The sequence below is a fragment of the Streptomyces yongxingensis genome (genome assembly GCF_055597465.1).
Genome location: NZ_CM145717.1, coordinates 1,938,700 through 1,995,057, shown reverse-complemented (window position 1 = coordinate 1,995,057; position 56,358 = coordinate 1,938,700). Strand labels below are relative to the sequence as shown.

The 56,358-nt window shown below is 72.1% G+C and carries 52 protein-coding genes (2 of these 52 cut by a window edge); 27 read left to right on the top strand and 25 right to left on the bottom strand.

From position 1 onward, the window contains the following. On the top strand, positions 1–939 hold the 3' portion of the coding sequence (locus ACZ6TD_RS07930) for an acyl-CoA dehydrogenase family protein (protein WP_210946463.1). The gene continues 288 nt to the left of window position 1, outside the view; 939 of the gene's 1,227 nt are visible here — the last part of the coding sequence; its start codon lies beyond the left edge, outside the window; its stop codon occupies positions 937–939. Between the two features lie 12 nt (positions 940–951). On the opposite strand, the gene uppS is transcribed toward ACZ6TD_RS07930, so the two are convergent. From uppS to ACZ6TD_RS07905, 5 genes are all read right to left on the bottom strand, one after another. Beyond that, positions 952–1,770 carry a polyprenyl diphosphate synthase gene (gene uppS, locus ACZ6TD_RS07925; RefSeq protein WP_471351888.1) on the bottom strand — a complete coding sequence of 273 codons (819 nt, stop codon included), beginning with the start codon at positions 1,768–1,770 and terminating at the stop codon, positions 952–954. 104 nt (positions 1,771–1,874) lie between these two features. Then, the gene (locus ACZ6TD_RS07920) at positions 1,875–2,687 is read right to left on the bottom strand and encodes an SAM-dependent methyltransferase (RefSeq protein WP_471351886.1); all 813 of its coding nucleotides are present in this window, start codon (positions 2,685–2,687) and stop codon (positions 1,875–1,877) included. Between the two features lie 66 nt (positions 2,688–2,753). Continuing rightward, positions 2,754–3,356 (bottom strand): hypothetical protein, encoded by a 603-nt coding sequence (locus ACZ6TD_RS07915; RefSeq protein ID WP_471351883.1) that lies wholly within the window; start codon positions 3,354–3,356, stop codon positions 2,754–2,756. A 349-nt stretch (positions 3,357–3,705) separates the two neighbouring features. Beyond that, complete coding sequence (locus ACZ6TD_RS07910) at positions 3,706–3,945, bottom strand: DUF397 domain-containing protein (protein ID WP_471351880.1); 240 nt, start codon at positions 3,943–3,945, stop codon at positions 3,706–3,708. Between the two features lies 1 nt (position 3,946). Continuing rightward, positions 3,947–4,813 (bottom strand): helix-turn-helix domain-containing protein, encoded by an 867-nt coding sequence (locus ACZ6TD_RS07905; RefSeq protein ID WP_471351878.1) that lies wholly within the window; start codon positions 4,811–4,813, stop codon positions 3,947–3,949. A gap of 278 nt (positions 4,814–5,091) precedes the next feature. Here ACZ6TD_RS07905 and ACZ6TD_RS07900 point away from each other — a divergent pair, with 278 nt between their 5' ends. Beyond that, on the top strand, positions 5,092–6,495 hold the full coding sequence (locus tag ACZ6TD_RS07900) for a hypothetical protein (RefSeq protein WP_471351876.1): 1,404 nt from the start codon (positions 5,092–5,094) through the stop codon (positions 6,493–6,495). A 116-nt stretch (positions 6,496–6,611) separates the two neighbouring features. Here ACZ6TD_RS07900 and ACZ6TD_RS07895 read toward each other — a convergent pair whose 3' ends face one another. Further along, positions 6,612–7,427 (bottom strand): SDR family NAD(P)-dependent oxidoreductase, encoded by an 816-nt coding sequence (locus ACZ6TD_RS07895; protein ID WP_471357547.1) that lies wholly within the window; start codon positions 7,425–7,427, stop codon positions 6,612–6,614. 427 nt (positions 7,428–7,854) lie between these two features. On the opposite strand from ACZ6TD_RS07895, the gene ACZ6TD_RS07890 reads away from it, so the two are divergent. Both ACZ6TD_RS07890 and ACZ6TD_RS07885 read left to right on the top strand, forming a co-directional pair. Then, complete coding sequence (locus ACZ6TD_RS07890; RefSeq protein WP_471351875.1) at positions 7,855–8,427, top strand: ATP-binding protein; 573 nt, start codon at positions 7,855–7,857, stop codon at positions 8,425–8,427. Positions 8,428–8,453: 26 nt separating this feature from the next. Next, positions 8,454–8,936 carry a hypothetical protein gene (locus ACZ6TD_RS07885; protein ID WP_471351873.1) on the top strand — a complete coding sequence of 161 codons (483 nt, stop codon included), beginning with the start codon at positions 8,454–8,456 and terminating at the stop codon, positions 8,934–8,936. A gap of 140 nt (positions 8,937–9,076) precedes the next feature. Here the strand turns inward: ACZ6TD_RS07885 and ACZ6TD_RS07880 are convergent, their stop codons facing one another. After that, positions 9,077–9,949, bottom strand: coding sequence for an NmrA family NAD(P)-binding protein (locus ACZ6TD_RS07880; RefSeq protein WP_471351871.1), 873 nt, complete (start codon positions 9,947–9,949; stop codon positions 9,077–9,079). Then, the gene (locus tag ACZ6TD_RS07875; protein ID WP_471351870.1) at positions 9,942–10,364 is read right to left on the bottom strand and encodes a nuclear transport factor 2 family protein; all 423 of its coding nucleotides are present in this window, start codon (positions 10,362–10,364) and stop codon (positions 9,942–9,944) included. The genes ACZ6TD_RS07880 and ACZ6TD_RS07875 overlap by 8 nt, the downstream gene beginning before the upstream one ends. Positions 10,365–10,478: 114 nt before the next feature. Between ACZ6TD_RS07875 and ACZ6TD_RS07870 the strand changes: the two genes are divergently transcribed. The 4 genes from ACZ6TD_RS07870 to ACZ6TD_RS07855 all read left to right on the top strand — a co-directional run bounded on the left by ACZ6TD_RS07870 (position 10,479) and on the right by ACZ6TD_RS07855 (position 15,488). Continuing rightward, on the top strand, positions 10,479–11,090 hold the full coding sequence (locus tag ACZ6TD_RS07870; RefSeq protein WP_471351868.1) for a TetR/AcrR family transcriptional regulator: 612 nt from the start codon (positions 10,479–10,481) through the stop codon (positions 11,088–11,090). A 143-nt stretch (positions 11,091–11,233) separates the two neighbouring features. Next, positions 11,234–12,088, top strand: coding sequence for a caspase family protein (locus ACZ6TD_RS07865; RefSeq protein ID WP_471351866.1), 855 nt, complete (start codon positions 11,234–11,236; stop codon positions 12,086–12,088). 99 nt (positions 12,089–12,187) lie between these two features. Beyond that, entirely contained in the window at positions 12,188–14,296 is a 2,109-nt protein-coding gene (locus tag ACZ6TD_RS07860; RefSeq protein WP_471351864.1) for a SpoIIE family protein phosphatase, read from the top strand. A gap of 46 nt (positions 14,297–14,342) precedes the next feature. Then, complete coding sequence (locus tag ACZ6TD_RS07855) at positions 14,343–15,488, top strand: asparaginase (protein WP_471351863.1); 1,146 nt, start codon at positions 14,343–14,345, stop codon at positions 15,486–15,488. Positions 15,489–15,703: 215 nt separating this feature from the next. Here ACZ6TD_RS07855 and ACZ6TD_RS07850 read toward each other — a convergent pair whose 3' ends face one another. Both ACZ6TD_RS07850 and ligD read right to left on the bottom strand, forming a co-directional pair. Beyond that, positions 15,704–16,699, bottom strand: a complete 996-nt coding sequence (locus ACZ6TD_RS07850; RefSeq protein ID WP_471351861.1) for a GlxA family transcriptional regulator — start codon at positions 16,697–16,699, stop codon at positions 15,704–15,706. Between the two features lie 33 nt (positions 16,700–16,732). Further along, a complete protein-coding gene (gene ligD / locus ACZ6TD_RS07845) occupies positions 16,733–17,737 on the bottom strand; it encodes a non-homologous end-joining DNA ligase (RefSeq protein ID WP_471351860.1) in 1,005 nt (334 codons plus the stop codon). A gap of 78 nt (positions 17,738–17,815) precedes the next feature. On the opposite strand from ligD, the gene ACZ6TD_RS07840 reads away from it, so the two are divergent. After that, the gene (locus tag ACZ6TD_RS07840; protein ID WP_471351858.1) at positions 17,816–18,889 is read left to right on the top strand and encodes an ATP-dependent DNA ligase; all 1,074 of its coding nucleotides are present in this window, start codon (positions 17,816–17,818) and stop codon (positions 18,887–18,889) included. A 232-nt stretch (positions 18,890–19,121) separates the two neighbouring features. On the opposite strand, the gene ACZ6TD_RS07835 is transcribed toward ACZ6TD_RS07840, so the two are convergent. Further along, complete coding sequence (locus ACZ6TD_RS07835; RefSeq protein WP_471351857.1) at positions 19,122–19,790, bottom strand: dienelactone hydrolase family protein; 669 nt, start codon at positions 19,788–19,790, stop codon at positions 19,122–19,124. A gap of 84 nt (positions 19,791–19,874) precedes the next feature. Continuing rightward, positions 19,875–20,660: a SigB/SigF/SigG family RNA polymerase sigma factor gene (locus ACZ6TD_RS07830; RefSeq protein WP_471351856.1), complete on the bottom strand. Its 786-nt coding sequence runs from the start codon at positions 20,658–20,660 to the stop codon at positions 19,875–19,877. A 161-nt stretch (positions 20,661–20,821) separates the two neighbouring features. Between ACZ6TD_RS07830 and ACZ6TD_RS07825 the strand changes: the two genes are divergently transcribed. Further along, a complete protein-coding gene (locus tag ACZ6TD_RS07825) occupies positions 20,822–21,412 on the top strand; it encodes an HhH-GPD-type base excision DNA repair protein (RefSeq protein ID WP_471351855.1) in 591 nt (196 codons plus the stop codon). 35 nt (positions 21,413–21,447) lie between these two features. On the opposite strand, the gene ACZ6TD_RS07820 is transcribed toward ACZ6TD_RS07825, so the two are convergent. From ACZ6TD_RS07820 to ACZ6TD_RS07805, 4 genes are all read right to left on the bottom strand, one after another. Next, positions 21,448–22,428 carry an alpha/beta hydrolase gene (locus tag ACZ6TD_RS07820; protein ID WP_471351853.1) on the bottom strand — a complete coding sequence of 327 codons (981 nt, stop codon included), beginning with the start codon at positions 22,426–22,428 and terminating at the stop codon, positions 21,448–21,450. Positions 22,429–23,207: 779 nt separating this feature from the next. Beyond that, positions 23,208–23,984, bottom strand: a complete 777-nt coding sequence (locus ACZ6TD_RS07815; protein WP_471351852.1) for a DeoR/GlpR family DNA-binding transcription regulator — start codon at positions 23,982–23,984, stop codon at positions 23,208–23,210. A gap of 58 nt (positions 23,985–24,042) precedes the next feature. Then, positions 24,043–25,098, bottom strand: coding sequence for a 4-hydroxythreonine-4-phosphate dehydrogenase PdxA (gene pdxA, locus ACZ6TD_RS07810; RefSeq protein ID WP_471351851.1), 1,056 nt, complete (start codon positions 25,096–25,098; stop codon positions 24,043–24,045). Next, positions 25,095–26,720, bottom strand: a complete 1,626-nt coding sequence (locus ACZ6TD_RS07805) for a four-carbon acid sugar kinase family protein (protein WP_471357544.1) — start codon at positions 26,718–26,720, stop codon at positions 25,095–25,097. Before ACZ6TD_RS07805 ends, pdxA begins: the two co-directional genes overlap by 4 nt. Before the next feature lie 251 nt (positions 26,721–26,971). On the opposite strand from ACZ6TD_RS07805, the gene ACZ6TD_RS07800 reads away from it, so the two are divergent. From ACZ6TD_RS07800 to ACZ6TD_RS07765, 8 genes are all read left to right on the top strand, one after another. Further along, a complete protein-coding gene (locus ACZ6TD_RS07800; RefSeq protein WP_471351850.1) occupies positions 26,972–28,546 on the top strand; it encodes an ABC transporter substrate-binding protein in 1,575 nt (524 codons plus the stop codon). A gap of 3 nt (positions 28,547–28,549) precedes the next feature. Continuing rightward, on the top strand, positions 28,550–29,479 hold the full coding sequence (locus ACZ6TD_RS07795) for an ABC transporter permease (RefSeq protein WP_470013159.1): 930 nt from the start codon (positions 28,550–28,552) through the stop codon (positions 29,477–29,479). Between the two features lies 1 nt (position 29,480). Continuing rightward, positions 29,481–30,410 carry an ABC transporter permease gene (locus ACZ6TD_RS07790; RefSeq protein ID WP_471351848.1) on the top strand — a complete coding sequence of 310 codons (930 nt, stop codon included), beginning with the start codon at positions 29,481–29,483 and terminating at the stop codon, positions 30,408–30,410. After that, positions 30,407–31,264: an ABC transporter ATP-binding protein gene (locus ACZ6TD_RS07785; RefSeq protein WP_471351847.1), complete on the top strand. Its 858-nt coding sequence runs from the start codon at positions 30,407–30,409 to the stop codon at positions 31,262–31,264. Before ACZ6TD_RS07790 ends, ACZ6TD_RS07785 begins: the two co-directional genes overlap by 4 nt. Continuing rightward, the gene (locus ACZ6TD_RS07780; protein WP_471351845.1) at positions 31,261–32,127 is read left to right on the top strand and encodes an ATP-binding cassette domain-containing protein; all 867 of its coding nucleotides are present in this window, start codon (positions 31,261–31,263) and stop codon (positions 32,125–32,127) included. The genes ACZ6TD_RS07785 and ACZ6TD_RS07780 overlap by 4 nt, the downstream gene beginning before the upstream one ends. Further along, positions 32,124–33,143, top strand: coding sequence for an aldo/keto reductase (locus ACZ6TD_RS07775; protein WP_471351844.1), 1,020 nt, complete (start codon positions 32,124–32,126; stop codon positions 33,141–33,143). The genes ACZ6TD_RS07780 and ACZ6TD_RS07775 overlap by 4 nt, the downstream gene beginning before the upstream one ends. A gap of 262 nt (positions 33,144–33,405) precedes the next feature. Continuing rightward, positions 33,406–34,614, top strand: a complete 1,209-nt coding sequence (locus tag ACZ6TD_RS07770; protein ID WP_471351842.1) for a sialidase family protein — start codon at positions 33,406–33,408, stop codon at positions 34,612–34,614. After that, positions 34,607–35,290: an SDR family NAD(P)-dependent oxidoreductase gene (locus tag ACZ6TD_RS07765; RefSeq protein ID WP_471351841.1), complete on the top strand. Its 684-nt coding sequence runs from the start codon at positions 34,607–34,609 to the stop codon at positions 35,288–35,290. Before ACZ6TD_RS07770 ends, ACZ6TD_RS07765 begins: the two co-directional genes overlap by 8 nt. On the opposite strand, the gene ACZ6TD_RS07760 is transcribed toward ACZ6TD_RS07765, so the two are convergent. After that, the gene (locus tag ACZ6TD_RS07760) at positions 35,282–35,923 is read right to left on the bottom strand and encodes a ScbR family autoregulator-binding transcription factor (RefSeq protein WP_471351840.1); all 642 of its coding nucleotides are present in this window, start codon (positions 35,921–35,923) and stop codon (positions 35,282–35,284) included. The genes ACZ6TD_RS07765 and ACZ6TD_RS07760 overlap by 9 nt on opposite strands. A 108-nt stretch (positions 35,924–36,031) precedes the next feature. Between ACZ6TD_RS07760 and ACZ6TD_RS07755 the strand changes: the two genes are divergently transcribed. Beyond that, positions 36,032–36,967, top strand: coding sequence for a ScbA/BarX family gamma-butyrolactone biosynthesis protein (locus ACZ6TD_RS07755; RefSeq protein ID WP_471351838.1), 936 nt, complete (start codon positions 36,032–36,034; stop codon positions 36,965–36,967). A 273-nt stretch (positions 36,968–37,240) separates the two neighbouring features. Further along, on the top strand, positions 37,241–37,918 hold the full coding sequence (locus ACZ6TD_RS07750; RefSeq protein WP_471351837.1) for an HAD family hydrolase: 678 nt from the start codon (positions 37,241–37,243) through the stop codon (positions 37,916–37,918). Positions 37,919–37,962: 44 nt separating this feature from the next. Here ACZ6TD_RS07750 and ACZ6TD_RS07745 read toward each other — a convergent pair whose 3' ends face one another. From ACZ6TD_RS07745 to ACZ6TD_RS07730, 4 genes are all read right to left on the bottom strand, one after another. Further along, a complete protein-coding gene (locus ACZ6TD_RS07745) occupies positions 37,963–38,484 on the bottom strand; it encodes a hypothetical protein (RefSeq protein WP_471351836.1) in 522 nt (173 codons plus the stop codon). A 92-nt stretch (positions 38,485–38,576) separates the two neighbouring features. Continuing rightward, on the bottom strand, positions 38,577–39,557 hold the full coding sequence (locus tag ACZ6TD_RS07740; RefSeq protein ID WP_471351834.1) for an SCO0930 family lipoprotein: 981 nt from the start codon (positions 39,555–39,557) through the stop codon (positions 38,577–38,579). A 198-nt stretch (positions 39,558–39,755) separates the two neighbouring features. Next, positions 39,756–41,270 (bottom strand): NADH-ubiquinone oxidoreductase-F iron-sulfur binding region domain-containing protein, encoded by a 1,515-nt coding sequence (locus ACZ6TD_RS07735; RefSeq protein WP_471351832.1) that lies wholly within the window; start codon positions 41,268–41,270, stop codon positions 39,756–39,758. Further along, positions 41,267–41,992: a hypothetical protein gene (locus ACZ6TD_RS07730; protein ID WP_471351830.1), complete on the bottom strand. Its 726-nt coding sequence runs from the start codon at positions 41,990–41,992 to the stop codon at positions 41,267–41,269. Before ACZ6TD_RS07730 ends, ACZ6TD_RS07735 begins: the two co-directional genes overlap by 4 nt. 517 nt (positions 41,993–42,509) lie before the next feature. Here ACZ6TD_RS07730 and ACZ6TD_RS07725 point away from each other — a divergent pair. After that, positions 42,510–43,682, top strand: a complete 1,173-nt coding sequence (locus ACZ6TD_RS07725) for a PucR family transcriptional regulator (RefSeq protein ID WP_471351829.1) — start codon at positions 42,510–42,512, stop codon at positions 43,680–43,682. A 110-nt stretch (positions 43,683–43,792) separates the two neighbouring features. On the opposite strand, the gene ACZ6TD_RS07720 is transcribed toward ACZ6TD_RS07725, so the two are convergent. The 4 genes from ACZ6TD_RS07720 to ACZ6TD_RS07705 all read right to left on the bottom strand — a co-directional run bounded on the left by ACZ6TD_RS07720 (position 43,793) and on the right by ACZ6TD_RS07705 (position 50,076). Continuing rightward, positions 43,793–44,527 (bottom strand): RNA polymerase sigma factor, encoded by a 735-nt coding sequence (locus ACZ6TD_RS07720; RefSeq protein WP_471351827.1) that lies wholly within the window; start codon positions 44,525–44,527, stop codon positions 43,793–43,795. Positions 44,528–44,727: 200 nt separating this feature from the next. Continuing rightward, positions 44,728–46,251 (bottom strand): DUF1996 domain-containing protein, encoded by a 1,524-nt coding sequence (locus tag ACZ6TD_RS07715; RefSeq protein ID WP_471351826.1) that lies wholly within the window; start codon positions 46,249–46,251, stop codon positions 44,728–44,730. Positions 46,252–46,271: 20 nt separating this feature from the next. After that, a complete protein-coding gene (locus ACZ6TD_RS07710) occupies positions 46,272–46,913 on the bottom strand; it encodes a DUF4142 domain-containing protein (protein ID WP_413805698.1) in 642 nt (213 codons plus the stop codon). 310 nt (positions 46,914–47,223) lie between these two features. Further along, entirely contained in the window at positions 47,224–50,076 is a 2,853-nt protein-coding gene (locus tag ACZ6TD_RS07705; RefSeq protein ID WP_471351825.1) for an AfsR/SARP family transcriptional regulator, read from the bottom strand. A gap of 153 nt (positions 50,077–50,229) precedes the next feature. Between ACZ6TD_RS07705 and ACZ6TD_RS07700 the strand changes: the two genes are divergently transcribed. The 6 genes from ACZ6TD_RS07700 to ACZ6TD_RS07675 form a co-directional block, all read left to right on the top strand. Further along, a complete protein-coding gene (locus ACZ6TD_RS07700; RefSeq protein ID WP_471351824.1) occupies positions 50,230–50,781 on the top strand; it encodes a sigma-70 family RNA polymerase sigma factor in 552 nt (183 codons plus the stop codon). 101 nt (positions 50,782–50,882) lie between these two features. Beyond that, positions 50,883–51,965, top strand: a complete 1,083-nt coding sequence (locus ACZ6TD_RS07695) for a LacI family DNA-binding transcriptional regulator (protein ID WP_471351823.1) — start codon at positions 50,883–50,885, stop codon at positions 51,963–51,965. Positions 51,966–52,096: 131 nt separating this feature from the next. Next, complete coding sequence (locus ACZ6TD_RS07690) at positions 52,097–53,416, top strand: ABC transporter substrate-binding protein (protein ID WP_471351822.1); 1,320 nt, start codon at positions 52,097–52,099, stop codon at positions 53,414–53,416. A gap of 66 nt (positions 53,417–53,482) precedes the next feature. Next, positions 53,483–54,442 (top strand): carbohydrate ABC transporter permease, encoded by a 960-nt coding sequence (locus ACZ6TD_RS07685; RefSeq protein ID WP_471351820.1) that lies wholly within the window; start codon positions 53,483–53,485, stop codon positions 54,440–54,442. Then, the gene (locus ACZ6TD_RS07680; RefSeq protein ID WP_471351819.1) at positions 54,442–55,353 is read left to right on the top strand and encodes a carbohydrate ABC transporter permease; all 912 of its coding nucleotides are present in this window, start codon (positions 54,442–54,444) and stop codon (positions 55,351–55,353) included. The genes ACZ6TD_RS07685 and ACZ6TD_RS07680 overlap by 1 nt, the downstream gene beginning before the upstream one ends. A 47-nt stretch (positions 55,354–55,400) precedes the next feature. Further along, positions 55,401–56,358, top strand: partial view of a hydroxyacid dehydrogenase gene (locus ACZ6TD_RS07675; RefSeq protein ID WP_471357541.1) — the 5' portion only. The gene runs 23 nt beyond the window's last position; 958 of the gene's 981 nt are visible here — the first part of the coding sequence; it begins with the start codon at positions 55,401–55,403; its stop codon lies beyond the right edge, outside the window.

The window sequence follows — 56,358 nt, the reverse complement described above, 5'->3', positions numbered from 1 at the left end:
GTCGGCGTCCTCGCCAACGGCACCGAGGAGCAGATCGGCACCTGGATCCCGCAGATGTACGGCGACGCCGACGATGTGAAGGTCGCCGCCTTCTGCTCCTCCGAGCCCGACGCGGGCTCCGACGTCGGCTCGATGCGCACCCGTGCCGTCTACGACGAGGCCAAGGACGAATGGGTGCTCAATGGCACCAAGACCTGGGCCACCAACGGCGGTATCGCGGGCGTCCATGTGGTGGTCGCGGTCGTCGACCCCGACCTGGGCTCCAAGGGCCACGCCTCGTTCATCATCCCGCCCGGCACCCCCGGGCTGTCCCAGGGTCAGAAGTTCAAGAAGCACGGCATCCGCGCCTCGCACACCGCCGAAGTGGTCCTCGACCAGGTGCGGGTGCCCGGAAGCTGCCTGCTCGGGGGCAAGGAGAAGCTGGACGAACGCCTCGCGCGCGCCCGGGAGCGGGCCAAGTCGGGCGGGGAGCGGCTGAAGAACGCCGCCATGGCCACCTTCGAGGCGTCCCGCCCGGCCGTCGGCGCCATGGCGGTCGGCACCGCCCGCGCCGCGTACGAGGTCGCGCTCGACTACGCCAAGACCCGGCAGCAGTTCGGCCGTCCCATCATCGACAACCAGGGCGTCGCCTTCCAGCTCGCCGACATGCGCACACGGATCGACGCCGCGCGGCTGATGGTGTGGCGCGCGTCGTGGATGGCCGTGAGCGGCCGGCCCTTCGAGTCGGCCGAGGGCTCCATGTCCAAGCTGTTCGCCAGTGAGACCGCCAAGCAGGTCACCGCCCAGGCGGTGCAGATCCTCGGCGGGAACGGCTTCACCCGCGAGTACCCGGTCGAGCGGATGCACCGCGACGCCGCCATCTACACGATTTTTGAGGGCACCAGCGAGATCCAGCGCCTGGTCATCGCCCGCACCCTCTCCGGCGTCCAGATCCGCTAGGGGACGGGCGCGTCAGGCGGGGCCGACCCCTGCACCGAAGCGCCGTTTCCGGGAGGCGAACGCGGCCAGCAGCGCGCGGAGCTCCTCACCGGTGAAGTCGGGCCACAGGGTGTCCACGAAGAAGAGCTCCGCGTAGGCCGCCCGCCAGAGCATGAAGTTGGAGATGCGCTGCTCCCCGGAGGTGCGCACCAGCATGTCGATGTCCGGCAGGTCGGCGTGCGGCAGATGGCGGGTGAACAGCGCCTCGTCGATGAGCCCGGGGTCCAGCGCGCCGTCCGCCGAGGCGCGGGCCAGGGAGGTGGCGGCGCGGGCGATCTCCTCCCGGCCGCCGTGGTTGAAGCAGAAGGCCAGCGTCATGGCGCGGTTGTCGCGGGTGTCGTCCTCCGCGCGGCGCAGCGCGGCCAGCGTGGCCCGGGGGAGCCGGGCCTCCGAGCCCAGCCAGCGCAGCCGCACCCCCCGCTCGCCGTAGCCCCGGAAGACGTCCGCGAGCTGGGCGGTGAGCCGCATCAGGGCGGCCACCTCGCCGCGCGGCCGGTTCCAGTTCTCGGTGGAGAAGAAGAACAGCGACAGGTGTTCGATGCCCTCCTCCAGGGCCGTGTCCACCACCCGCGGCAGCGCGAGGACCCCCGCTTGATGGCCGCGGGTCCGGGAGAGGCCGCGCAGGGCGGCCCAGCGGCCGTTGCCGTCCATGATGATGGCCAGGTGCCGCGGCCGCCCCGGCGCCTCGTCCTGGGGGCCGCGGCGCTGCCGTACGACGGCGGGGGCACCGGCGATCGACGCCCGCAGCAGCCGTTTGACGGAGGGCACTCTCCAGGCCCCGACCTCGAACACCCGCGCGTCCCTCCGCCTCGCTTCCCGGCGCCGTGTCTGACGACGCGACGGGGGCGGGGGTTACCTCCCCGGTGGCCGAACCATTCGTTTGGTCGTCACCGCCGTCACGGCTTGCGCGCCACGCCCCCGTGGACATCGGTGGTCTCGATGTCCGTCTCGGAGGGGGCCGGACGCCACAGCGGACACGACACGATACCGGGCTCGATCAGCTCCAGACCCTCGTAGAAGCGGCTGATCTGCTCGACGCTGCGCAGCACGTACGGCACGGCGCCGGTATCGTCGTAGCCCTGCTGTGCCTGCTTGAGCGCCTGGTCGGTGTCGGTGCTGTCGTAGTGCACGAAGTAGCTGCCGGACGGTAAGGCGGCCTGCAGCCGCCGTACGATCGACACCGCCTCGTCGTAGTTCTGGATGTGGCCGAGGATGCCCATCAGCATCAGGGCGATGGGCCGGTCGAAGTCGAGCGTCTTCGACGCGGCCTCCAGGATCCGCTCGGGCTCGTGCAGGTCGGCGTCGATGTAGTCGGTCACCCCCTCGCGGGTGCTGGTGAGCAGCGCCTGGGCGTGCCGGAGCACCAGGGGGTCGTTGTCCACGTAGACGATGCGGGCCTCGGGTGCCACCCGCTGGGCCACCTGGTGGGTGTTGTCGTAGGTGGGCAGCCCGGTGCCGATGTCCAGGAACTGCCGGATGCCGCACTCGCCCGCCACATGGGTGACGGCGCGGATGAGGTACGCGCGCGAGGCGCGGGCCATGGTCTCGATGTTCGGGGCGACCTCCCGGTACTCGTCACCGGCGATCCGGTCGACCTCGTAGTTGTCCTTGCCGCCCATCCAGTAGTTCCAGATCCGGGCCGAATGCGGCACCGTGGTGTCGATCTTGGTCAGGGCCTGCTGGTCGGGGGTGGACGAGCCGTCTGTCATAGCGCCAGTCTCCTGCCGTGCGGATGCGATTCTCGGGGCACCAACTTAGGGCCGGTGCCGGGGAGTTCAGCTCTGCTCGGCGAACGGCACGGGGGACCGGATGCGCGGGAAGGGCCGGGCGAACGAGGCCACCGGGGGCTCCGGCGCCGCCTCACCGTGGTCCGGATCCGGGTCCGGACCGCCGCCGGAGGCCGGCCGCTCCTCGACGGTGAGGACCGGGGCGTGCTCGGCGAGGGTGGAAAAGGCGTGGTCATAGCCGGTGACCGCGGCGTCGATCTCCGCGAGGGCCGCCGCCGAGGCGCCGCGCGCGGCCAGCCGGTCCTCCAGCACGTGCACCGGGGCGGTCACATGGACGAAGGCGCCGTCGCGCTCGGCCACCGCCTCGGCGAAGTCGAACGCCTGAATCCATGTCACCCGGGAGTGGCCACGGCGCAGCGGCCCGTAGACCAGCTCGCCCACCAGCCCGGCGTCGACCGCGAGCGCGCCGTCGCGCTGGAGGAGTTCGCGGTACGGCCGGACCGGGTCGACATGGGGGAGTTCGCGGGAGGCGCGGGTGACGGTGTAGCCGTGCCGGCGGGCGAGACCGGCCAGCAGCGCGTCCCTGCCGACTCCGTCGCAGCCCTCGACGATCAGGGTGCGGTGCTGTGTCACCGCGTGGTCGAGGTTCATGACGGCATCCTGTCGGTCCCATGGGCTCTGCACATCTGCAAGGGGGACGACACCGCCGCCCGCCACGGCGTCTTCAGTGTGCGTGGCGGGACGGCGGGGACGGGAGTGCGGTGCGGGGTTGTGCGGTTGTGCGGGCGTAGTGGTTTTCGGGGAGTTTCGGGGAGCCGACCGTGGGCGGCCCGCTCTAGGGTCCTTCTGACGGATCTCCGCGGCGTCGCGACGCCCGGCACGCCCTCTCGCCGCACCGCGCGAAAACCCAAGTAGCTCCGCTACGAGGGCTTCCGCGCGGCACGCCGAGAGCACGCCCCGGACGCCGCTCCTTCTTCCACGGAGATCCGTCAGAAGGACCCTAGGAGATGAGGAAGTCCGCTTCGCCGGCCTTCGCCGCCTCCAGGAAGGAGGCCACCTCCGAGCGGGTGTAGATCAGCGCGGGCCCGGCCGGGTCGGTGGACTGGCGCAGCGCGATCCGCCCGTCCGGCAGTCGCTTGGCCTCGATGCAGGTGCCGCCGTTGGACCCGCTCCAGGGCTTCTCCCAGCCCTCCGTGCCCAGGTCCGTGGCCGGCATTCCGCTGTAGACGGGGTCGTGCATCTCAGTGCTCCTTACGCAGTTCGGCCAGGATGGTGCTGGAGTCGCCGATCGGCTCGGCCTGGACCGCCATCCGGTCCAGGACCTCGAGATAGGCGACGACTTCGGCCGGCTTGTCCACATAGACCGCCCCGGTGAGGCTCTCGGTGTAGACGACGTCCGGCAGTTCGGAGAATCCGAAGCGGAAGTAGTGGAAGGGGCCGAAGGCCCCGGGGTGCGGCCCCGCCGCGAACCGCATGATCTGCAGCCTGACCTTGGGGACGTCCAAGGTGTCGATGAGGTGGTCGATCTGGTCGCGCATCACCCGCGAGCCGCCGACCGGGCGGTGCAGCACCGTCTCGTCCAGGATGGCCCAGATGGTCGGCGCGTCCGGCTTGGTGAGCAGGCCCTGGCGCGTGACCCGCAGGGCGATCCGGCGCTCCAGCTCCTCCTCGGTGTCATGCGGGAAGCCCATGCGTAGCACCGCTCGTGCGTAGTCCTCCGTCTGGAGCAGCCCGGGGACGTAGTGGGGCTCGTACGCGCGAATGACGGTGGCCTCACTTTCGAGGCTGACGTAAACACTGAACCAGTCCGGAAGCACATCGCGGAACTGATGCCACCAGCCCGGCTGGTTGGCCTCGCGTGCCAGAGCGAGGAAATCCTCCATCTCCGGGCCGCGGACGCCGTAGTTCCGCAGCAGCTCCTTCAGATACGGAATCTTGAGGCCGACTTCCGCCTTTTCCATCCTGCGCACGGTCAACGGGGTGACCTCGATGGCTTTCGCGGCTTCCTCGAACGACACCTTCGCCCGCTCGCGCAGATGCCTCAGACGCTTGCCCAGGACTCTCCGCAAGACGGTGGGGGCGGCGCCGGCCGGCCGTGCCTCGCTCACGTCCCGCCTCCCGTAGGAATGGCTGTCATATGCCTGCACAGTGTGCCACGCGATGGATGACACAGACAGAGCGAGCCGAGCGCTTTGAAATTATCAGAACGAAGGTTGCGGGGTGACGGCTTCACCACGCATAGTGAGCGCGTGACCCATCTCACCCTCTATGGCGAGGGCTCCCAACCACCCATGTCCACAACGTCGTTGAGGCCCCCGGCTGACCGGTGGGCGGCGAGCGACGGGGATCCCGCACACCGCCGTGGCTCGACACAGGGACGGTCACGGTGACGCATCACGCACAGCCGGTAAGCGGGCGCCAGGGCGCCGTGGTCAACAGCGCGTTGGCCGCCGCTCTGAAGGAATCCGGGTGCTCCTACTCCTCATTGGCCCTGAGGGTCAATGAACTGGGCCGTAGGCAGGGGCGCGAGTCGAACTACGACAAGGCGTCCGTCACCCGCTGGCTGCAAGGCGGACAGCCGCGCGGCACCACGCCGGAGCTGATCGCCGCCGTGCTCTCCCACCGGCTCGGCAGGCCCGTGGGCCCCGCCGAGCTGGGGTTCATCTCCGACCGACAGCGCCCGGTCGTGGCCCGGGCGCTGGCCTACCGGGAGGACGTAAGCGAAACCTTGCACACGCTCGCCGAACTCGGCTCCACCGACATATCCCGCCGCAGCCTGCTGGGTGCGGTGCCCTTCGTCGCCGGCGCGCTGGTGACCCCACAGCGCGAATGGCTGCTGTGGCTGGTCGAGAACCAGGACACCGCCCGGCTCGCACCCGCGGCCGAAGGCGGCCGCGTCGAACAGGTCCACGCGGCGATCAACATGTTCGACGAGATGGACAATCGCTTCGGCGGCGGCCAGGTCCGCGCCAGCATCGTGCTCTATCTGTCGACCGAGGTCGTCCCCATGCTCCAGCAGCGCGGCGCGCCACCGCAGGAGCGGCGCCAGCTGTTCACCGCCGCCGCCAAGCTGGCCGCGATGGCCGGCTGGAGCAGCTATGACAACGCCGAATACGGCTTGGCCCAGCGCTATATGACCCAGGCGCTGCGGCTGTGTGCCGAGGGCGGCGACCGGGTCCTGGGCGGTCAGATCCTGGCCGGCCTGTCCCATCTGGCGACCAACCTGGGCCAGCCCGAGGCGGGGGTCGAGTTGGCCCGGGTCGGTGTCGCCACCGCCAAGCACGCCGGAAGCCCGCTCGGGCTGATGCGGCTGCACGCCATGGCCGCCCGTGGCTACGCCGCACTGGGCCAGCCCCGGGAGGCGTCCAAGTCGCTGCGCGCGGCCGACGCCCAACTGGAGGCCAGCCAGGGCCCCGAGCAGGAGTCACCCTGGGTGCGCTTCCTCGACCACCACTATCTGGCCGCCGAGGCGGCGCTGTGCTTCCGTGACCTGGGCAATGCCACGGACGCCGAGGCCGCCGCCACCGAATCCGTGCGCGCCAACGCCGACCGGCGCCGGCGCCAGGCCATCAGCAGATCCGTGCTGGCCACGGCCTACCTCCAGCAGAACCGGCTGGACGAGGCCGTGGGCACCGCGGGCGAGGCACTCGACACGCTCAGCGGGGTGCACAGCGAGCGCTCGATCCAGGCGCTGCGCGACTTCCGCACCCGGCTGCGGCCGCACCGCGGGGAGCCCATGGTCAGGGAATTCGAGCAGCGCTCCCGGACCGTGCTCGGCGTGGCCGCCTGAGGCATCCGGCCTCGGGGCCCCGCCCCGCCGGTGCCGTGAGTGAAGAGTCTCCGGCCGCTCCACGTGGGCGGCCGGTGGCGTGTCCGGAGCGCCTCCGCTCGGGGGAGCGCCGGGGGTCAATAGCCTCCCGGCGTGGGGGCGTTCTGGGCTCGGTCCACGGGCAGATGCGCACCGGAGACCCCGCTCGAGGCGTCCGAGAGCAGGAACGCCACGACCTGGGCGACCTCCCGCGGGGTGACCAGTTCACCGCGCGGCAGCTCCGCCGTGAACCGGGCGTACGCCTCGGGCTCTTCGGTGCGCATCCGGTCCCACCGCTTCCCGGGGATCAGCATGGACCCCGGGGAGACGGCGTTCACCCGGATCCCGTCCGGGCCCAGCTCACGGGCGAGTGAGGCCGCCAGATGGATCTGGGCGGCCTTGGCCGCCCCGTACTGCGCCTGTGGCCCCGGCTTCCAGCCGGAGATGGAGGCGATCACCACCACGGAGCCGCCGCCCGCCCGGCGCAGATGCGGCACCGCGGCCTTCACCAGCCGGGCCGTATGGCCGACGTTCAGCTCCCAGGTGAGCGACCAGTCCTGGGGACCGGCGTCCTCGATGCCGCGGCCGCGGGCGCCACCGGCGCAGGCCACCACGCCGTCAAGACCGCTGAAACGTTCCGCCGCCGCATCCACGAACCGCTCCAGCAGCTCCGGCTCCGTGACGTCCAGCGCACGGGTGAACGGCTCTCCGTGCCCCTCGGCGCTCAGGGCCGCCGCGAGGGACCGCAGGTGCTCCGGGGTGCGCGCACACGTGGCCAACCGCGCCCCGCCGGCGGCCAGGAGCCGTACGATCTGTTCACCCAGCCCCCGGGAGCCCCCGGTCACCAGGACCCGTTTGCCGTCCACACCGGACCGTTCCCCCGGGCCGGGCCGCCCCTCGCGGCCCTCGCTCACGCTTGCCACGTCCGGACCGTACAGCCCGAACCACTACGCCCGTACAACCGGACAACCCCCATGCCCTCTCGCCCACCGGCCGGTCCAACCGTTTTTCTACATGAACGGCGACCGATGGCGCTTTGCGCTGCCTTCGAAGGAGGAACCATGCCGGTAACCGGCACTCACCGCGACCGGGCCGTCTCCGTCCGTGGCAGCTGGTCCAGGCGGGTCGGGTGGGGCGTGCGCACCACCTGTCACCAGCTCAGATGCCACGCCGTCGGTCGCCAGAATGCGCTTACCCGCTCACCGGGACATCAATCACCCCATGTGCCCGTATGCCATCAGAGCCCACAGACCGACGAGGACCGTGAGGACCGACACCGTGAGCCGATCCTGTCCAGGACTGTCGCACCGGCCGGCGTCGCCCGATGAGGAGGGGGAGACGATGGGCACGAGCCGTGGCGTCGCGGTCTCCGCGGACCGCCCGCGAACCGATCCGGTTACCGGGCGGGCCGCCGCGCCGAGAACCGCTCCGGTCGACGGCCCGGCCGCCGAGGCGATCCCCGTCCCCTGCTCCGGAGGGGAGAGGACGGTGATCCCGCTGGACACCCGCCGGCTCTTCCGGGCGGAGTTCCCCGCCCTCCCCGACCGCGCCGCCGCGGTGCGCCGGATGGTCGCCGGACATCTGCGCGACTGGCGGCTCGGCGCGATCGTGGACCATGTCGTCCTCGCCACCAACGAACTGTTCGCCAACGCCGTGGAGCACGGCAGCTCCGGCCCCGCCGACACCGTCACCATCACCGTCTCGCTGGAACGCTTCGGCCGTGAGCTGCGGGTCGAGGTGGCCGACGGCTCGCCCGTGATCCCGGTCGCCCGCAAGCCGGAGCCCACCGAGGAGTCCGGACGGGGGCTGGCCATCGTCGAGGACCTGGCGGCCGACTGGGGCACCGAGCCGCCCGATCCCGGAGTCCGGGGGAAGAAGGTGTGGTTCACCCTGCCGCTGGTGGCCACCTCATGAACGCGGGGGCGCGGGGGGAGCGCCGGATGCGGGTCACCGTGGAGACCGACGCGGCCGAATGGCTGCTGGCCGCGAGCGACGACCCCGGGCGGGTGCGGCTCCAGTGGGCCAGCGGCACCGGCCTCGCCGATCTGCCGGTGGGCCCGGTCTTCGACCTGGTGCGGATGTGCGACGACATCGGCACGGCGGTGATCCAGGCGCTGCAGCGGCGCGACGCGGCGGGGCCGGTGATGCGGGCCACCGCCAGCCATGTGCTCTCCTTCCTCGTGCCGCCCGGATCCGCGGCCGAGTGGAAGGTCTGGCTGGCCGGGACGGCGTACGCCCGCCGCCGCGCGGTGGCCGCGGCGGGGCCGGGCCGGGTGCTGCGCTGTCCCAGGCCCGGCTGTGTACGGCAGGGCCATGTCTGGCTGATCCGGCCCGGCGGCCCCCTCACCGACAGCCGCACCCTGCGCGCCGCCCTCCAGGAGGCCGTCGACCGCCCCGGCCTCCCGGGTGTGCTGTTCCGCTGAGCGCTCCGCGGGAACTGCCGCGAGGTGCGGTCGTTCATCCGCGGCCGCGTCGTGGCTGGCCACGCGGCGGAGCCGCACATCGGCACAGCCCCGCGCCCCTTCGGGCGCGATCGAACCGGACCGGACTTCAGCGAGGCCGCTCAGGCGGCGGACTCCGGGGCGAACGCGGCGCGGTGCGCCTCGGCGAAGGCGCGGAAGGAGCGGGGAGCGCGCCCGGTGACCCGCTCGACGGTGTCGGTCGTACGGTCCTCCGCGCCGTGCCGGATGTCCTCGTCGAGCCCGGCGAGCAGCGCGGCGAACTCCGGCGGCATCCCCGTCGCGCTCAGCCGGTCCCGCAACACCCCAGCCGGCACGGCGACATGGCGGACCGGCCGTCCGGAGACCTCGGTCACGATGCGCGCCGCCTCCGCGTAGCCGAGCGCCTCCGGGCCGGTGATGACGTGGTCCGTGTTGTGCGGGCGGTCGTCCAGGAGGGCCCGGGTGGCGACGGCGGCGATGTCCGTCGCGTCGACGAAGGCCACCCTGCCGTCGCCGGTGGCGGTGACGATCTCGCCGTCGCCGCGGATGGCCTGGGCCACCGGATGGTCACCGGTGAAGTTCTGCATGAACCAGGAGGGCCGGAGCACCGCCCACTCGGGAACGGTCCGCCGCACCAGCGTGTGCAGCGCGCCGACACCCGTGTCCGCCTCGGGGACCGCGGACGAGCTCAGCAGCACCGCCCGCCGTACCCCCTGGGCGACCGCGGTCCTCAGGAACGGCTCGACCACGGGCAGCGGCTCGGCCACCCCCAGGGGCGCGACGAGATAGAGCCGGTCCACGCCGCGCAGCGCCGCCGCGTGGCCGTCCGGGTCGTGCCAGTCGAACCGGACGGCGTCGGTCACGCCCGCCGCGGCCGCGACCTCGGGCCGCCGGGTGGCGGCCAGCGCCCGCGCGCCCTCCGCGCGCACCATCCGCAGCACCTTGGAGCCGGTGTTCCCGGTGGCGCCGAGGACCAGAACGGTGGGTTCAGCCATGGGTCCGGCCCTCCTCGGAACCGAAGCTCGTCTCGTCGAGCATCAGCGGATTCCAGTAGTCACGGTACGAGGCGATCTCGCCGTCGCGGACGGTGATGACGGCGACGTAACCGGGGCGGAGCGGGCGGCCGGTTCCGACGGCCACGGCGTCCATGGAGAACTCCACGATCAGCACGCCGGGGTCCTCGGTGAGATGGACGACCTCGTGCGCGACGGCGCGCAGATCGATGTGGTCGGTGTAGTCCCGCACGTACTCACGCACGGCCTCACGCCCCTCCAGCAGGCGCGGCCGGCCGGGCGGGGCGAAGGGGAACTCCATGGTGCCGTCCACGGCCCACAGATCAGCGAATCCCATCATGTCGTGGCCGAGCAGCAGCTCCTTCGCCCGCTCGAACACCTTGACGCGGTCGTCCATGACGTACCTCTCCTCAATCCACAGGACTCAATCGACAGGACGAGACGGTACCGTCCCGTTCACACAACATAGGACGATACGGTACCGTCCCGTCCATCTGTTAATCTCGGAGCCATGTCGGAGCTCACCCGGCGCCCCCCGAGCGGCGCCGCCACCCTGCGCGCGGACAAGACCGCGGCCATCTCCGAAGCCGTCCTCGACGAGCTCGCCGAGCAGGGCTACGGCCGGTTGTCGATGGAGGCGGTGGCCAAACGGGCCGGGGTGGGCAAGAGCGCCCTGTACCGGCGGTGGCCCTCGAAGCAGCGGATGGTCATCGCGGTCGTGTCCGAACTGAGCGTCGCCCTGGTCGAGCCGCCCGACACCGGATCCCTGCGCGGCGATGTGCTGGCCGGGCTGCACGCGGTGGCCGACTGGCTGACCCATCCGCGGTTCTCCCGCATCCTGCCCGACCTGATCGCCGAGGCGCAGCGCGACGAGGAGCTGAGCCAGGCCCTGGCCCGCTGCATCGGCGAGCCGCGGCGCGCCCGGATGACCGGTGTGCTGGACCGGGCGGTCGAGCGCGGTGAGCTGCCGCCGGACCTCGACCGCGAGCTGGCGCTCGATCTGCTCGGCGGGCTGGTCTACTGGCGGGTCTCGGCCCGTGGGGCGCCCCTGGAGCCCGGCTACTTCGAGCGCGCCGCCGACATGGCGCTGCGGGCCCTGGACGCCCGGCCGCGCGGGGCCTGACGGCCGGGGCGCCCGCCGAGTGCGTGCGGGGCGCCTCCTCCGGATGGGGCCGGTGAACAGGGCATGGCGGGGCGCGGCCCCGCATCATCGCTTAGTGACGAGCGATGGTGAGCCGCCGCACGTCCTCGACCCAAGGAGCCCACATGCCCATCGGCCTCTCCGTCCACATCGGACTCAATCAGGTCGACCCCGCCGCGTACGACGGCTGGAGCGGTGGGCTGGGCGCCTGTGAGCAGGACGCCGTGGACATGGCCGGGCTCGCCGACGCCGCGGGCTTCGATGTGACCGGCCCGCTGCTGAGCCCGGCCGCCACCGCGGAGACGGTCACCGCCACCCTGGAGGCCGCGGCCGGGCGGCTGGCCGAGGGGGACATCCTCTTCCTCACCTACTCGGGCCACGGCGGCCAGGTGCCCGACCTCAACCACGACGAGACCGGCGACCGCTTCGACGAGACCTGGGTGCTGTACGACCGGCAGCTGGTCGATGACGAACTCTTCGAGCTGTTCGGGAAGTTCGCCAAGGGGGTGCGGATCTGGCTGCTCTCCGACAGTTGCCACAGCGGCACCGTGGCCCGGCGGCTGCCCGAGATGCTCAGCCCCCAGGAGCTCGACCGGCGCTTCAGCACCGCCGACCCCCAGGAGGTCGGCCGGAGGATCCGGGCCATGCCCCAGTCGGTACAGGCCGCCGTCTACCGGCGCGACCGCGACGCCTACGACCGGATCCAGAACACCCGTACCGCCAAGGACCTCGCCAAGATCGACGCCAGTGTGCTGCAGATCTCCGGCTGCCAGGACAACCAGACCTCGGCCGACGGGATCGTCAACGGGCTGTTCACCGGTACCCTGCTGGAGGTCTGGCGGGGCGGCGCCTTCGCGGGCAGCTACCGCGGGCTGCACCGGGAGATCGTCAAGCGGATGCCGCCCGACCAGACGCCCAACCTCTTCCAGGCGGGCGCGCCGAACTCCGCTTTCGCCCGGCAGCGGCCCTTCACCATCTGAACCGGGATCTGAGACCGTGCCCATGTCATACCCGTGTGCGGCGGCCCGCCGGGCGAGGTATGACAGTAGGAGGGCACGGCGAGCCGGTGAGGTGCCGGTATGACGACGCATGACCGTGTGGACCCGGAGGACGAGGCGGGTATCAGCAGCATGGCGACCGCCCCGGGGGGCGTGCTCGACCTGCTGCGGGTCGCCGCCGTGGCCCTGGACGTCGAGGGGCGGATCGCCCTCTGGAGCCCCGAGGCTGAACAACTGTTCGGTTATCGGGCGGCCGAGGCGCTGGGGCGCCGCGCGGACAAGCTGCTGGTCCACCCGAAGGACCGCCGGGCGGCCGTGGAGCTCTTCGCGCGGGTGAGGGCGGGCGACACCTGGGCCGGTGTCTTCCCGGTCCGCCGCCCGGACGGCTCCACCCTCAAGGTGGAGTTCCGCACCATGGGCCTGCGCGACGCCCACGGCGAGGGCTACGCCCTCGGGCTGGCCGCCGACGAGGGGACCGTACGGCGGCTGGAGACCGACCTGGCCGTCTCCGGCTTCCTGATCAAACAGTCGCCCGTGGGTCTCGCGGTGTTCGACACCGAGCTGCGCTGGCTGCGCGCCAACCCGGCCCTCCAGCAGATGAACTCGATCACCGAGTCCCAGGTGCGCGGCCACCGCCTCGGGGAGGTGCTGCCGGGGCTCGACGTCGAGGCCATAGAGGGCGCGATGCGGCATGTGCTGGAGTCCGGTGAGCCGCTGCTGGACCAGCAGAGCATCGGCCGGACCCCCGCCGACCCCGACCATGACCACGCCTGGTCGGAGTCGTACTACCGGCTCGAGGACCCCAGCGGCCGGATCCTGGGCATCGCCGTCTCCATCATGGACATCTCCCGGCGCCACCGGGAGACCAGCGAGATCGCCGAGGCGCGCGAGCGGCTGGCCATGATCGCCGACGCGAGCGTCCGCATCGGCACCACGCTGGACCTGCGCCAGACCGCCCAGGAACTCGCCGATGTGACCGTGCCCCGGCTCGCCGACCTCGCGGCCGTGGACGTCCTGGACTCCGTGGTGCACCGCGAGGCCACGCCCCGGGTGTGGACCGACGGGTCCGCCCGCTTCCGGGCGCTCGCCGTCGCCGCCGGGTACCCCACCGACGCCGTCCACGCGGCGGACCCGGTCGGGGAGATCGCCCGCTACGACCCCACCCGGCTGATCACCCAGTGCGTCCGCGAGGCCCGGCCGCTGCTGGTGCCGCACGTGACCGAGAAGGACGTACGGCAGATCGCCCGGGACGACGACGCCGCCAGGGTGCTGCTGCGCGAGGGCGTGCACTCGTACATCGCCGCCCCGCTGATCGCCCGCGGCAGTGTGCTCGGCACCCTGAGCCTGCACCGCACCATCAACCCCAGGCCGTTCGACGAGGAGGACCTCACCCTCGCCTGCGAACTGGCCATCCGCGCCGCCCTGTGCATCGACAACGCCCGGCTCTACGCCCGCGAACGCGACGCCGCGCTCACCCTCCAGCGCAGCCTGCTCTCCCAGCAGCCGCGCGACCTGGACGGACTGGAGATCGCCTCCCGGTACCTGCCCGCGGTCAGCGCCGCGGGCGGCGACTGGTTCGATGTGCTGCCCCTCCCGGACGGCGAGGTCGGGCTGGTGGTCGGCGACGTCATGGGCAAGGGCATCCATGCCGCGGCGATCATGGGCCAGCTGCGCACCGCCACCCGGGCCTTCTCCCGGCTCGGGTTGCCCCCGGCCCAGGTGCTGTGCCATCTCGACGAGCTCACGCCCAGCCTGGGGGAGTCCATCGCCACCTGTCTCTACGCGGTCTGCGATCCGCGCACCGGGCGGTGCGAGATGTCCACCGCCGGGCATCTGCCGCCGGTGCTGGTACATCCCGGCGGCGACGCCGAGCTCATCGACATCCCCACCGGCGCCCCGCTCGGCGTCGGCGGCGTGCCCTTCGCCTCGGTGGAGCGGGAGCTGGCCGAGGGCGCGCTGCTGGCCCTGTTCACCGACGGCCTGGTGGAGAAGCGCCATCAGTCCCTCGACGTGGGGCTGCACACCCTGGTCCAGCTGCTGCGCCGCCACCAGGGCCCGCTGGAGCGGATCTGCGACCAGGTGCTGGCCGCGCTGCACGGGGCGCCGGACGACGACGTGGCCCTGCTGCTGGCCCGGCTGCGCCGCCCTCGCCTGCCGGAGAAGTCCGTGGTTACCGTGGAGAGTGGCTGAAGAAGGACCGACCCGTCAGGCACTCCATCGACGAGATGACGTCCCCATGGCTCAGCTCGCCCGCCGCTCCGGTGTATTGATCACTCTGGTGGCCCTCGCACTGGGCCCCACGGCCGCCCTCGCCGGTGCCGCGGAGCCGATCCCCAGGCCCACCCCCAAGGTCGCCGTCATCGGCACCGGGGGCACCATCGCGGGCGTCAGCAGGACGAAGGTGTCCTTCGACGACTACCAGGCGGGGAAGCTCCCGGTGTCCCGGCTGGTGAACGACCTCAGGCCCGAGGTGAACCGGATCGCCGACGTGACCACCCAGCAGTTCGGCAACAAGGACTCCAACAACTACACGATCCCCGAGTACCGCCGGCTCACCGCCGCCGTGGACCACGCCCTGAAGTTCAACGACGGGGTCGTGGTCACCACCGGCACCGACACCATGGAGGAGTTCGCGTACTGGCTGGACCTGACCGTCCGCAGCGACAAGCCCGTGGTGCTGACCGGCGCCATGCGGCCCTGGACGGTGATCGGCTCCGATGCCCCGGCCAACCTCTACAACGCGATCCACCTCGCCGCCAGCGGCCGGACCACCTGCTTCGGCACCGTGGTGATGCTCAACGACCAGATCCACGCCGCCCGCGAGGTGCGCAAGTCCGACACCCTGCGGCTGAACGCCTTCAGCAGCGGCAGCAGCGGAGAGCTCGGCGTCATCGACCAGAACCACATCCGCCTCAACCGCGCGCCCGCGCGGGTCGAGCAGTGCGGCAAGCCCGCCTGGAAGACGCCGTTCGACCTCGACCGGATCGCCCGCAGGCCACTGCCGAAGGTCGACATCGCCTACAGCTACCAGGGCGCCGGACCCCAGGCCATCAAGGCGTTCGCCGACGCGGGGGCGGCCGGGATCGTCACGGCGGGCGCCGGGGCGGGCGGACTCTCCCCGGCCATGACCGAGGCCCGGGACGACGCCGTCAAGAACGGGGTGGTCATGGTCTCCGCCTCCCGCACCGGCTCCGGCGCGGTCTACGACCCCGATGTGCGCGGCGTCATCGGCGCCCAGGACCTGACTCCGCAGAAGGCCCGGCTGCTGCTGCTCCTCTCGCTCGCCACGACCCACAACGAGCACCGGATCCAGACCTGGTTCCACACCCTGGGCACCGGCCAGTTCACGGCCCGGCGTTGGGGGGCGGCCGTCGGACCGTGACGCCTGCGGCGGGCTGCTCCCCTCCCCGCCCCTTCCCTCAACTGGGGCTCCGCCCCAGACCCCGCTCCTCAAGCGCCGGAGGGGCTGATTTCAGCCCGTCAGGGGGCACGCCCGAAGGGCGTCCGGGGGCCAGGGGCGAAGCCCCTGCCACGCGGCGGAGCCGCATATCGATGCTGCAGGGAAGGGGCGGGGAGGGGACTGATCCGCCGGGCACCCTAGGGGCGAGCCGCGCTGCCCCGGAACGTGGCGCGGTAGGCGCTCGGTGACACCCCGAGGGCGGTGTGCAGATGCTGCCTCAGCGAGGCGGCGGTGCCGAAGCCCGCGTCCGCCGCGATCCGGTCCACCGGCAGATCGCTCTCCTCCAGCAGCTGCCGGGCGCGCTCGAGGCGCCGCTGGGTCAGCCACTGCACCGGGGTCATCCCCACTTCATCCCGGAACCGCCGGGAGAAGGTCCGTACGCTCATCGACTCCCGCTCGGCCAGCTCCCGCAGGGTCAGCGGGCGGTCGAGCCGGGTCAGCGCCCAGGCGCGGGCCGCGCCCGTGGAGCCGCCGCGCCGCTCCGGCACCGGCCGCCGGATGAACTGCGCCTGGCCGCCGTCGCGATGCGGGGCCACCACCGAGGCGCGGGCCACCTCGCCCGCCACCGCCGCGCCGTGGTCGCGCCGGATGATGTGCAGGATCAGATCGATACCGGCGGCGTCCCCGGCCGAGGTCAGCACCTCGCCCTCGTCCGCGTAGAGGACGTCCGGGTCGAGCGCGACGGCCGGGAACAGCTCCCGGAACCGGTCGGCCTCCTGCCAGTGGGTGGTCGCCCGGCGGCCGTCCAGCAGCCCCGCGGCCGCCAGGACGAACGCCCCCGTGCAGATCGAGGCGATCCGGGCGCCGGGGCGGATCCGGGCGAAGGCGCCGGTGAGCGGGGCGTCCAGCCGGCCCTCGGTCTGTGGCGCGTCCGGTTCGTTGGCGGCCGGGACGAGCACGGTGTCGGCCTCGGCCAGCGCCTCCGGGCCGTGCGCGACGTTCATCGTGACGTCGGAGTCCGTACGCACCTCACCGGGAACGAGTGCGCAGGTCACCACCTCGTACAGCGGCTCGCCCGCGGCCGATACGGCCCGGCCGAACAGCCGGTGCGCGATGCCGAGCTCGAACGGCAGCAGCCCGTGGCGGACCAGCACCGCCACCCGATGGCGGCCGGGGTGGACGAAGACGGACATGGCGCGATTCTCGCAGACGCGCCGATCCGGCCATCACTTCCTGGCGCGGCTCGGCTGCACCCGCTTCGGCTCGCCCTTCATCTTCGGATGCTCCGGCGGATAGGGGAGGTCGCCCAGGCCGTGCTCCCGCTCGTCCCGCGCGGCCAGCTCCAGCGCGGCCTCCAGGCGGAAGGTGTGCTCGTCCATGTCCGCGTGCACATCGCCCAGCTCGCGGTAGCGCACCGGCATGGTGGCCAGGTCGAAGTCGCGCGGCCGGGCGTCGGGGACCTCCTCCCAGCGCAGCGGCGCGGAAACCGGGGCATGGGGGTGGGGGCGCACCGAATAGGCGCTGGCGATGGTGCGGTCCCGGGCGGTCTGGTTGTAGTCCACGAAGATCTTCTCGCCGCGCTCCTCCTTCCACCACTTGGTGGTCACCCGCTCCGGAGCCCGCCGCTCCAGCTCCCGCGCGATCGCGATCGCGGACCGCCGCACCTGGGTGAAGGTCCATTCCGGCGCGATCGGGACGAAGACGTGCAGCCCCCGGCCGCCCGAGGTCTTGGGCCACCCGCGCAGCCCCAGCTCGTCCAGCACCTCGCGCAGCTCTCCCGCGGCCCGCACCGCGTCCTCGTAGTCGGTGCCCGGCTGCGGGTCGAGGTCGATCCGCAGCTCATCGGGGTGTTCGGTGTCCCCGCGCCGCACCGGCCACGGATGGAAGGTCAGGCTCCCCAGATTCGCCGCCCACACCACGGCGGCCGTCTCGGTGGGGCAGATCTCGTCCGCGTGCCGCCCGCTGGGGAAGGAGATCCGGCCGGTCGGAATCCACTCCGGGAGGTTCTTCGGGGCCCGCTTCTGGAAGAACGACTCCCCGTCCACCCCGTCCGGATAGCGCTCCAGCGTCGTCGGCCGGTCCCGCAGGGCCCGCAGCGCGCCCTCGCCGACCGCCAGGTAGTAGCGGGCGAGGTCCAGCTTGGTGAACCCGCGCTCCGGGAAGTACACCTTCCCGGGGTTGGTCACCCGCACCGTGCGACCGCCGACCGTGAGCTCCACCGACTCTCCCATACGGACACGCTAGGCCCGCCCGCCCGGGGCCGCCTCCCGGCGGGCGCCCGGCCTGCCACAGGAGCACAATCGGACATCATGGACCTTCCGGTGATGCCCCCCGTCGAGCCGATGCTGGCCAAGGCCGTGGCCACCATCCCGCCCGGGATGGTCTACGAGGGCAAATGGGACGGCTTCCGGGCCATCGTGTTCCGCGACGGGGACGAGATCGAGATCGGCAGCCGCACCACCAAGCCGCTCACCCGCTACTTCCCCGAGCTGGCCGAGGCCCTGCTCGCCAACCTCCCGCCGCGCTGCGTCCTGGACGGTGAGATCGTCATCGTGCGGGAGGGGCGGCTGGACTTCGACGCCCTCCTGGAGCGGATCCACCCCGCCGACTCCCGGGTGCGGATGCTGGCCGAGAACACCCCGGCCAGCTTTGTCGCCTTCGACCTCCTCGCCCTCGGCGACGCCTCGCTGCTGGACACCCCGCAGAGCGAGCGCCGCGCGGCACTCACCGAGGCGCTGCGCCACGCCGAGGACCCGGTGCACCTGGCCCCCTGCACCGACGATCTCGAGGTGGCCCGGCAGTGGTTCGAGAGTTACGAGGGGGCGGGGCTCGACGGCGTGGTGGCCAAGAGCCCCGACCTCCGCTACCGCCCCGGCGAGCGGGTGATGGTCAAGGTCAAGCACGAGCGCACCGCCGACTGCGTGGTGGCCGGGTACCGCGTCCACAAGTCCGGCCAGGGCATCGGCTCCCTGCTGCTCGGCCTGTACGACGACACCGGCCGCCTCCAGCACGTGGGCGTCAGCGCCGCCTTCTCCGCACGCCGCCGCCAGGAGCTGATGGCCGAGCTGGAGCCGCTGCGCATGGAGACCATCGAGGGCCACCCGTGGGCCGACTGGGCGCGCGAGGAGGCCCATGCCCAGGGCCGGATGCCCGGCGCGCCCAGCCGCTGGACCGGGGTCAAGGACCTGTCATGGGTGCCGCTGCGCCCGGAGCGGGTCTGCGAGGTGGCCTACGACCACATGCAGAGCCGCCGCTTCCGGCACACCGCGCGCTTCCGGCGCTGGCGGCCGGACCGGGAGCCTCCACAGTGCACCTACGACCAGTTGGAGGAGCCGGTCTCCTACGACCTGCGCCAGGTGCTGGGGCCCGCCCCGGGCGCGTAGCCGCGCTTGACGCCTGCCGGTGGGCTGCTCCCCTCCCCGCCCCTTCCCTCAACTGGGGCTCCGCCCCAGACCTCCGGGGGGTCCGGGGGCGAAGCCCCTGGTAACGGGAAGGGGCACAGCCCCAGCTTCGGGGCCAGGGGCAGAGCCGCGGTTTCGGGAAGGGGCGGGGCGGGGCGGGGAACAGCGCGCCGCAGGCGTCCCCCTAGCCGCTCAGCCGCTTAGCCGCCGTCCGTCAGCGCTTGCCGCCACGGGCCGGGCGCCTGGCCATCCGTACGAACCAGTCGCGCGCCGCCTCGGCGGCCTGCTCCAGGGTGCCCGGCTCCTCGAACAGATGGCTCGCCCCGGGCACCACATGGATCTCCTGCGGGGCGGCGAGCATGGCGGCCGCCTGCTGGTTGAGCCGCAGCACCTCGTGGTCGTCGCCGCCCACAATGAGCAGCACCGGCGCCCGCACCCGGTTCAGCGCGCCGCCCGCCAGATCGGGCCGCCCGCCCCGGGAGACCACGGCCGCCACCCGCTCCGGCCGCTCCGCGGCGGCCGTCAGCGCGGCCGCCGCGCCCGTACTGGCGCCGAACAGCCCCACCGGCAGCCCGGAGGTGGCCGGGTGCCCGTCGAGCCAGTTCACCGCGGCCACCAGCCGGCGGCCCAGCAGCGGGATGTCGAAGCGCAGTTCGGCGGTGATCGCGTCCACCCGCTCCTCGGCCTCGGTGAGCAGATCGAACAGCAGGGTGGCCAGGTCCGCGTCCTGCAGCACCCGGGCCACCGCGCGGTTGCGCGGGCTGTGCCGGGAGCTGCCGCTGCCGTGGGCGAACGCGACGACGCCGATGGGCTGCTCGGGAAGGGCCAGGTCGCCCACGAGCATGGCGTCGTCCGCGGCGATACGGGCGGTCTCGGAGCGCATCGGCCACCTCCTGCCGGGGGTTGCGCGGGCTGGTGCCGCCGCCGGGCGGACGGGCTGCCGCTGGGTGGCGGGCTGGTGCTGTCGCTAGGCGTAGGTCATGAGCCCTTGCCGCAGCTCGCTGTAGAGCCGGGAGAGCCTGCGGGATATGTGCATTTGGGAGAAGCCCAGGATCTCACCGATCTGGCTCTGCGAAAGCCCCGCGAAGAACCTCAGATAGAGGACGTAACGGTCCTGCTCCGACAGCTCGGCGATCAGCACCCGCAGCGCCTCGCGGTTGACGACGCGTTCGATCGCGGCGTCGTCCGCGCCCACCGTCTCGGCGAGCAGCCGCTCCTCGGCGCCCTGGACCGTGGCATTGAGGGAGAGCGGGGTGCAGGAGGCGCTGGCCTCCAGACCGGCCTTCACGTCCTCCTGGGGCATACCGGTGCGCAGGCAGATCTCGTGGACAGTGGGGGTGCGCCCGCCGAGCTCCTGCTCCAGCGCGTCGCGCGCGGAGCGGGTGCGGGAGCGGACCTCCTGGATGTTGCGGGGGATGTGCAGGGTCCACAGGTAGTCGCGGAAGTGGCGCTTGAGCTCACCCGTGATGACGGGGATCGCATAGGAGGGGAAGGCGTGGCCGAGGTCGGGGTTGTAGCGGTCGACGGCCTTCACCAGGGCCAGTGAGGCGACCTGGGTGAGGTCCTCCATGTTCTCGCCCTTGTTGCGGAAGCGCAGCGCCAGACGTTTGGCGACGGGCAGCCAGGCGCAGATGATCGCCTCGCGCAGCGCGTCGCGTTCGGGCCCGGACGGGAGCCGGGACAGACGCAGGAAGGCACCGCCGGTGTCGGGAGTGTCGTCATGGCGTCGTTGGCGAGTCGCGGTTGCTGACATGGTCACTCGCCTCCGTGGTCCGATGTCACGGCGGTCGCCACCAGATTCGCATGGGCCCTCACACCTCGCAATTCGACCGAATTGGTGATGGTGTGCGCGCCTTTGGGTGGTATGCGGGTTTCAGGTGCTTCGTTCCGGTCGTGGCGGGGTATGCACACGGGATGAACGCAACGCTTCGTCTCGCCCAGCAGCCCGAGGCGGACGCCCTGCTGGAGCGCGACCCCCTGGCCCTGATGATCGGGATGCTGCTCGATCAGCAGGTGCCCATGGAGTGGGCGTTCTCCGGTCCGTACACCATCGCGCGGCGCCTGGGCAGGGACGACCTGGACGCCCGGGAGATCGCCGCCCACGACCCCGAGGGGTTCGCCGCGCTGCTCTCGGAGAAGCCCGCCGTGCATCGCTACCCGGGCTCGATGGCGGGGCGCGTTCAGCAGTTGTGCTGGTATCTGGCCGAGCACTACGGGGGCGACCCGAGGGCCCTGTGGCGCGATGTCCCCTCCGGCCAGGAGCTGCTCCGGCGGCTGAACGAGCTGCCCGGCTTCGGCAAGCAGAAGGCGCAGATCTTCCTCGCGCTGCTGGGCAAGCGGATGGGGGTGCGGCCGGAGGGCTGGCGCGAGGCGGCCGGGGCGTACGGCGAGGAGGGCGCGTACCGCTCGGTGGCCGACATCACCGGACCCGAGTCGCTGGACAAGGTCCGCGCCCACAAGCAGGAGCTCAAGCGGCAGGCGAAGCAGGCGAAGGGCGGCGCCTGAGGCTGAGGCGGGGGTTTGGGGGTCTTTGGCCTGCTCTAGGCGGTGCCCAGTTCGGTGCCCAGTGAGTCCCGCAGGGTGTCCACGGCCAGGGTGAGCGCCGCCCGTGCGGCCCGGGTGTCGCGCAGCGCGTCCAGCATCAGGAAGTCATGGATGATCCCCTGCATCCGCAGAGCGGTGACCGGCACCCCGGCCTCCCGCAGCTTGGCCGCGTACGCCTCGCCCTCGTCGCGCAGCACATCCGCCTCGCCGGTGATGACGAGGGCCGGCGGCAGCCCGGCGAGCTGGTCGGGGGTGGCGCGCAGCGGGGAGGCGGTGATCTCGGAGCGCTGCGCCGGGTCGGTGGTGTACTGGTCCCAGAACCACTTCATCGCCGTACGGGTGAGGGAGTAGCCCTCGGCGAACTGCTCGTAGGAACCGGTGTCGAAGGCGGCGTCGGTCACCGGGTAGAAGAGCACCTGCCGCACCAGCGGCAGATCGCCGCGCTCCTTGGCGAGCAGGGTGAGGGCAGTGGCCATGTTGCCGCCTACCGAGTCCCCGGCCACCGCGATCCGCGAGGCGTCGAGCCCCGCGCCCTCGCCGTGGGCCACGATCCACTGGCCCACCGCGTAGCTCTGCTCCAGCGCCACCGGGTAGTGGGCCTCGGGGGAGAGGTCGTACTCGGGGAAGACGACCGCGGCGCCCACCCGGACCGCCAGCTCCCGGACCAGCCGGTCATGGGTGTGGGCGTTGCCGAACACCCAGCCCGCGCCGTGGATGTAGAGGATCGCCGGAAGGGTGCCGACGGCCTTCGGAGGGCGCACGATCCGCGCCCTGACGCCGCCCGCCGGGATGCCCCCGACGCTGATCCACTCCTCGTCCACCTCGGGTTTGGGCACCTCGCCCGACTGCACCTCGTCGAGCGTGCGACGGCCCTCGGCGGGCGTCACCTGGTACGGATACGGCGGTTTGGCGGTGGCCTCGGCGAACGCCGCGGCGGCGGGTTCGAGGACGGGGCGGGCCGGAGCGGTGGTGGCCATCTGCTTCTCCTTTGCCGGTCCGGTTCCGTCCGACGATCTCACCCCGGCCGCCGCGGCACCCACCGCTGTTACGCCACCCGGGCGCTCACTGGCCCGGTGAGCTCACCGGCTCAAGGGGCTCACCGGGTCAAGGGGCCGGGCGCCGGTGAGGGGTCCGGGACCGGATCCGGGCCCGGCGGCTTGGGCACCGGATCGGGGGACGGGTCCGGTGCGGGGCCGGGCGTGGGGTTCGGCGGCGGCTCGGGCGGAGGGGCGGGAATCGGGTCGGGCGGCGGACCCGGAGGCGGTCCGGGCACGGGGCCCGGTGCGGGACCCGGTTCGGGACCGCCCGGACCGGGCGACGGGGTCGGAGACGGCGGCCCGGGTTCTCGCAGCGTCGGATGGATGGGGGTCGGGTCGGTCTGCCGTGCCACGGTGTCCTCCAAAGCTCTTGGCTGGTGGCCACGTCACTTCCGGGGCGGGTGCCCCGGTCCCCTGGGGTGTACGCATGGTCTCGGCGCCGAACGCGGGCGGGGAAGCGGGGAAGGCGGGCGATCATTCCTCCGCCCGGCGGAAGCGGCGTCGCCGGCATCGCCGTCGCCATGCGACGTTTTCCTGATCCGGATCCCGGAAATCCGGACCATCGCTCACCCATATCGTACGTATGACGGGTGCGCGGATCGCGCATGGCGTGCGCGGCTCGCGCGCGATGGGTGGGCGGCCCAGGCATGGCGCCGCCCTCGGCCGTCGTCGCGGCCGGGCATCGCGGGGCGGGGATCACCCGCCCTCGACGACGTGGCTCACTCGTCCCCGACGACCGTGACCTCGACCCCCTGGGCGCGTAGTGCCCGGATCTCCCCCGGGTCCGCGTCTCCGTCGGTCACCAGGGTCCAGCCGGGCGGCAGCCGTACCCACGTGTGGAAGGGGCGGCGGCCGATCTTCGCCGAGTGGGCCAGCACGTACACCGCCTCCGCCCGGCGGGCCATCAGCTCCTTCAGCCGGGTCTGGCGCAGATCCGCCTCGCAGATGCCGTGTTCGGCCGTCACCCCGTCGGCGCCCAGGAAGACCCGGTCGAAGGTCATGCGCTCCAGGGCGGCCTCGGCGAGCGGGCCGAGGAAGCTCTGGCTCAGCGGGCGGAGCGTACCGCCGAGGCATTCCACCCGCACGGTCTCCACATCGGCGAGCTCCTGCAGCGCGGTGAGCCCGGTCGTGGCGACCGTGAGCCCCTCGGCGGTGCGCAGTTCATGCGCGAGGGCGCCGACGGTCGACCCGGCGTCGAGCAGCACCGTCTCCCCGGCGCGCACTGTCGACGCCGCCCAGCGCGCGATGGCCCGCTTGGCCTCGAACGCCTCGCCCGTGCGCTGCCGCAGCGACGCCTCCGGGTGGGCCACCAGGGCCATCGCCCCGCCGTACGTCCGCGCCAGCCGACCGTCCGCGGTGAGCTGGGCGAGGTCGCGGCGGATGGTGGAGGCGGTGACCCCGAAGGTGCGGGACAGCTCCTCCACGCTGGTCAGACCCGTGGTCGTGGCCAGGTGGACGATCTGGTCGCGCCGGGCTCGCGCTCCGTTCACCGGCATGTCTTTCGCGTTCTTCACCGTGGGCTCGGCCTCGCGTTCCTCAACGTGGCTCGCCGCGTCAGCGGGCGGGGGACGGCGACATCTCGGCGGCCTGCCGCAGCGCCTCGATCATGCTACCGGCGTCGGCCGTGCCCGTACCGGCGATGTCGAAGGCGGTGCCGTGGTCGACGGAGGTGCGGATGACGGGCAGGCCGACGGTCAGGTTGACCCCGGCCTCCAGGCCCAGCACCTTGACGGGGCCGTGCCCCTGGTCGTGGTACATCGCCACGATCAGGTCGTAGTCCCCGCGCCCGGCCAGGAAGAAGGCGGTGTCGGCGGGGAGCGGACCGCGGGCGTCTATGCCGTCGGCGCGCAGCACCTCCAGCGCGGGGACGATCTTCTCCTCCTCCTCGCCGTAGCCGAACAGGCCGTTCTCACCGGCGTGCGGATTGATCCCGCACACCCCGATCACCGGCTCGGGGGTGCCGGCGCGGACCATCGCCTCATGGCCGCGGCGCACGGTGCGCTCGACCAGGCCGGGCTCGATCTTCCGCACGGCGTCGACGAGGCCGATGTGGGTGGTGACGTGGATGACCTTCACCGTGGGGGTGGCCAGCATCATCGACACCTCCTCGACCCCGGTGAGATGGGCCAGCAGCTCGGTGTGGCCGGGGAAGACATGGCCGCCCGCGTGCAGCGCCTTCTTGTTGAGCGGCGCGGTGCAGATGCCTTGCACCTCACCGTTCATGGCGAGTTCGGCGGCGGCCCGTACGTACTGGTACGCCGCGTCCCCGGCCACCGGGGAGAGCTCGCCCCAGGGCAGATCGGCGGGGAGCAGCCCGAGGTCGACGACGTTGATCCGGCCCGGGGTGAACACCGCCTCGCCGGGCGCGGCCACCGTGACGACCTCGCACGCGAGGTCGCGCAGCCGGGCGGCCTGCCGCAGCCGCTCCGCGTCCCCGATGACCACCGGACGGCAGCGCCGCAGGGTGTCCGGGTCCAGCAGCGCGGGGACGACCACCTCGGGTCCGATGCCGGCGCCGTCGCCCATGGTGACCGCGATCAGCGGAAGCGGGGCGGGATCGGTGTCCGCACCAGCGGCCCCGGTGGCGGCGAGGCGGGGGGAGGAGTTCATGAGGTGACCTTCCGTTCGGTCGAGTGGGGGCGCAGCGCCTGGACGATCTGGCGCAGGGAGTCGGGATCGCCGAAGCTGCCCGGTCGGGTCACGACGGATCGCCCGTCGGGGGCGCGGAGGTGGACGGCGCCGTGGTGCACCTGGCCGACCGGGTCGAGCTCGGTCACCGCGAGGGCGTCCAGCACCCGGCGCGCCGTCTCCCCGCCGGTCAGCACGAGGTCGACGGCGCCACGGTGCGAGGCGACGGCCGCGCCGACGGCCCGGGCGAGCCCGAGCACCAGCCGCCGCCCGGACACGGGCTCGGCCTCGCCGCCGGAGGGTGGCGCCGGTCGGGGGGAGGGGAGGGGCACCGCCTCGTGCGCGGGTACCGGGCCGGGAGAACCGGGAGAGGCGCCGAGGGAGACGACGGTGACGTCGGCGGTCAGCGCGGGCAGCCGCACCGGGGGCCCGTCCGCCAACAGCCCCGCGAGCGGAAGCCGCTGGTGGCCGGCCCCGTCTTCGACCAGCCGCCGGACCTGTTCAACGGCGGCCGGCTCGGCGGTACCCACGACGACCAGCACGGGCCGCCCGGTGTGCGCCGAGGGTGCTCCGGCCGTCGACGCGGCTGCCGCTGGTGTGGTGAGGGCCCGAGCCCTGGTGGTGTCGGCGGCGTCCAGGCCCGAGGTGTCCGAGACAGCCGGGCCCCCGACGGCGGTGGCGGCCGAGCCTGTGGCGTCAGGGGCGGCCAGGCCCGCGGCGCTCGGGCTCCCAGTGTCCTTCGCGGCCGGACCCGTGGCACCCGGCGCGGCCGGACCCGTGGCGGCCGGAGCGGCCCGCGCCCCGGGGACCGGAAAGTCCGTCGCCAGGTGGCGGCCCACCGCCAGGGCCAGGCCGCCCGAGCCGACCAGTCGCATTCCGGGGCCGTCCGCGAGCGATGCCTCGACGATCACGTCGAGATCCGCGTCCGTCTCCGCGTCGCAGATGGCCACCTCTCCCGCCGTCGCGGCCGCGCGCAGGGCGGTGCGCAGGGTGGGGCGGGAGGACCGTACGGTCGTGAGCGGGATCAGGGTGGTGGGCAGGCCGCCGAGCGCCTGGGCCACCGAAGCGGGCGGGGGCACGGCCTCGGCGCGCCATGCGTCGCCCTCGTGGAGCGGCACTCCGCCGATGTGGACCACCCCCGAGCGCACCACGCGCCCGGCGATCGGCAGCGCGGGGGCGAGCACCACGCCCGCAGCGCCCTCCGCCAGGGCGGCGATCTCGGCGGCGACATTGCCCCGCAGCAGCGAGTCGATCTTCTTCAGGACGAAGGTGTCCAGCGCCTCCACGGTGTCCGGGGTGCCCGGGGTGCCCGGGGTGCCCGGGGTGTCCACGGTGTCCGGGGTGTTCCCGTCCGGCGAGGACATCCGCAGCGCCTCGCGGACCGCCTCCGCCGCCTCCGCGGCCGGGCGGTACCGGGAGTCCAGGTCCAGGACGGTCGCCTCGCCGGCATGGCGGGGGCGAAGGGCCGCCCGCGTGCCGGCAGCGCCCGGCCTCCCGAAGAGCAGCACCCGACTGCGTGTTGTGCGCGAGCACACCGCGGCCGCCACCTCCGCGGCGCCCGACAGGTCATCCGCGATGGCCAGCAGTCTCCGGCTGGGCGCCATGTCCACCGGTACCTCCTCGAATGTCCATGACAGGCGGAGCGGCCCAACGCCGTGGACATCGTCTCCGTGGCCCGATGATGACATACGTTGCGCGAAGTGCGCGAGAGGTATTGCGTAAAGCGCGCAGCCATGTCACGGTGACCGCCGCGACACTTTGACCCGCACGGACGTCATCCGGGCGCCGCACGGGTCGAGCGAGCCGGTTGCTCGCCCAGAACGTCGCTCGCCTCAGGAACGCCGAGAGGTCAACGATGACCCGTATCCCCTACGCTCCGGCCCTCAGCCGCCGGTCCGTGCTGCGCCTCGGAGCAGGCGCCTCAGCAGGTATCGCCCTCGCCCCGCTCGCCGGGTGCGCGGGCCCCACCGGAGCCCCCGGCCCCGGCGCCATCAGCCTCGGGCTGAACCGCTCGCTGGTCAGCCTGGACAACAAGCTCAACCAGTTCGACGCGGCGGTCACGGTGCAGCGCGCGGTGCGCCAGGCGCTGACCCGGATCGGCAAGGGGCTCCGTCCCGAACTCGTGCTCGCCGAACGCTTCGAGATGACCGAGCCCACCGCCTGGACGGTGCGGCTGCGCGAGGGGGTCCGCTACTCCGACGGAACTCCGGTCACCGTCAAGGACGTCTCGACCGCACTGAAGATGTACGCGGGCGTCAACGGCTCGTTCATCGTGGGCCTCTTCCCCGAGATGCCCACCGTCGAGCCGGTCGACGAGCGCACCTTCCGCCTGCACACCAAGCGCCCGGTCCCCATCCTCGACCAGCTGATGGCCAACATCCTGATCAGCCCGGCCGCCAGGAACCGGCCCGAGGAGCTGTCCGGCGGGGCGGGCTCCGGCCCGTACGTGGTCACCTCGGCCAACTCCGGCACCGGCGAGTACACCCTCGCCGTCAACCCCCGGTACTGGGGCCGCCGCCCCACCGTGGAACGGGTCCGGGTGCGCTTCGTGCCCGAGGAGTCCAGCCGTGTCGTCGCCGTGCGCAGCGGTGAGCTGGACGTCATCGACACCATCACGCCCGACTCCGCCGAGCAGCTCAAGGGCCTGCCGGGGGTGCGCCTGGACCGCACCTCGGGCACCCGCGTCAACCAGCTGTTCTTCAACTTCCGCAAACCACGCGGACATCCGCTGGCCGACCCCCGGGTGCGCGAGGCGCTCAGCTACGCCATCGACGGCGAGGCGCTGGTGCGCGATGTGCTCACCGACTCGGCCCAGCAGGCCGAGGGCGTCGTCCCGCTCGCCCTCAAGGGGGCCGTACGCACCGGGCGTTACGTCCACGACCCCGGCGAGGCCCGCAAGCGCCTCGCCGCGCTGGGCGCGAGCGATCTCAAGGTGAAGATCATCTGGGAGTCGGGCGAGTTCCCCGCGGACACCTCGGTGATGGAGGCCGTGCTGGAGATGCTGCGCGGGGTCGGCGTCCGCGCCAGCCTCCAGCAGTTCGAACCGGGCGGCGACATCCAGCAGTGGCGGCAGGGCCACCGCGGCGACTGGGACGTCCTCGGAAACGGCTTCTCCGTCCCCACCGGCCACGCCTCCACCAGCCTCCAGGGCATGTACGGCGGCACTCCGGAGAAGGAGCGGACCCGGGACACCTACCAGGGCTATGTCTTCCCCCGGATCGCCACCCGGCTGGCCGACGCCTCCGCCGAAACCGACGAGAAGACGCGGAACGAGAGGCTCGCCGCCGTCCAGAAGCAGATCTGGGACACCCGCCCCTGCCTGTGGGCCTTCGTCCCCGATGTGGTGCTGGCCCGCCGCACCCGGGTGCGCGACGTGGGCCTGCTCCAGCTCAACTCCTACGACCTCGCCGCCGTGCGTCTGGAGGGCTGAGCCGTGACGCGCTATCTGATACGCCGCCTGGGCCAGAGCGTCCTGACCGTCTTCCTGACCCTCTCCACCGTCTTCGTCCTGGTCCGCATGGCCCCCGGCGACCCCGCCGCCGCCCTGGCCGGGCCCAACCCCTCCAGCGCGGACCTCGCCCGGATCCGGGAGCAGTTCGGCCTCGACCGCGGACTGCTCACCCAGTACGGGCTCTTCCTGCGCGATCTGTTCACCGGCGACCTCGGCACCAGCTACTCCTTCCACGCGCCCGCCCTGGACGTGGTGCTGGACCGGGTGCCGTACACCATCACCCTCTCCCTCTCCGCGATCGCCCTCACCACGGTGGTGGCCGTGCCGCTCGGCGTGTGGATGGCCCGCCGCGCCGACACCAAGCGGGAGCTGGGCGCCAATGTGCTGACCATCGCCGGGCAGTCCATGCCGGACTTCTGGATCGGCGTGATGCTGCTGACCCTCTTCGCCGTGGCCGTCCCGGTGCTGCCCGCCTCCGGCTTCACCACCTGGGGCGGACTGGTGCTGCCCACCGTGACGGTGGCGATCCTCCAGATGGCGCTGATCTCCCGGCTGGTCCGCCGGGAGATGGTGGCGGCGCTCGCCTCGCCGTACGTCACCGTCGCCCGCTCCCGAGGGGTCTCGACCCGCGTACTGACCTGGCGCTACGCCATGGGCAACTCCGCCATCCCGGTGCTCACCGCGCTCGGCACCCGCTTCGCCGCCATGCTCAACGGCGTCGTGGTGGTCGAGGTGGTCTTCGGCTGGCCCGGGGTCGGCTCGCTGGTCGTCCGCGCGCTGGAGACCCGCGACTATCCGCTGATCCAGGCGACCGTGCTGGTCACCGCCGCGCTGGCGGTCTTCGTCCAACTCCTCATCGACCTGGCCTACCCGCTGCTCGACCCGCGGGTACGCCTGGGAAAGGCGGCCTGAGATGCGAGGCGCCCTCGAACCCCCGGCCCCCGTGCGGGCAGGACCCGGGACCCGCCCCAGCGCGGTCACCGCCAGGGATCTGGCCCGTGCCGCCGCCACCCGGCGCCGCCGCAGCGCGAGCCTCAAGCTGTGGGCGGGCGCGGTGTGCACCCTGCTGGTCGTGGTGCCCGTGGCCCTCGCCCAGGTGCTGCCCCTGCCCGGCGCGGGCGACCAGGACCTCTCCCGGCGCCGGCTCGCCCCGCTGACCGACGGCCATCTCTTCGGCACCGACCAGCTCGGCCGCGATGTGCTCTCCCGGGTGCTGCACGGCGGCCAGGTGTCCCTGACGGTCGGGGTGCTCGCCGTCGTCGTCTCCGGCCTCATCGGCATCGTGGCGGGCGCCGCCGCCGGGTACTACGGCCGCTGGGTGGACGCCGTCGTCTCCCGGCTGCTGGAGGCCCAGATGTCGCTGCCGCTGCTGATGATGCTGCTGCTCGTCGTGGCCCTCTTCGGCCCCTCCGTCACCGTCATCACCTGCGTCATCGCCATCGCCCAGTGGCCCGAGGTGGCCCGGCTGACCCGGTCGCTGGTGCTGGTCGAGCGGGAGAAGCCGTATGTGGCCGCGGCCCAGGTGCTGGGGCTGCCCCGGATCGCCATCCTGGCCCGCCATGTCATCCCCAACATCGTCCGTCAGGCGTCGCTGGTGGTCCTGCTGCTGCTCGCCCAGGCGGTCCTGCTGGAGAGCGCGCTCAGCTACCTCGGCGCCGGCCCCCAGCGGCCGTTCGCCACCTGGGGCCGGATCATCTCCGACGGCCAGGACTACATCACCACCTCCTGGTGGCTGGTGACCCTGCCCGGCCTCGTCATCGTGCTGCTGGTGGTCGGGGTCAACCTGCTGGGCGACGGACTGCGCGACCGTACCCGACGGCGTACGACGGAGGGCTCCCGATGAGCGACACGACGAGCGACCCGACGAGCACCCCGCTGCTGGAGGTCGAGGACCTGCAGATCGAGCTGATCACCGACCGCGGTGTGGTGCGCGCGGTCGACGGGGTCGGCTTCACCATCGGCCCCGGCGAGACCGTGACCATCATCGGCGAGTCCGGCTCCGGCAAGTCCACCACCGCGATGGGGCTGCTGCGGCTGCTGCCCGAAGGGCTCGCCGTCCTCTCCGGGACGGCCCGGATCTTCGGTGCCGACGTCATCGCCGATGCCACCGCCGCCGGGCGGATCCGCGGCCGAGGGGTCTCCCTGATCCCCCAGGACCCGATGACCGCGCTCAGCCCGGTGCACACCATCGGCCGGCAACTGGGCGAGGCACTCCGGCTGCGCCACCCGGGGATGTCCCGCGCCGACGCCCGTGCCAAGGGCGTCGAACTGCTCGGCCGGGTGCGGATCCCCCGCCCCGAGACCCGCTGGGGCGCCTACCCCCACCAGTTCTCCGGCGGCATGCTCCAGCGCGTCCTCATCGCCATCGCCCTGGCCGCCGAGCCCCGGCTGCTGGTGGCCGACGAGCCGACCTCCGCGCTGGACGTCACCGTCCAGGCGGGCGTCCTCGACCTGCTGATGGAACTCCAGGAACGCACCGGCATCGGCATCCTGATGATCACGCACGATCTCGGGGTGGCCCGGCTGGTCTCCGACCGCATCCACGTCATGCGCGACGGCCGTTTCGTGGAGTCGGGACCGGTGGAACAGATCGTGGACCACCCCCGCGAGCGGTACACCCGCGATCTGCTCGCCGCCGTGCCCACCCTGGGCCCCTGGGACGAGACCCCCGCCGCCGTCACCGAGGAGGCGCTGTGAACACCACCCCCCTGCTGGCCGTCGAGGACCTGGTGGTCGAATACCCGGTCGCCGGCGGTGTCTTCCGCGCGGTGGACGGCGTCAGCTTCGCCGTCCCGCCGGGCGGGGCGCTCGGCGTCGTCGGCGAGTCCGGCTGCGGCAAGTCCACCATCGCCCGCTCCATCGTCCGGCTGCTGCGCCCCACCCGGGGCCGGATCCTGCTCGACGGAACCGATATCGCGGGCCTGCCCGAACGGCGGCTGCGCCCGCTGCGCAAGCGGGTGCAGATGGTCTTCCAGGATCCGTACGGCTCTCTGGACCCGCATCTGACGGCCGAGGAGATCGTGGCCGAACCGCTGCGGCTGAACGGCATGCGCTCCGGGGCCGAACGCGCCCGCCGCGCCGCCGCCCTCATCGACCAGGTGGGGCTGCCCGCCGGTGCGCTCCAGCGCCGCCCGGCCGAGTTCTCCGGCGGCCAGCGGCAGCGGATCGGCATCGCCCGCGCCCTGGCCAGCGGCCCCGAATTGCTGGTGTGCGACGAGGCCACCTCCGCGCTGGACGTCTCCGTACAGGCCCAGGTGCTCCAACTGCTGCGGGAGCTCCAGGCCGAACAGGGGCTCGCCTACATCGTCATCTCGCACAACCTCGGCGTGGTCCGCGAGATCAGCTCCGAGGTGGTGGTGATGCGCGCCGGGAGGATCATCGAATCCGGGCCCACCGGCACGGTGCTCTCCGCGCCCGCCGACCCCTACACCCGGGCGCTGCGGCGGGCGGCGCTCGACCCGACGACCATGCGGGGACGCAAACCGCGCGCCCTCGTGTCCGCGATCGCGACCGACCAGGAATCCATCGCGAGCGACCAGGAACCAGGAGTGACGCAGTGAACGCGCATGCGCACACCCACACCACCAGCCAGGCGTCCCCCGGCGGGGTCGCCCTGCCGGGGATCCCGGTGCCGCTCTCGCGGCTGGTGCTCGGCACCATGACCTTCGGTGACACGGTGGACCGCGCGGGCGCCGCCGCGATGCTGGACACCGCGCTGGACGCCGGGGTGACGGGGGTGGACACCGCGAACGCCTACGCGGGCGGCACCACCGAGACGATCCTGGCCGAACTGCTGCCCGGCCGCCGCGACCGGATCGTGCTCGCCACCAAGGCCGGTATGCCACACCCCGACGCAGGCGGCCACTCACCGCTGTCCGCGCGCGGGATGCGCGCGGCCCTCGAGGGCAGCCTGCGCCGCCTGGGCACCGACCATGTCGACCTGTTCTACCTGCACCAGCCCGACCGCTCCACGCCGCTGGAGGAGACCCTCGGCGCGGTCGCCGAGTTCGTCACCGAGGGCAAGATCCTCGCGCTCGGCGTCTCCAACTACGCCGCCTGGCAGATCGCCGAGATCACCCACACTGCCGAGCGGGTCGGCGCGCCGCGCCCGGCGGTGGCCCAGCAGCTGTACAACCTGCTGGCGCGGCGGATCGAGGAGGAGTACCGGGAGTACGCGGCCGGCAGCGGACTGCGCACCATGGTCTACAACCCGCTGGGCGGTGGCCTGCTGACGGGGCGTCATACCTTTGACCGGCAGCCGGAGTCGGGCCGCTTCGGCGACTCGCGGGTGGCCGAGATGTACCGGCGGCGCTACTGGGACCCCCGCCTCTTCGAGGCCGTACGGAGCCTGTCCGGGATCGCCGAGGAGGCGGGCATCCCGCTCGTCGACCTCTCGCTGCGCTGGCTGCTCGGGCGGGAGGGGGTGGACGCGCTGCTGCTCGGCGGCTCCCGTGTGGAACACCTCCGCGCCAACCTGGCCGCCGCGGCGGCGGGGCCCCTCCCGGCGGATGTGGCGGCGGCGTGCGACGAGGTGGGGGCGCGGCTGCGGGGGCCGATGCCCGCGTACAACCGGTAGCCGGCATGGGTCTTTTCCCGCCCCGCCCCTTCCCGCAGCATCCATATGCGGCTCCGCCGCGTGGCAGGGCCCCGCCCCTGGACCCCGGACACCCGTCGGGACATGGACCCCGGACATCCGTCGGGCGGCGCGTCGCCGCCGAGCCGGGGCTCTGGCCGCCGGCCCGGAACGCCCTCCGGGGCGTGCTCCCGGGTGGCGACGAGCCATGCCGCCCGACCGTAGACATCTGCGTACCACCACAACCATGAGGAGCCCGGCGACCATGACCGCCGACGATGACACCGCGATACCGCTGACGGACGGGCGGCTTCGGGCGCGCCCGGGGGACCCGGGGCGGGAGGAGGCGTTCTTGCCCGCGCCCGCCGTGCAGAACCATGCCGCCAACCTCACCGTGTTGCCCGGAGGGGACCTCGGGTGTGTGTGGTTCGGCGGTACGCAGGAGGGCGTGCCGGACATCTCCGTGTGGTTCTCCCGGCTCGCCCCGGGGGCCGACACCTGGACGGACCCGGTCCGGCTCTCGGACGACGACACCCGCTCGGAGCAGAACCCGCTGCTGTTCCCGACCCCCGCCGGGGAGCTGTGGTTGCTGTACACCGCCCAGCGGGCGGGCGATCAGGACACCGCCGAGGTCCGGCTGCGGGTGTCCGCCGACGCGGGTGTCACCTGGGGCGCGCCGCGTACGCTCTTCCCGGCCACCGAGGCGGGCGGGGTGTTCATCCGTCAGCCGGTGGCCGTCCTGGACTCCGGGCGGTGGTTGCTGCCGGTGTTCCACTGCGTGGCCACCCCCGGCGTCAAATGGGTCGGCGACCGCGACACCAGCGCGGTGATGATCAGCGATGACCAGGGGCGGACCTGGCGTGAGCGGCCGGTGCCGGGCTCGACCGGCTGTGTGCACATGAACGTCCACCAACTGCCGGACACCACCCTGCTGGCCCTCTTCCGCAGCCGCTGGGCGGACGCGGTGTACCGCTCGCACAGCACCGACGGCGGGGAGACCTGGAGCGAGCCGGTCCGCACCGAACTGCCCAACAACAACTCCTCCGTGCAGTACGTCCCGCTCGCCGACGGACGGCTCGCGCTGGTCTACAACCACAGCAGCCGCGCGGACGCCACGGCCCGCCGCGTCTCCCTCTACGACGAGATCGACGACGAGGGCGGGACCAGCCGGGCCCCGGCCCCGTCGGCCGCCGCGCCGGACGACTCCGCGCCCGGTGCCTTCTGGGGCGCGCCCCGTGCCCCGATGACCCTCGCGCTGTCCTCGGACAACGGCCTGACCTGGCCCGTACGGCGCGATCTGGACACCGGCGACGGCCACTGCCTGACCAACAACTCACGCGATCGGCTCAACCGCGAGCTGTCCTACCCCACCATCCGGCAGGGCTCCGACGGCACGCTGCACATCGCGTACACCTACCACCGCCAGGCCATCAAGTACGTCCGCGTCGCACCCGATTGGGCGGCCGATGGCTGAGCCCCGCCACGCCGTGGTCAGCGGTGTCAGCTCCGGTATCGGCGCCGCGATCGCGGCCCGGCTGCTGGACGAGGGGTGGCGGATCACCGGGATCAGCCGTACGGCCCCCGCGCACACGGCGACGCGGCTGCACTGGATCCCGGCCGATCTGTCCCGGCCGGAGACCCTCCCCGAGGTGCTCGCCCCGGTGTCCGGGGTGGACGCGATCGTGCACGCGGCGGGCGTTCAGCGCTCGGCGCGGCTGGGGGAGCTGGACCCCGAGGACGGGTCCCTCATGTGGCGGATCCATGTGCAGGCGGCGGGCGTCCTGGTGGACACGCTGGTGGACCGGGTCGCGGACGGCGGCCGGGTGGTGCTGGTGGGCAGCCGGACGATGACGGGCGTCCCCGGCAAGAGCCAGTACGCCGCCACCAAGGCGGCGCTGCCCGCGCTGGCCCGGTCCTGGGCAGCCGAGCTGGCCCCGAGGGCGGTCACGGTCAACGTGGTGGCGCCGGGGCCGACGGACACCCCCATGCTGCGGGACCCCGGCCGTAGTCGCACCCCGCCGGTGATGCCCCCGCTGGGGCGGCTGGTCCGCACCGAGGAGGTGGCGGGGCTGACGTCGTTCCTGCTGGGCCCGGAGGGCGGCGCGGTCACCGGCCAGACGCTGGTGATGTGCGCGGGCGCCTCACTCTGACGGCGGCGCGGCGTCGCCGCGGGCGAGCGCCAGCAGCCCCGCCGTGTCCCCGGGCCGGGCCTGGAGCGAGGGCAGCAGCAGGGTCCACAGATCGGCCAGCCGGTCCTCGACCAGCCGCCGCCCGTCGAGCGCCTCGGACACGGTGTGCAGCCCGAAGAAGGCGCACACGACGGTCCGGGCGGCGGGCAGCGGATCGACATGCGGGGCCAGGTCGCCCTCGGCGCGCGCCTTCTCCATCATCTGTCCCACCGCGTCGATCCACCCCACGAAGGGCGGTGGCATGGGCGCCTCGATCAGGGTGCGCTCGGCCCACAGCCGGGCTCCGGCCCGCACCACGATGTCATCGCGGAAGGCGCGGGCCACCGCGAAGCTGAGCCGGACGAGTTGCTCCAGGGGTGGCGCGTCGAGGGCGGCGAAGCGCTCGATCAGCGGGGGCCAGGTGGCGAAGTGTTCCTCCACCACGGCGAGGGCGAGCCTTTCCTTGCTCGTGTAATGGAAATAGATCGCGCCGCTGGTGTGGCCGGACCGGGAGGTGATGTCGCTGATGCTCGTTCCCGCGTATCCCCGTTCGTCGAAGAGGAACGCTGCGGCCTCCAGAAGGGATCGGCGTGTTTGCTCCGCCCGTTCTTGCACGTGTTCGCCGTCCTTACACCAGCCCGTCGGATGTGACGGGGAGAACTTAGCGGACTTTCGGCCTGAGATGGTGATGAGGCGAGACAGGTCAAACATTATTAGTATTTTATGGTGATCGTTCGTGAGGCTCATGGCCTTTCGGAGCCGTCCGGTCCCGCCGGGCGGCCGCTCAGCTGGTCCCGCACGGTGGCCCGGGAGGCGGTGCACCGGGTCTCGGTGGCCGAGGTGCTGCTCACCGATGTGCGCGACCACGGTGACAACCGGTTCGAGGCCGCGGCCCAGTGGCCGAGGTCTCATCCCACCTTCCCGCACGGCGGAGACGGCCGCCATCATCCCCTGATGATCGCGGAAACCCTGCGCGAGCTGGGGATCTACATTCCCACGCGGTACTACGCGGTGCCCGCGGGGGCACACTTCCTGATCCGGGACATCTCCTACCGGCTGGACCCCGAGGCCGAGCCCCGGGCGCCGTACGGGGCCTCCGACATCACCTGCCGGGCCGCCGTCACCGACATCCGCACCAGCCCCTGCGGACGCTTCGTCACCGGGATGCGGCTGGATGTCGTGCTGTCGGCGGGCGGCAAGCTCTTCGCATGGGCCGGGGGCACCGCGCGCTTCCTCGACGGCACGACCTACGCGGAGACCCGGGCCGCCGCCCACGGGCACACCGCGCGCCGCAGACTGCGTGCCGCGGTACGGCCCTCACCTGCGCAACTGGCGGTTCCGGCGGCCCGGGACGTCCTGGTGGTGCGGGACGGGGGAGTGGTCTACCTCGACCCCGCCGACCCCCGCCATCCGTTCTTCTTCGACCACTGGAGCGACCATGTGCCGGGCCTGGTGCTGCTGGAGGGTGCCCGTCAGGCCGCGGCGCTGGCCACCGGCGGGGCGCTGACCCGGCCCGTCGCCTGCCGGATGAAGGCGATCCGCTTCACCGAGTCGTATCCCCCGGCCGTGGTCGAGTGCACCTCCCACGGCCGGACGTGTGTCTTCCGGCTGCGCCAGGCCGGTATCTGCACGGCGGTCGGCGTGCTCCAGTACCTCTGAGTGACGAACACGCCGTGCGACGAACAATATGACGACGAACAGCCTGAACGACGAACAAAACGCCGACGCTCAGTAGCCTCTTGCTTACCACGGGTCATCAAACTAACGTAGTGATCGTTATGTTTCGGGCAGGCGAACCCCACGGCCTGTACGACAACAGCGGTCGGCGCACAGCGCCCTCATAAGCCGCCAGGACGCTTTCCACCCCGCGGCCCCCGCAGGTACAGGCATCCCCTGCGCCGATTCCTCCACCTCCCATGGAACGGCAGACAGATGACAGCCGAAAAGTTTCTCGGATGGACCCCAGCCGCCATCGTCTTCGACTGTGACGGCACCCTGATGGATTCCGAACGACACTGGGAGGAGGCGCGCGAAGTGGTCCTCAGAAGCCACGGAACCGCCCCCGACGAGGAGTTCGCGCGGCGCACGAAGGGGCTCCACTACACCGAATGCGGCCGAATGCTGGCCGAATTCGCCGGGCGCCCCGAACTCGCCGACGACATGACCGAACAACTCCTGGACGCCTTCCGCCGGCTGGTGGCCGACGACCCGGTCACCATGCCGGGGGCGCCCCAACTGGTCGCCAAGGCGGCCGCCTTCGCACCGCTGGCCGTGGCCAGCAACTGCCCGCGGGACGTCGTCGAGGACGGGCTCGCCAAGGCCGGGCTGCTGCGGTACTTCGGCCATGTGCTGGTCCCCGAGGGGGACGTGCGGCCCAAACCGCACCCCGACGTCTATCTGGAGGCCGCCCGGCTGTGCGGAGCGGCCCCCGAGGACGCCCTCGCGGTGGAGGACTCCCACTGCGGGTTTCTGTCCGCCTCGCGCGCCGGGCTGAGGGTGCTCGGCGTGGGCCCGCGGAAGCCGGTGGACGAGCCCCCGCCGGTCGATGTGTGGGTCTCCACCCTCGCCGACCCGGTCCTGGTCAAGTGGGCGGACTCCCGGGCGGCCTGAGGGGCGCAAGCCACGCTCACCGCCTGGTCGGCGGGCGCCGCGGGTCACTTCTTCCCGTCGTGACCCGCGGCGCCCGCCGAGCCGTCCATGCCCTCCATGCCGTCCCCCGTCTCGGCCCCGCCATGGGACCCGCCGTGGGACATGGACATCCCCTTCTCGAGGGATCCGCCGATCTTCTCGCGCAGGGGCTCCAGCGAGCCCATGGACAGGCCGGTGACCGACCAGCGCTTGCCGACCAGGTACATGCCCCCGTAGTCCTTCGAGGTGGTCAGCCAGTCGTGCTGGCCCTTGTCGGTGGCGAAGGTGACCATCGTGTAGCGCTTCTGACCGGACCCGCAGGAGCCCTGACGCAGCTCCTCCGCCTCGGTGATGATCGTGGCCTCGCACCCGATGGCGTCGGCGATCTTCGTCAGCGGCGCGGGCTTCCCGGGCTTGGCGAACTCCTTGGTGGCGGGGGACACCTTCTTCTGCTCGTGGCCGGCGCCATGTGTCCGATCGCCTCCACCGCAGCCGGCCAGAAACAGCAGGGCCGCGCCGACCGCGGTGGCACGGAGAGCGAGTGACACAACAACCTCCCGTAGAAAATCCGGCGGGGCGGCCCGGGCTCTGATGCCTCGGGCCACCCGCCGCGGTGGACCAAAAGTAGTGGTCGTCTCCCTTACTGGCCCGCCTTCTTGCCCTTGTCGGTGACCGCGAACCAGGTGCCCTTCACACCCTGGCCGTTGATGTCACCGGGCTTCTTGTCCCCGGTGAAGGTGTACAGCAGCCAGCAGTCGAACGCCGCCTGCTTGGTGCCGTCGGGGCGCTTGAAGGAGGTGACCTTCGCCGCGTCGACCCCGGCGACCTTGGTGGTGTCCACGGCCTTGACAGGCTTCCAGGTGTCCAGGCAGGCACCGAGGCAGCCGGTCTTCATCGGCCAGGCGCTGTCCTTGTCGAACCGGTAGACGGTCATGCCCTTGCCATCCACGATGATCTTGCCGAGCTCGGCGTTGTTGTTGACCATCAGCTGGAGGCTGTCGTCCGCGGCCGCGGTCTTGCCGGCCGGCTTGCCGTCGGGCGCCAGCGCGTTCCACGTGCCGCCCACGCCCTGGCCCTTGGTGTCACCGGGCTTGTTGTCGCCCGCGAAGCGGTAGACCGGCCAGCCCGCCAGCGTCAGCTGCTTGGTGCCGTCGGCGCGGGTGACCGAGCCCAGCTTGCCGGCCTCGATACCGGTGGTGGCCGCGGCGTCGTCCGCGGGCACCGCGGGCCACTTGGTGGCGCAGTCGTCGTTGCAGTTGGACTTGGCCGGCTTGGGGGTGTCCTCGTCGAACCGGTAGAGCGTCCAGCCCTTGCTGTCGGTGACGAACTTGCCCAGCTTGGCGTCCTCCTTGACCGCCAGCTGCTTCGCCGGACCGGTGCGCTCGGCCTCGCCGCCCGCCCCGGCACCGGTGTCACCGCCCGCCTCGTAGCCGCTGCCGGCACCGGCCGCGGCCCCCGCGCCCGCCGACGCGGAGGCCCCCGCACCCACGGTCTGGCTGCCACCCGCCGGCTGCACATTGGCGCTGCCCGCGCTGTTGTCCTTGCTGCTGCCGCAAGCCGCCGTCAGCAGAACCATCGCTACCGACACCCCGGCGAATGCGATGTGACGCCGCTTCTCCATGACCATTCCTCTGCAATCTCGATCGGTCCGGCGGTGATTGCGCCGACGCCATGTCCATACGGAGCCCGTGCGGACCGGCGTTCAGCGGCTCGCGAATTTGTCACCGGACGCACAATTCGCCGGATCGCTGAGCGCACAGCAGTCGACGGCCGTTTCTCACGGCCGTCGCGGTGGTGGTGCGGCTGGATCGTCCCCTCGCTACTCCTCGATGCGCAGCGCCAGGGCGGGGCAGCGGCGGACCGCGCGGACCGCCTGCGCCCGCAGCTGCCGGGGCACGTCCATCTTGGCCGAGGCCGGATAGCCGTCGATCCCGAGCGTCAGCACCTCGGGCGGCAGGATGTCCGCGCACAGCCCGTGGCCCTGGCACAGCGACCAGTCCACCAGGAGCTTCTCCATCGGCCCCCGTTGGCGGCGCTCGTCGCGCGCCGCGGGGTTCAGCGGGGCGGGCGGCAGGGCCGGCGGCAGCGCGTTCTCCGGCAGCGGCAGCACCCCCATCGTGGGCCGTCCGCAGCCGGCGCCGAGCGCATGCGCCTCGAACTCCTCGGGGAACGCGTCCAGCGCGGTGGTCACGAAACCGGCGGTGCCATCGGGATGGCTGCAGGCCCCGCGCCCCTTCACCGAGTTGACGTAGGCGCGCACATTGTCGATCGCGGACTGGCCACCGCCGCGCTCCACCTGGCCGATGGCGTCCGCGAGCGCGGGCAGCCCGATGAAGCAGGGCCCGCACTGACCGGCCGTCTCGGCGGCCAGCCAGCGCGCGATCCGCGCGGTCTCGCCGAGCGGGCAGGTGTTCTCGGGGATGGGCAGCACCGCCCCGGCGCCCAGCCGGGCGCCGTACTTCTTCATGGACTCCCGGGAGATGGTGGCGGCGTTGATGCTCTTGGGGTCCAGCCACTTGCCGTGGTAGCCGCCCACCAGCACCGCCTGGCCGGGGGTGAGGCCGCACAGCTCCAGGATGTAGGTCAGCGGCACCCCGGTGGGCGTCTCCATCACGTACTTGCCACCGACCGTCAGCAGCGTGGTGCCCGGCTCGGTGGGCAGCCCCACCGAGCGGTACGGCAGGGCGCCCATCCGCGCGGCGACCGCGAGCTGGGCGAAGGTCTCGGTGTTGGACAGCAGGGTGGGCAGCCCGCCGAGACCGCTGTCGCTGGTCCTGATCTTCCGGCCGTTGGGGATGGCCGGGGCGCCGCTGATGCCGTTGATGACCGCGCCGCCCTCACCGGCGACGAACCGGTCGTCGGTGACGTTCACCGAGACCGGGACGCCACTGGGGCCGCGCTCGGCGATCGCGGCGGCCACCGACTCCTCGACATCCTTGCGGTGCACCGCGATGGCCACCTCCTCGGCGCCGAGCGCCTCGGCGGCCAGCACGGCGCCGTCGATCACCAGATGCGGGGTGTGCAGCAGCAGTGCGGTGTCCTTGAGGCAACTGGGCTCGCCCTCGCTGCCGTTGACCACCACGGCGCAGCGGCCCTCGCGCCGGCCGGCCGACTCCACGACGGCCTGGACCTTCTTGGCGAAGGGGAAACCGGCGCCGCCGCGCCCGCGCAGATCGATGTTCTCCGCGAGCGCCACGAGCTCGTCCGCCCGGAGGGCGGGCATGGTGCCGTGGACGGTCAGATGGCCGACCCGGTCGAGCCGGTACACCTCGTCGAGCCCGGCCAGCAGCCGGGGCGGATCGACACAGGCGAGCCTGGGTTTGGTCGTGATCACCGGTCCCACCCGCGAGAGGCCCCGAGCGGCTGACTGTCACGCCGTCCGGGCTCGGCCGAACGGGGGCGCGGCACGGTGGGATCGCCCCGCCGGGTCCGGCCCTCCTGCATGCTGCGGGCGGGCGGGTTCCTGACCTCGATGCCGTCCGCCCGGTCGATGTCCTGGCGCCGCCGCTGGACCAGCCGCAGCCACAGCGCGATGGCCACACCGGCCAGCGCCGCGATGTAGCCGTAGGTCGCCCAGATCTTGGCGGCGCGTCCCGCCTTCAGACCGTGGATCAGCGCGGCGCACCACGCGGGGTAGGCGCCCACGTGCAGCGCCCGCCACCAGCGGTACCGCCACCGGGAGTTGCCCCTCGAGGCGAACGAGCTGCGGGCCGCACCGGTCACCGCGGCGATCACGAACAGATAGCCGGCGATGGTGCCGAGCCCGATCAGCACCGGCTGATTTGCGTCAGCGAACGGTATCGCGATGGACGCGGCGTTGGTGTGGCTCTCCGCGACCTTGACCCAGATGTGAACGGCCAGGAAGAGCAGTCCGGCCACCGCGGCCGCCCGGTGGATGGCCTGGGCCAGCAGCCGCTGTTTGGTGTGCAGGATCATCTGGTCGGTCGCGGCGAGCCCCCACAGCACCGCCGAGGTGAGACAGACCAGCGCGAGCACACCCGCGCCGAAGTCGAGGAACACGAACATCTTGGAGAACGCGCCGGCGCTCCATGTCACGTACAGAGACAGTGCGATGGTGCCGGCGATGGCATAGATCCGGATACTGCGTGGCCATCCCAGCCCGGATGGATCATGCTGCTGGGTCCGGCGAGCGGCTCGTCGTCCGCCACGAGCTCGGCGTCCCCCGTGACGCCCCTGCGAGGAGGGGATCGGCGTTTGGGACATGGACATTGGAGCCTCCCGATCGCGCGGATTCGCGCGGGTGACGAGATACGTCAAAGTCGTCTTGGGGGCAGCAGCTTCTCGGAAGTACACGTGATCTCCATAAGATTTGTCGTAACGTGACAACTTCTCGTGGACGAACCGTGCCCACACCGTCCCCGGCTGATCCACTGTCATCTCAATGGCAAAGAACCGGCAAAGTGTCGGGACCGGGAGGGGGCGGGGTCCTCTATGACGTAGCGGAGGACCCTCGACTCCCTGACCGGTACTGGACGAACCGGTGACGGAGGCAACCTCCACGGACCTGACCGACCCCCCAACGGCCAGGTCTCCCCCCGGCAAGAACGAGGTAATGATGGGCGAACTCGTGAACCGCATCTGGTCCCGCCCCCGTGGCGAGTGGACCCGCGTTCTGCGCAATGAACTCCCGTCCCTGGCCGACGAGGTGGTTGAGAACCTTCGGCACAGAATTCCGGGATTCGCCGAACTCCTGGAGGACTCTGAGCGAGACAAGGTCCGATGGGGAGTCGAGCAGGCTCTCCTGACCGCACTCGGCCACCGCAGGGCGGGTGAGGACGGCGCGGGCGAGCAGGCCGCCGCCTCCGGTGAGGAGGCACTGGCCGAGGTGCCGCCCGAGCGGGCCCGGCGCGATCTGTTCGAGGCCCTCATCGGCGAGGTGGCGGTCTCCGAGCGCACCCTGGTGGAGCTCTCCCGGGCCGCCCGCTGGCCGCTTCCCGAGACGGTGCAGGCCATCGCCCTGCCCACCCCGGGCGAGGCCCCGCAACTGGCCGCCGTGCTGGGCGACACCCTCATCGGCGCGGTCGGCGACGAACTGTGCCTGCTGATCCCCGACCCGGACGCGGACCCGGGACCCACCGCGGACACCGGCACCACCGCCGCTCAGGAGGGCGAGAAGGACCCGGAGCGGGAAACCACCCCGGCCGAGCCCGGCACCCGGGCGGCGCTGGAGACCGCGCTGCGCGGCCGTACCGCGGCCGTGGGCCATGTGGTTCCGCTCAACGACGCGGCCTCCTCGGTGCGTTGGGCGCGGCGCCTGCTGACCCTGACGCCCGCCCGCTCCGGCCCCGAGGCCCGGGTGCTCTTCGTCGACGACCATCTCTCGATGCTGCTGCTCCTGCAGGACGAGTCACTGGTGCGGGCGCTGGCCGCCCGGTGGCTCAAGCCGCTGGTCGGGCTGACCCCCCGGCAGAGCGAGCGCCTGCAGATGACGCTGCTGGCCTGGCTGGAGGGCGGTGGCGCGCCCGAGGCGGCCAAGGCCCTCAAGGTGCATCCGCAGACCGTGCGGTACCGGCTGCGCCAGATCGAGAAGCTCTTCGGGCCCGGCCTCCGGGACCCCCGAATACGCTTCGAGCTGGAGATGGCGCTGCGCGGCCGCAGGCTGATGGCGCAGATGGACCGGATACGGCGCCACGCGTCCCGGGTGAGCCGCCGGGCCCGTACCGGCGCGCCCCCCGGCGTCCGGCCGCTGGGCATCGCCAGGGAGGCGCGCGTCAACGGACTCTGACCGGGACTGTCGCCGGCAGAAGGCGAACCGCCGGCCGCGCTCACGCGGTCGGCGGTTTTCGCTGCCCCGGCGGCTCCGGGAGCCCGCCGGGATCGCCGGAGCGGGGTGGTTCAGCCCCTCGCCCCGGCGGGCGCCGCCGTACGCGGGGCCGTGCGCATCGCGGCGTTCAGGCCGAGGAGTTCGCGGTAGGCGTGGGAGCAGAAGGCGCATTCGGCGAGATGGCGCGCGAGCGCCCGGCCGCGTACCCCGCCGCGGCGCACCGAGGCGCCGATCTGGCCGCTGTAGTGCCGGCACCGGTCGTCGCGCGCCGACTCCAGATGGGCCCGCAGATACGACTCCCGCAGCCCTTCCCGGGCCCGGAAGGCCAGCGAGGTCACCCCGCTGGGGGAGATGCCCAGGACCATGGCCACCCGGTGCGGGGACTCCTCCTCCACGAGGGTCAGCCACAGCACGGTCTGCCAGCGCTCGGGGAGCCCCCGGAAGCTGCGGATGAGCAACCGGCGGTCCTCCCGGGCCACCAGGTGCTGCTGGGGGTCGGCCGTGGACGCGTGCTGCCGCCAGGACTCGAAGTCGGCGGTGAGCAGCACCCGGCGCTCCCCGGCGCTCCACTCCATCGCCGTATGCCGCACCACGGTGAGCAGATACGGCCGCCAGGGGCCCCGCGGACCGCCTCCGGCGCGAACGGCCTGGAAGGTGCGGAAGAACGCCTCGGAGGCCAGGTCCTCGGCGTCATGGGGGTCACGGCAGCAGGTCCGGGCGTAGTGAAGGGTCGCCGGGTGGTGGCGGCGGTAGAGCAGGTCGGCCGCAGCCGGACTGCTGCTGCCCGACCGGTAGCCCTCCGCCAACCGCCGGGTGAGCTCCTGGTCCGAGGGGGGACGGACCGGTCGGTCGGTATGTTCCGGTCCCGGGAACCCCTCGGTGTCCGGATGCTCCGCCGCCGGAGGGTCGGTGGCCGCGTCGTCGTCCGCGGTCTGGTGTAAGTGCTCGGTGACAGCGCGGCGCGCGCCGGCCTTCCGGCCGACGCGCGCCTGGTGAGTGTGTTCCATCAGCCGCACTGCTTGCCGCTGTTGATGCAGTCCACCGCCTCGTTCATCAGGTCCTCCGACATCACGTTGATGAAGTCGTCGTGGTCCGTGATGGGCTTGTGCAACTGCTCGGGGAAGCCGTCCACGGCGAACGGGGTGTTGGCCGGCACGTCGTAGGTGATGGTGTTCACGAGCTGGGGGATGGCCTTGAAGCCGTTGGGGCAGGAGCCGTCCTCGCCTGCGAAGGCCACGTGGTCACGGTGGTTGGCGCTGTCGATGTTCTGGCCGTCCCAGCAGCTCTGGAAGTCGAAGGTCCGGGTGACCGAGCTGCCCTCGGGGCAGAGCGGGTACTTGTCGGTCAGCTGACGGTCCTCGAAGCCGGTGCAGCTCCAGGAGGCGTTGGCGTTCTTGTCGCCGTTGGTGAACGCCTTGGCGTCACCGGTGATGATGCGCAGGAACTTCGGCATGGCCGTGACCTTGCTCTGCGCGTTGCCCTTGAACTCGATCTTGGAGCTCTTGGGGGTCAGGATCGTGCCGACGTTGCCCTCCTGGCCGCCGCCGAGCTGGTCGGCGTCCGCCTCGTCCTTGCCGTCCTGGGCGCGGACCACGGGCCAGTAGTAGGTCGACTTGTCGTCCTGGTTCGCGCAGGAGGTGCCACCCTGCTCGAAGGTCTGGTTGTTGGCGAAGGCGTCGTTCTTGTCGCTGCCCACGTAGTCGTGCATGTGGTGGGCGCCGTTGCCGACACCGGGCGCGACGATGACGTTGTCACTGTTGCGCAGCTCGGGGTCGCCGACGCCGCACTCCGAGGAGAAGGTGCCGGTGGAGCCGTTCCCCTGGGCCTGCGGCGGCTGCTTGACGTTCGGCTGCACCTTGGTGATGTCGACGAAGTCGTCCTGCGACGGGCCGTTGCCCGCCTGGCCGCCGGCGTTGCCGGGCACCTCGTTGGCGCCCTCGCCGCCCTGCTGGTCGCCGCCTTGCTGCTGACCACCTTGCTGGTCGCCGCCTTGCTGCTGACCACCTTGCTGGTCGCCGCCCTGCTGCTGACCGCCCTGCTGGTCGCCGCCCTGTTGCTGACCGCCCTGCTGCTGACCGTTCTGGTTGCCGGCCTGGGTGGCGACCTCCTGCCACTTGCAGTCGGCCATGCCCTGCAGCTGGGAGTTGTCGCCGCCCATGGCCGAGCCGATGTTGTTCAGCGTCTGGGAGCGGTCGTCGTTGAGCTTCGAGAGCACGGCGTCGTTCGAACCCTGCTGCTGGTTCATCTGCTGGTACGCCTTGGCCACCTGGTTGTCCAGCTCGGCCAGGTTCTTGTCGACCTCGGGCTGGGCCTTCGACGGCACGTCACTCAGCTGCTGCCCCACATCGGGGCACTGGATCGTCCCCGCCTTCGCGGCCACGGTGTTGTTCTGGCCGGAGCCGCTCTTGTCGCCGTGGGCGGACGCGTTGGCGGCGATGATCGCGGCCCCGCCGCCGCCGAGCGCCAGCGCGGCGACGATGGCGACGGTCTTGTTCGTGAACCGCCCGCGTTTGTGGGTCTGTTGCCTCATAAGATCACTTCACTTAGTCGTTAGAGGGCGTCGAAGTCGACAAGCCCGGTGTCCTCGAGGACCGTGATGTGGTCGAGAACGATGGCATTGGCCCTGGTGGCCAGAGATCTGACCATGGAGTTGCGGCTCTCGGCTCGCACTTGCGCCACAAGGTTGAACACCTTGCCGTGAGCGGCGCGCAACCGGTTTGCGAACACCCGCTCGAACTCGGCGCTGCTGCCGGCGTTGGTCATCTCGTTCAGCCAGCCCTGCTGCTGTGCGTTGGGCTGGCTGGGCAGCTGGATTCCGAGAGCCCGGCCGACCTCTTCGGAGCGGCGGTCGAGTTCGGTGTGTCCCTCGATGAGATGCTCACCGGCGGTCTTCACGGCGTCCCGACCGCCGCGCTCCTGGGCAAGGCGCCCGGCGGGGAGCTCCCACGTTCCGGCGAGCCTGACTTTGCGGACAAAGTCCCGGTCAGTGGCCGTGAGCGGCCCGTACTGGGTGCTGACCGTCCCACCGCCGTCGTCCGTGACGCCATTGCGCGGCTGGGCCACGCTGCTCTCACCGAACAACGACACCGGAATGAGGATCGCCGCCAGGGTGACGGCGAGCGCCCCGATGATGAGACCGGTGCCGATGGTACGGCTGGAGGCGATGGATCTGGTGAGGTTTGCTGATGGCACAGCGCCCTCCTTGGTTCGGAGTGACACCGGACGCTAGTACCTCGTGTGGCTCGGTCGTGGAGACCTCATCACTAGTGAATAAAGCCGGGACAGAGATCATTACCTGCTGGTACCCTGCGCGGCCGCCCTCCGGAGGGCGCTCACAAAGATTTTTCCCACCCGGTTGAGCAACTCGCCGGGCCCGTACGTACGGCAGGGAGAACCCGGTGCACGGCCGCGCCCGAGCGGCCCGGCCGCACACCGTCCCGACGACCCGGAGGCGCCCCGCCGTGGATGCGACAGCGCGGAAGACCACGCCCACCAGGCCCCGTCATCTGCTCAGAGCCGAGGCCGGATGCGGCGACTGCCGGTACTGCCCCAGTTTGCCGTCGAGGACCCGGGCATCGGGGTGGTTCAGCTCCTGGAGAATCTCCAGGGCCCGCCGCCAGTCGGTGAGGGCGGCGGCCACATCGCCCTGGGCCAACCGGGTGTCCCCCTGGTGGTGCAGGGTGTCGGCCTCCAGGTACCGGTCGCTGATCTCGCGGTAGATGGCGAGCGCCCGGCCGTAGGAGGTGAGGGCGTGCTCGTACCGTCCGAGGTGGTGGTACGCGTACCCCAGGCTGTCCAGCGCGGCGGCCTCGCCGGACGCGTCGCCGATCCGCCGGTGCAGTTCGACGGCCTCCCGGCAGCGGGCCAGGGCGTGCTCGTACTCACCGAGCAGGATGTGGGTCCAGCCGATCTCGTTGAGCACGCTGGCCCGTCCGCTGATGTGGTCCAGGGCGACATAGTGGCCGAGCGCGGGCCGGTAGTGGTCCAGCGCCTCCTGGTAGCGGCCCTGACAGTTGGCCAGGAAGGCCAGGGCCCGCAGGGTGCGGGACTGCCCGCCCCGCTCGCCGAGCTCCGTGAACAGCTCCAGCGCCCGCTCCAGATGGCCGTACGCCTCCTCGTACCGGCCCAGCCGCCCCTCGGCGAAGCCCAGGGTGCGGTGGCTGTGCGCCTGACCGAGCCGATCGGACAGGGCCCGGGCCGCCCCCAGCGCGGTGCGCTGGACGGCGGTCTGCTCCTGCCAGTGGCCGCGCCGGTCCAGGAAGAGCTCCAGCGTCACGGCCAACTGCCAGGCGTGGGCCGGGAAGCCGTGGTCCCGTGCGTGCTCGACGACCGACAGCAGTACGCGGCGCTCGGCCGAGAGCCATGCCTCGGCGCGGTCCTGGCCGCCGAGGTGCTCGGGCGCCGCGTCGGGCCTGGCCGGGGACACGGGCAGCGGTTCGGTCCGGTGCGGGGCGAGCCGCGTGGCGGCGGTGCGCGCGGTGTGAAGATAGTGGTCGAACATCCGGTGCCGGGCGTCCTGGCGGATCTCCTCCGCCTCATGGTCCTGGACCAGCTCCATGGCGTAGGCCCGCAGCAGATCGTGGAAGGTGTAGCGGCCCGGGTCGTGCTCCACCAGCAGATGGGCGCGGGTGAGCGCGGCCAGCAGGGCCCGGGTGACCCGGAGCGGCAGCCCGGCCAGGCTCGCCGCCGCCGCGGTGGAGATCTCGGGCCCCGGATGCAGGGCGAGCAGCCGGAACAGCCGGGCGGCCTCCGGCTCCAGCGCCCGGCAGGACCAGGAGAAGACGCTCCGCGCGTCGGTGCTCGGATCGGCGCCCGCGAACGCGTCGAGGTTGCCGTGGCTCTCGCGCAACTCCGCGGCGACAGAAGAAAGGGGAAAGGAGGGACGGGTCGCGGCGCGGGCGGCCACCACCGCCAGCGCGAGCGGCAGCCGCCCGCAGAGCCGGATGATGGTCGCCACCGCCTGCGGCTCCGCGGCGACCCGGTCCGTGCCCAGCCGCCGGACCAGTGCCTCATGGGACTCGGCCGGGGACAGCGGCCCCAGAGTAAGAGGACGGGCCCCCTCGCTCGCTATCAGACCGTGCAGTTGATTGCGGCTGGTGACGATGGTCAGACAGCCGGGGGAGCCGGGCAGCAGCGGCCGTACGTGCTGGGAGTCCACCACATTGTCCAGCAGGACCAGCATCCGCCGCCCCGCCAGCAGACTGCGGTACAGCGCGGTCTTGGCGTCCAGGCCGGTGGGCACCCGGTTCGGCGGAATCCCCAGCGCGTGGAGGAATCCGCGCAGCGCCTCGTTCGGCGACATCATCGAACCGGTCGGATCGAAGCCGCGCAGATTGGCGTAGAGCTGCCCGTCCGGGAAGCGGTGGGCGATCCGGTGCGCCCAGTGCACGGCCAGCGCGGTCTTGCCGATCCCGGCCATCCCGTCGATCGCGCTGATCACCAGCGGGGCCGGTGAGGCGATCCCGGCGCCCTCGGGCAGCAGGGCGTGGATACCGGCGAGTTCGCTGTGGCGTCCGCTGAACGCGGGCAGATCGGGCGGGAGTTGAGCCGGGCGGACCGCCGGGGCGGGCGGCGTCGCCGGAGGGGTGGGCTGGACCGGCTCGGCGGGGGCCGGGGTGGACCGGGGCACCACCTCGCGGTGGGCGGCGCGCAACTCCGGGCCGGGTGTCACGCCGAGCTGGTCCGCCAGCCGGTTCCGCGCCGTGGAGAAGACCTCCAGCGCCTCGGCCCGCCGCCCGGTGGTGGCGAGCACCCGGATCAGCTGGGCCTGAAGGGTCTCGTCCAGCGCGTGGTGGGCGGCGAACTGCTGGAGCACGGTGGGCAGCTGCTCCGGGACCTCGGAGGCCAGCGCCGTGGTGGCGGCCTCCTTGGCGATGGCCAGAAGTTCACGGTCGACACCGGAGAAGACGGGATGGGCCTGGATGTCGGAGGGGACTCCGGTGGCGGTCGGCCCCTGCCACAGGGCGAGCGCCTGGGTGAAGAGCTCGGCCGCCCGCTCCGGCTCCCCCTCGGCGGCGGTGTGCCGGGCCGATTCGCTCAGGCGCCGGAAGCGCAGCAGATCCAGCGTGTCCGCGTCGGCGTTCAGCCGGTAGCCGCCGGAGCTGCGCACCAGCCGGCTGCCCTCCGCCCGCGCCGCCAGGCCCGGTTCCAGCAGCCGGCGCACCGAACCCACATGGCGGTGCACCACATTCACCGCGGTGCTCGGCGGATCCTGTGCCCAGAGGACGTCGACGATCTCGCTGAGCGCCACCGGCTGCCCCGCCCGCACCAGCAACAGCGCCAGCAGCGCTCGCTGTTTGGGCGGGCCCAGCTCCAGTTCGGCGTCCTGCCGCCACGCCCTGACCGGGCCTAACACCGTAAATCGCACAACTAGGGATCTTAGTCGAGCCCGTTTCGGGCACCGTGCTCTTCCGGCCGCGCTGTAGCGTCAGACATTCGTCACTCAATCGGCGTACCCCTTCTCTTACGCTCCCGCCATCAACACATTCGCCTCGGGGGGAACGGGACGATGGACATCAACGCGGCGGCCGTCATGACCGACGCCGACACTTTCTTGACGACGCTCTACCGGCGCCACGGCTCGGCGCTGCTCCGATTAGCGGCCCGGTTACTGGGCGGGGACTGGCACCGGGCCCAGGACATCCTGCAGGAGGTGGCGATCCGGGCCTGGCAGCGGCCCATGGACGTCGGCCCCATGGACGCCACCGCCCGCCACCGGCTGTTCACGGTGGTCGGCGATCTGGTCGGCGATCTGGTCGGCGACACCCACCAGGACCAGGTGGAGGCGCGGATGGAGACGGCCGGCGAGGCGGACATGGCGCTGCCGGCCGCGCCGGACCCGGTCGATCAGACGCTCACCGCCCGGGTGGTGTGGGACGCCCTGGCGGACCTGGCGCCCCCGCAGCGGGAGGTGCTGCTGCATCTGCACTATCTGGACCGCAGCGTGAGCCAGGCGGCCCGGGCGCTCGGGGTGCCTCCCGGAACCGTCAAGTCGCGGACGTACCACGCGACTCGGGCGCTGCGGACGGCCCTGCGGGCGCGGGGGATCACCGACTGCTGACTGCCTCCGGCCACCCGCCGACTGTTTTCTGATCGAATGATCGCTACTATGGCGGTGTTTCGATAAGAAGACGAAAGCCGATCGCGTCGGAGGTGGGGAACATGCGGGAGCCGGCGCGGAAGCGGCAGGCACGGATCGCGGCCCTCGTGGAGGCCAGGGGCAGCGCCCGGATCACCGATCTCGCGGATGAGCTGGGGGTGTCCGTCGTCACCGTGCGGCGGGACGTGGAGGAGCTGGCCCAGCGCGGGGAGCTGCGCCGCGGCCACGGGGTGGCGCGCTCGCTGCGGCCTATGCCTACGGAGTCCACCGCCACCGGCGACACCATCGGCATGGTGGTCCCGGAGCGCAACACCTACCTCACCGAGGCCGTCCAGGCGGCGCGCGAGGCCGCCGAGAAGGCCGGTCTGCGGCTCGCGCTGCACATCGCCGCGGACGAGCGCGGGACCGAGCGCGCGGTCCGCCAGGCGCTGGACGCGGGCGCGCGGGGACTGCTGCTCGCCCCGCGCTGGCGCACCGAGGTCGAGGCGCGGGCGGACCACGCCTGGCTCGCCGCCCTGGAGGTCCCCGTGGTGCTGGTGGAGCGCCGGCCCCACCGGGGCAGCGCGATCTACGGGCTGGACTGTGTGCGCTCGGACCACGCCTACGGGGTGCATCTGGCGCTGGAGCACCTGATCTCGCTGGGGCACCGGCGGATCGTGCTGGCGGCGCGCGACGACAGCCCCACCGCACGGGTGATCCGGTCGGAGTTCGCCGCGCAGACCGCGGCCCGCGGCATCAGCGAGGGCTGCCCGGTGATGCTCAGCTCGCGCACCGCGGGGCCCGATCCCCGCCCGCGCGAGGAGCGGGAGGCCGACCTGGCCGCCGCGGTGCGCCGCGCCGGGGCCACCGCCGCGCTGATCCACGGCGACATGGACGCGCTGGTGCTGGTCCAGCGGCTGCGCGAGGCGGGCATCGAGGTGCCGCGCGACTGCTCGGTGGTGGCCTACAACGATGTGGTCGCCGACATGGGGCAGATCGCGCTGACGGCCGTGGCCCCGCCCAAGGGGGAGGTCGGCCAGGCGGCGCTGGAGCTGCTGACCCGTCAGCTGGAGCGGACCCGGGCCGGGCGGTGGGCCGGCGCCGCCCGCCATCTGGAGCTGCTGCCGGACCTGGTGGTCCGGGATTCCACCGCCCCGCTCCGCTGAGCGTTTGACCGCTTTAGTTTCTACTGTTCGATGTATTGACGGAATTTCAGTCAAGCGCTCAGGATTCCCTCTGACTCCACCGTTGAATCAGGGGAGGGTCCATGCCTGGTCATAGACGCCCAGGACGCCCGATGCCCGGACACCGGGCTACGGCGGGCACCACCGCACTGCTCACGCTGCTCGTCCTCGTCCTGGCGGGCTGCTCCACAAGCCGCGGGTCCGACACCGTCGGTGACGGCCCCGTGCGCCTCACCTTCTGGTCGGCGCTGCGCGGCAGTCAGGAGGTCGTCGACGAGTTCAACCGCACCCACACCGACATCAAGGTGGACTTCCAGCAGGTCCCCTCCGGCGAGCAGGGCGGCTGGGCCAAGCTCAGCAACGCCGCCCGCGCGGGCAACGCCCCCGATGTCGCCACCGTCGAATACCCCCAGCTGCCCAGTTTCACCATCGACGGCGTGCCCCGGGACATCACCAAGCTGCTGCCCGACTCGGTGCGCCGCGAGATCCTGCCGCAGGCGCTGGACCTCACCACCTTCGACGGACGCACCTACGCCGTACCGGTGGACATCGAGCCGATGGTCTTCCTGTACCGCAAGGACATCTTCACCAAGAACCACATCCCGGTCCCCAAGACCTGGGCGGAGTTCGAGAGTTCGGCCCGCAAGCTCAAGAAGGCCCAGCCCCGCTCCCGTATCGCCAGCCTCTTCACCACCGGCGGCACCCTCTACATGGCCGGATACGCCTGGCAGGCCGGGGCCCAGTGGTACCGGACCTCCAACGACACCTGGCGCGTCTCCATGGACGACGCCCCCACCCGCAAGGTCGCCGGCTACTGGCAGCGGCTGAAGGACGACGACCTGGTGCGCGTCGAACCCGGCTCCAGCCAGCAGTGGCGGGCCCATCTGCGCAGCGGTGAGACGGCCGGCTATCTGGCGGGCGCCTGGGCCGCGGGCTCCATGATGGCGTCCACCCCCGATGGCAAGGGCAAATGGGCCATCGCGCCGATGCCGCAGTGGGACCCGGCGAAACCCAAGGTGAGCACGCAGGGCGGCTCGACCTTCATGGTCACCAAGGACAGCCGGCACCCCAAGGAGGCCATGGAGTTCATCTCCTGGATGGTGACCAGCCCCGACGCCCTGCGCGCCAAGCTCGCCAGCGGTGTCAGCAGCGCCTTCCCGTCCGTGCCCGGCCTGGTCCCGGTCGCCCGCAAGGAGATGGACACCAGCTACTACTCCGGACAGGACATCTTCGGCCTCTTCCGGAAGCAGGCCGAGATGATCACCTCCACCTGGAAGTGGGGGCCGCGGATGGTCTCGACCACCACCTCCGGCGACGACGGGCTCGCCCGGGCCGGAGCGGGCAGCGGCACCGTCCTGGAGGCGCTGCGCGAAGCCCAGAGCAGAACCATGCCCGACCTGAAGAGCCTCGGCCTGTCGGTCACCACCGACTGAGCCCGCCCCGCCACCTCACACCGCACCGTCAAAGCCGCACTCACCACGCCTGAGCCGAGGTACCCCGTGAGCACAGTCACGTCCTCAAGACGGACGGCGCCGCCACAGGCGGCCGCCGCCGACCCGCCCCGCAGAACCGGACGGCGCCAGCAGCGGATCGCCGCCACCGTCCTGCTGACCCCCTTCACGGCGCTGCTCATCGCCGTGTTCCTCGTCCCCGTCGGCTACGCCATCTACCTGAGCCTCTTCGGCGAGGACCACAGCGGGCTCGGCTTCGGCGGCGGGGAGACCGTCTTCACCGGACTGCGCAGCTATCTCGCGGTGCTGCAGGACCCCAGCTTCCTCTCCGGGTTCGGCACCATCGCCCTCTACTGCGTGATCTTCGTTCCCACCGTGGTCGTCAGCGCCCTCGCGCTCGCCCTGCTGCTCGACTCGGGGCTGATCCGGCTGCGGCGGACCTCGCAGATGCTGCTCTACCTGCCGCACGCCGTCCCCGGCATCATCGCGGCCGTCATCTGGCTGTACCTGTACACCCCGGGGCTCAGCCCGGTCATCAAGCTCTTCGCCCAGGCCGACATCACCATCGACTTCCTCGGCCTGCACACCGTGCTGCCGTCGATCGTCAACATCGCCCTGTGGAGCGGCCTCGGCTACAACATGATCATCTTCTACGCCGCGCTCCAGGCGCTGCCGCGCGAGGTGATCGAGGCGGCGACCATCGACGGCGCCGGCGGCATCCGCACCGCGCTCCAGGTCAAGGTGCCCATCATCCGGGGCTCCGTGGTGATGGTGTGCATGTTCTCCCTGATCGGCGCGCTCCAGCTGTTCACCGAGCCCATGCTGATGAACCAGGCCACCCCGATGGTCAACTCCCGCTTCACCATCAACATGTACATCTACGACGCGGCCTTCCGCCGCAACAACTACGGACTCGCCTCCGCGGCCTCCGTCATCCTCCTGATCGTCACCTGCGTCCTGTCGTACGCCGTGACGCGCTGGTCGGGCCGCCGGGAACGGAGAGCGTGATGACCACGACCACACCCACCACCCCCGTGAGCCCCACCCGGGGACCGTCCAGGCCGCTCGGCAAGCCCTTCGGCGGCTCCAAACTGACCAGCCGCGGCATCGCCAACGCCGTGGTCCTGATCGCCGCCCTCTACACCATGCTGCCCGCGCTGTGGCTGGTGCTGGCGTCCACCAAGAACGCCAACGCCCTCTTCGGCAGCGACATCCTCTCCCTCGGCGACTTCTCCTTCGCGAGCAACCTCTCCGACCTGTTCTCCATGGACGGCGGGCTCTACGGCGAGTGGTACGTCAACAGCCTGCTGTACGCGGTCGTCGGCGCCCTGGTCGGCTCGCTCATCAGCGTCGCCGCGGGCTACGCCTTCGACAAGTACGAGTTCCGGCACAAGGAGAAGTTCTTCGGGCTCGTCCTCACCGGCGTCATGGTGCCGCCGACCGTGCTGGCCCTTCCGCTCTATCTGGTGGCCTCCGAGATCGGGATGGTCAACACCTTCTGGGCGGTCTTCATCCCGGTGCTCTTCAACCCCTTCGGCGTCTACCTCGCCCGCCTGCTCAGCAGCGGCTATGTGCCCAACGAGGTGCTGGAGGCGTCCCGGGTCGACGGCGCGGGCGAGCTCCAGACCTATGTGCGGGTCAGCCTGCGGATGCTCGGGCCCGGGTTCGTGACCGTCTTCCTCTTTCAGCTCACGGCCATCTGGAACAACTTCTTCCTTCCCATGGTGATGCTCTCCGACCAGCACCTGTATCCGCTCAGCCTCGGCCTCTACACCTGGAACAGCGCCGCCACCGTCTCGCCCGAGTACTACCCCCTCGTGGTCATCGGCTCACTGCTCGCCGTCGTGCCGCTGATCGTGGCGTTCGTCCTGTTGCAGCGCTACTGGAAGTCCGGACTGACCGCAGGGAGCGTCAAGTGACCGCAACCCACCTCTCCGCCCGCCGCCGCCCCCGTGCGGCCCTGGCCATGGCCGAGCGGTCCGCCCGGCAGGTGCTCGGGCCCGTGGGCCTGGACCGGCTCACCGACCTCCTCGACCTCGACCCCGGACTCGTCCTCGACGACTTCACCACCCCGGCCGCCCGCCGCGCCCTCGCCGACACCGAACTGCTGGTCACCGGCTGGGGCTGCCCGCCCCTGGACCGCCGCACGCTCGACGCCGCGCCCCGGCTGCGCGCCGTGGTGCACACCGCGGGCACCGTGCGCCACCACATCACCGACGCCTGCTGGGAGCGCGGCATCGCGGTCTCCTCGGCGGCCGCGGCCAACGCGCTGCCCGTCGCCGAGTACACCGTCGCCATGATCCTGCTGTCCAACAAGCGCGTCCTGGACATCGCCCGGGACTACCGCGCCGAGCGGCGCACCATCGACTGGAACGAGCGCTATCCGGACGCGGGCAACTACCGCCGGACGGTGGGCATCCTCAGCGCCTCCGCCATCGGCCGCCGGGTGATCGAGCTGCTGCGCCCGTACGACCTGGACCTCCTGCTGTACGACCCGTATGTCACCGCTCAGGAGGCCGAGGAGCTCGGGGCGCGCCAGGTGCCGCTGCGGGAACTCTTCGCCGGCAGCGATGTCATCAGCGTCCACACCCCCCTGCTGCCCGCCACCGAGGGGCTGGTCAGCCGGGAGCTGCTGGCCGCCATGCCGGACGGCGCCACGCTCATCAACACCGCGCGCGGGGCGGTGGTGGACCAGGAGGCGCTGACCGAGGAGGTGGTGGCCGGGCGGATCCGCGCCGTCCTCGACGTCACCGTGCCGGAGCTGCTGCCCGCCGGCTCCCCGCTGTACGACTGCGACAACGCGCTCATCACCCCGCACATCGCCGGATCCAAGAGCGGTGAGCTGCGACGCCTGGCCGACCTCGCCATCGGCGAGATCGAGAACTACGTCACCGGCCGCCCCTTCGCCCACCCCGTACGACCGG

Coding starts and splice junctions, on each gene's coding strand:
- pdxA (WP_471351851.1), bottom strand. CDS start 25,098: ATGAACTCCTCCCCCCGCCTCGCCGCCACCGGGGCCGCTGGTGCGGAC.
- ACZ6TD_RS07690 (WP_471351822.1), top strand. CDS start 52,097: ATGCCCGGACACCGGGCTACGGCGGGCACCACCGCACTGCTCACGCTG.
- ACZ6TD_RS07800 (WP_471351850.1), top strand. CDS start 26,972: ATGACCCGTATCCCCTACGCTCCGGCCCTCAGCCGCCGGTCCGTGCTG.
- ACZ6TD_RS07850 (WP_471351861.1), bottom strand. CDS start 16,699: ATGTCCGTCTTCGTCCACCCCGGCCGCCATCGGGTGGCGGTGCTGGTC.
- ACZ6TD_RS07725 (WP_471351829.1), top strand. CDS start 42,510: ATGATGGGCGAACTCGTGAACCGCATCTGGTCCCGCCCCCGTGGCGAG.
- ACZ6TD_RS07785 (WP_471351847.1), top strand. CDS start 30,407: ATGAGCGACACGACGAGCGACCCGACGAGCACCCCGCTGCTGGAGGTC.
- ligD (WP_471351860.1), bottom strand. CDS start 17,737: ATGGGAGAGTCGGTGGAGCTCACGGTCGGCGGTCGCACGGTGCGGGTG.
- ACZ6TD_RS07885 (WP_471351873.1), top strand. CDS start 8,454: ATGCGGGTCACCGTGGAGACCGACGCGGCCGAATGGCTGCTGGCCGCG.
- ACZ6TD_RS07865 (WP_471351866.1), top strand. CDS start 11,234: ATGCCCATCGGCCTCTCCGTCCACATCGGACTCAATCAGGTCGACCCC.
- ACZ6TD_RS07790 (WP_471351848.1), top strand. CDS start 29,481: ATGCGAGGCGCCCTCGAACCCCCGGCCCCCGTGCGGGCAGGACCCGGG.
- ACZ6TD_RS07815 (WP_471351852.1), bottom strand. CDS start 23,984: ATGCCGGTGAACGGAGCGCGAGCCCGGCGCGACCAGATCGTCCACCTG.
- ACZ6TD_RS07825 (WP_471351855.1), top strand. CDS start 20,822: ATGAACGCAACGCTTCGTCTCGCCCAGCAGCCCGAGGCGGACGCCCTG.
- ACZ6TD_RS07680 (WP_471351819.1), top strand. CDS start 54,442: ATGACCACGACCACACCCACCACCCCCGTGAGCCCCACCCGGGGACCG.
- ACZ6TD_RS07875 (WP_471351870.1), bottom strand. CDS start 10,364: ATGGACGACCGCGTCAAGGTGTTCGAGCGGGCGAAGGAGCTGCTGCTC.
- ACZ6TD_RS07805 (WP_471357544.1), bottom strand. CDS start 26,720: ATGGCGCCCAGCCGGAGACTGCTGGCCATCGCGGATGACCTGTCGGGC.
- ACZ6TD_RS07870 (WP_471351868.1), top strand. CDS start 10,479: ATGTCGGAGCTCACCCGGCGCCCCCCGAGCGGCGCCGCCACCCTGCGC.
- ACZ6TD_RS07765 (WP_471351841.1), top strand. CDS start 34,607: ATGGCTGAGCCCCGCCACGCCGTGGTCAGCGGTGTCAGCTCCGGTATC.
- ACZ6TD_RS07880 (WP_471351871.1), bottom strand. CDS start 9,949: ATGGCTGAACCCACCGTTCTGGTCCTCGGCGCCACCGGGAACACCGGC.
- ACZ6TD_RS07695 (WP_471351823.1), top strand. CDS start 50,883: ATGCGGGAGCCGGCGCGGAAGCGGCAGGCACGGATCGCGGCCCTCGTG.
- ACZ6TD_RS07855 (WP_471351863.1), top strand. CDS start 14,343: ATGGCTCAGCTCGCCCGCCGCTCCGGTGTATTGATCACTCTGGTGGCC.
- ACZ6TD_RS07840 (WP_471351858.1), top strand. CDS start 17,816: ATGGACCTTCCGGTGATGCCCCCCGTCGAGCCGATGCTGGCCAAGGCC.
- ACZ6TD_RS07820 (WP_471351853.1), bottom strand. CDS start 22,428: ATGGCCACCACCGCTCCGGCCCGCCCCGTCCTCGAACCCGCCGCCGCG.
- ACZ6TD_RS07755 (WP_471351838.1), top strand. CDS start 36,032: ATGGTGATCGTTCGTGAGGCTCATGGCCTTTCGGAGCCGTCCGGTCCC.
- ACZ6TD_RS07835 (WP_471351857.1), bottom strand. CDS start 19,790: ATGCGCTCCGAGACCGCCCGTATCGCCGCGGACGACGCCATGCTCGTG.
- ACZ6TD_RS07890 (WP_471351875.1), top strand. CDS start 7,855: ATGGGCACGAGCCGTGGCGTCGCGGTCTCCGCGGACCGCCCGCGAACC.
- ACZ6TD_RS07740 (WP_471351834.1), bottom strand. CDS start 39,557: ATGGAGAAGCGGCGTCACATCGCATTCGCCGGGGTGTCGGTAGCGATG.
- ACZ6TD_RS07700 (WP_471351824.1), top strand. CDS start 50,230: ATGGACATCAACGCGGCGGCCGTCATGACCGACGCCGACACTTTCTTG.
- ACZ6TD_RS07860 (WP_471351864.1), top strand. CDS start 12,188: ATGACGACGCATGACCGTGTGGACCCGGAGGACGAGGCGGGTATCAGC.
- ACZ6TD_RS07910 (WP_471351880.1), bottom strand. CDS start 3,945: ATGCACGACCCCGTCTACAGCGGAATGCCGGCCACGGACCTGGGCACG.
- ACZ6TD_RS07915 (WP_471351883.1), bottom strand. CDS start 3,356: ATGAACCTCGACCACGCGGTGACACAGCACCGCACCCTGATCGTCGAG.
- ACZ6TD_RS07920 (WP_471351886.1), bottom strand. CDS start 2,687: ATGACAGACGGCTCGTCCACCCCCGACCAGCAGGCCCTGACCAAGATC.
- ACZ6TD_RS07715 (WP_471351826.1), bottom strand. CDS start 46,251: ATGAGGCAACAGACCCACAAACGCGGGCGGTTCACGAACAAGACCGTC.
- ACZ6TD_RS07750 (WP_471351837.1), top strand. CDS start 37,241: ATGACAGCCGAAAAGTTTCTCGGATGGACCCCAGCCGCCATCGTCTTC.
- ACZ6TD_RS07770 (WP_471351842.1), top strand. CDS start 33,406: ATGACCGCCGACGATGACACCGCGATACCGCTGACGGACGGGCGGCTT.
- ACZ6TD_RS07830 (WP_471351856.1), bottom strand. CDS start 20,660: ATGTCAGCAACCGCGACTCGCCAACGACGCCATGACGACACTCCCGAC.